Source organism: Acidovorax lacteus (genome assembly GCF_039540375.1).
Lineage (GTDB): Bacteria > Pseudomonadota > Gammaproteobacteria > Burkholderiales > Burkholderiaceae_C > Acidovorax_G > Acidovorax_G lacteus.
The window spans coordinates 341,170-397,404 of sequence record NZ_BAABEX010000007.1; the positions used below are offsets into that span (position 1 = coordinate 341,170).

The 56,235-nt window shown below is 67.5% G+C and carries 51 protein-coding genes (1 of these 51 only partly in view); 26 read left to right on the top strand and 25 right to left on the bottom strand.

Annotated elements, in window-relative coordinates:
* The 5 genes from ABD866_RS04985 to ABD866_RS05005 all read right to left on the bottom strand — a co-directional run.
* On the bottom strand, positions 1-813 hold an 813-nt coding region (locus ABD866_RS04985; protein ID WP_345061758.1), incomplete at its 3' end, for an MCP four helix bundle domain-containing protein.
* A 96-nt stretch (positions 814-909) separates the two neighbouring features.
* On the bottom strand, positions 910-1,659 hold the full coding sequence (locus tag ABD866_RS04990) for a response regulator transcription factor (RefSeq protein WP_345061760.1): 750 nt from the start codon (positions 1,657-1,659) through the stop codon (positions 910-912).
* Positions 1,656-3,083, bottom strand: coding sequence for a sensor histidine kinase (locus tag ABD866_RS04995; RefSeq protein WP_345061762.1), 1,428 nt, complete (start codon positions 3,081-3,083; stop codon positions 1,656-1,658). The genes ABD866_RS04990 and ABD866_RS04995 overlap by 4 nt, the downstream gene beginning before the upstream one ends.
* A gap of 533 nt (positions 3,084-3,616) precedes the next feature.
* Complete coding sequence (locus ABD866_RS05000) at positions 3,617-4,147, bottom strand: hypothetical protein (RefSeq protein ID WP_345061764.1); 531 nt, start codon at positions 4,145-4,147, stop codon at positions 3,617-3,619.
* 256 nt (positions 4,148-4,403) lie between these two features.
* Positions 4,404-4,979 carry a C40 family peptidase gene (locus ABD866_RS05005; protein WP_345061766.1) on the bottom strand — a complete coding sequence of 192 codons (576 nt, stop codon included), beginning with the start codon at positions 4,977-4,979 and terminating at the stop codon, positions 4,404-4,406.
* Positions 4,980-5,209: 230 nt separating this feature from the next.
* On the opposite strand from ABD866_RS05005, the gene ABD866_RS05010 reads away from it, so the two are divergent.
* From ABD866_RS05010 to ABD866_RS05035, 6 genes are all read left to right on the top strand, one after another.
* Positions 5,210-6,310 carry a PQQ-dependent sugar dehydrogenase gene (locus ABD866_RS05010; RefSeq protein ID WP_345061768.1) on the top strand — a complete coding sequence of 367 codons (1,101 nt, stop codon included), beginning with the start codon at positions 5,210-5,212 and terminating at the stop codon, positions 6,308-6,310.
* 46 nt (positions 6,311-6,356) lie between these two features.
* Positions 6,357-7,967, top strand: coding sequence for a thymidine phosphorylase family protein (locus ABD866_RS05015; protein WP_345061770.1), 1,611 nt, complete (start codon positions 6,357-6,359; stop codon positions 7,965-7,967).
* Between the two features lie 2 nt (positions 7,968-7,969).
* Positions 7,970-8,881: a ribose-phosphate diphosphokinase gene (locus ABD866_RS05020; protein ID WP_345061772.1), complete on the top strand. Its 912-nt coding sequence runs from the start codon at positions 7,970-7,972 to the stop codon at positions 8,879-8,881.
* Between the two features lie 65 nt (positions 8,882-8,946).
* A complete protein-coding gene (locus ABD866_RS05025) occupies positions 8,947-9,549 on the top strand; it encodes an isochorismatase family protein (RefSeq protein ID WP_345061774.1) in 603 nt (200 codons plus the stop codon).
* A gap of 194 nt (positions 9,550-9,743) precedes the next feature.
* Entirely contained in the window at positions 9,744-11,411 is a 1,668-nt protein-coding gene (locus ABD866_RS05030) for a PAS domain S-box protein (RefSeq protein ID WP_345061776.1), read from the top strand.
* Between the two features lie 348 nt (positions 11,412-11,759).
* Positions 11,760-13,655, top strand: a complete 1,896-nt coding sequence (locus tag ABD866_RS05035; protein WP_345061778.1) for a propionate--CoA ligase — start codon at positions 11,760-11,762, stop codon at positions 13,653-13,655.
* A 343-nt stretch (positions 13,656-13,998) separates the two neighbouring features.
* Here the strand turns inward: ABD866_RS05035 and ABD866_RS05040 are convergent, their stop codons facing one another.
* From ABD866_RS05040 to ABD866_RS05055, 4 genes are all read right to left on the bottom strand, one after another.
* Positions 13,999-17,838, bottom strand: a complete 3,840-nt coding sequence (locus ABD866_RS05040) for a sensor domain-containing protein (protein ID WP_345061780.1) — start codon at positions 17,836-17,838, stop codon at positions 13,999-14,001.
* 154 nt (positions 17,839-17,992) lie between these two features.
* Positions 17,993-18,883 (bottom strand): DMT family transporter, encoded by an 891-nt coding sequence (locus ABD866_RS05045; protein ID WP_345061782.1) that lies wholly within the window; start codon positions 18,881-18,883, stop codon positions 17,993-17,995.
* Complete coding sequence (locus tag ABD866_RS05050; protein WP_345061784.1) at positions 18,880-19,425, bottom strand: methylated-DNA--[protein]-cysteine S-methyltransferase; 546 nt, start codon at positions 19,423-19,425, stop codon at positions 18,880-18,882. Before ABD866_RS05050 ends, ABD866_RS05045 begins: the two co-directional genes overlap by 4 nt.
* A 66-nt stretch (positions 19,426-19,491) precedes the next feature.
* Complete coding sequence (locus ABD866_RS05055) at positions 19,492-21,114, bottom strand: DNA-3-methyladenine glycosylase 2 family protein (RefSeq protein WP_345061786.1); 1,623 nt, start codon at positions 21,112-21,114, stop codon at positions 19,492-19,494.
* 157 nt (positions 21,115-21,271) lie between these two features.
* On the opposite strand from ABD866_RS05055, the gene ABD866_RS05060 reads away from it, so the two are divergent.
* Together ABD866_RS05060 and ABD866_RS05065 are read left to right on the top strand one after the other, a co-directional pair.
* Positions 21,272-22,660, top strand: coding sequence for a phosphomannomutase/phosphoglucomutase (locus ABD866_RS05060; protein WP_345061788.1), 1,389 nt, complete (start codon positions 21,272-21,274; stop codon positions 22,658-22,660).
* 30 nt (positions 22,661-22,690) lie between these two features.
* Positions 22,691-24,022: a 3-deoxy-D-manno-octulosonic acid transferase gene (locus ABD866_RS05065; protein ID WP_345061790.1), complete on the top strand. Its 1,332-nt coding sequence runs from the start codon at positions 22,691-22,693 to the stop codon at positions 24,020-24,022.
* Between the two features lie 15 nt (positions 24,023-24,037).
* On the opposite strand, the gene ABD866_RS05070 is transcribed toward ABD866_RS05065, so the two are convergent.
* The 7 genes from ABD866_RS05070 to ABD866_RS05100 form a co-directional block, all read right to left on the bottom strand.
* A complete protein-coding gene (locus tag ABD866_RS05070; protein ID WP_345061792.1) occupies positions 24,038-25,372 on the bottom strand; it encodes a TolC family outer membrane protein in 1,335 nt (444 codons plus the stop codon).
* Between the two features lie 46 nt (positions 25,373-25,418).
* Positions 25,419-25,760 carry a rhodanese-like domain-containing protein gene (locus tag ABD866_RS05075; RefSeq protein WP_345061794.1) on the bottom strand — a complete coding sequence of 114 codons (342 nt, stop codon included), beginning with the start codon at positions 25,758-25,760 and terminating at the stop codon, positions 25,419-25,421.
* Between the two features lie 15 nt (positions 25,761-25,775).
* Positions 25,776-26,486, bottom strand: a complete 711-nt coding sequence (locus tag ABD866_RS05080; RefSeq protein ID WP_345061796.1) for a protein-L-isoaspartate O-methyltransferase family protein — start codon at positions 26,484-26,486, stop codon at positions 25,776-25,778.
* Between the two features lie 24 nt (positions 26,487-26,510).
* Positions 26,511-29,717: an efflux RND transporter permease subunit gene (locus tag ABD866_RS05085; RefSeq protein WP_345061798.1), complete on the bottom strand. Its 3,207-nt coding sequence runs from the start codon at positions 29,715-29,717 to the stop codon at positions 26,511-26,513.
* A 6-nt stretch (positions 29,718-29,723) separates the two neighbouring features.
* On the bottom strand, positions 29,724-30,905 hold the full coding sequence (locus ABD866_RS05090; protein WP_345061800.1) for an efflux RND transporter periplasmic adaptor subunit: 1,182 nt from the start codon (positions 30,903-30,905) through the stop codon (positions 29,724-29,726).
* Between the two features lie 168 nt (positions 30,906-31,073).
* Entirely contained in the window at positions 31,074-31,742 is a 669-nt protein-coding gene (locus ABD866_RS05095) for a TetR/AcrR family transcriptional regulator (RefSeq protein WP_345061802.1), read from the bottom strand.
* Between the two features lie 297 nt (positions 31,743-32,039).
* Positions 32,040-32,426 (bottom strand): hypothetical protein, encoded by a 387-nt coding sequence (locus ABD866_RS05100; protein WP_345061804.1) that lies wholly within the window; start codon positions 32,424-32,426, stop codon positions 32,040-32,042.
* Positions 32,427-32,688: 262 nt separating this feature from the next.
* On the opposite strand from ABD866_RS05100, the gene ABD866_RS05105 reads away from it, so the two are divergent.
* Positions 32,689-32,916 carry a hypothetical protein gene (locus ABD866_RS05105; RefSeq protein ID WP_345061806.1) on the top strand — a complete coding sequence of 76 codons (228 nt, stop codon included), beginning with the start codon at positions 32,689-32,691 and terminating at the stop codon, positions 32,914-32,916.
* A 250-nt stretch (positions 32,917-33,166) separates the two neighbouring features.
* Here the strand turns inward: ABD866_RS05105 and ABD866_RS05110 are convergent, their stop codons facing one another.
* Together ABD866_RS05110 and ABD866_RS05115 are read right to left on the bottom strand one after the other, a co-directional pair.
* Complete coding sequence (locus ABD866_RS05110; RefSeq protein WP_345061808.1) at positions 33,167-33,526, bottom strand: HPF/RaiA family ribosome-associated protein; 360 nt, start codon at positions 33,524-33,526, stop codon at positions 33,167-33,169.
* Positions 33,527-33,641: 115 nt separating this feature from the next.
* A complete protein-coding gene (locus ABD866_RS05115; protein WP_345061810.1) occupies positions 33,642-34,532 on the bottom strand; it encodes a LysR family transcriptional regulator in 891 nt (296 codons plus the stop codon).
* 250 nt (positions 34,533-34,782) lie between these two features.
* Here ABD866_RS05115 and ABD866_RS05120 point away from each other — a divergent pair, with 250 nt between their 5' ends.
* The 11 genes from ABD866_RS05120 (at position 34,783) to ABD866_RS05170 (ending at position 45,422) form a co-directional block, all read left to right on the top strand.
* A complete protein-coding gene (locus tag ABD866_RS05120) occupies positions 34,783-35,868 on the top strand; it encodes a TerC family protein (RefSeq protein WP_345061812.1) in 1,086 nt (361 codons plus the stop codon).
* A gap of 149 nt (positions 35,869-36,017) precedes the next feature.
* Positions 36,018-36,587: a peptide-methionine (S)-S-oxide reductase MsrA gene (gene msrA / locus ABD866_RS05125; protein WP_345061814.1), complete on the top strand. Its 570-nt coding sequence runs from the start codon at positions 36,018-36,020 to the stop codon at positions 36,585-36,587.
* Between the two features lie 141 nt (positions 36,588-36,728).
* Entirely contained in the window at positions 36,729-37,208 is a 480-nt protein-coding gene (locus ABD866_RS05130) for a Fur family transcriptional regulator (RefSeq protein WP_345061816.1), read from the top strand.
* Positions 37,205-37,864: an ABC transporter ATP-binding protein gene (locus ABD866_RS05135; RefSeq protein WP_345061817.1), complete on the top strand. Its 660-nt coding sequence runs from the start codon at positions 37,205-37,207 to the stop codon at positions 37,862-37,864. Before ABD866_RS05130 ends, ABD866_RS05135 begins: the two co-directional genes overlap by 4 nt.
* Positions 37,861-39,117 (top strand): ABC transporter permease, encoded by a 1,257-nt coding sequence (locus ABD866_RS05140; protein WP_345061819.1) that lies wholly within the window; start codon positions 37,861-37,863, stop codon positions 39,115-39,117. Before ABD866_RS05135 ends, ABD866_RS05140 begins: the two co-directional genes overlap by 4 nt.
* A gap of 43 nt (positions 39,118-39,160) precedes the next feature.
* Entirely contained in the window at positions 39,161-39,430 is a 270-nt protein-coding gene (locus tag ABD866_RS05145) for a hypothetical protein (protein ID WP_345061821.1), read from the top strand.
* A 22-nt stretch (positions 39,431-39,452) separates the two neighbouring features.
* Positions 39,453-40,052 (top strand): hypothetical protein, encoded by a 600-nt coding sequence (locus tag ABD866_RS05150; protein ID WP_345061823.1) that lies wholly within the window; start codon positions 39,453-39,455, stop codon positions 40,050-40,052.
* Between the two features lie 16 nt (positions 40,053-40,068).
* Positions 40,069-40,461, top strand: coding sequence for a hypothetical protein (locus ABD866_RS05155; RefSeq protein WP_345061825.1), 393 nt, complete (start codon positions 40,069-40,071; stop codon positions 40,459-40,461).
* 197 nt (positions 40,462-40,658) lie between these two features.
* A complete protein-coding gene (locus ABD866_RS05160; RefSeq protein WP_345061827.1) occupies positions 40,659-42,815 on the top strand; it encodes a TonB-dependent receptor domain-containing protein in 2,157 nt (718 codons plus the stop codon).
* A gap of 279 nt (positions 42,816-43,094) precedes the next feature.
* On the top strand, positions 43,095-44,330 hold the full coding sequence (chrA, locus tag ABD866_RS05165; protein ID WP_345061829.1) for a chromate efflux transporter: 1,236 nt from the start codon (positions 43,095-43,097) through the stop codon (positions 44,328-44,330).
* A 138-nt stretch (positions 44,331-44,468) separates the two neighbouring features.
* A complete protein-coding gene (locus tag ABD866_RS05170; RefSeq protein ID WP_345061831.1) occupies positions 44,469-45,422 on the top strand; it encodes an AEC family transporter in 954 nt (317 codons plus the stop codon).
* Positions 45,423-45,449: 27 nt separating this feature from the next.
* Here ABD866_RS05170 and pdxH read toward each other — a convergent pair whose 3' ends face one another.
* A complete protein-coding gene (gene pdxH / locus ABD866_RS05175) occupies positions 45,450-46,091 on the bottom strand; it encodes a pyridoxamine 5'-phosphate oxidase (RefSeq protein ID WP_345061833.1) in 642 nt (213 codons plus the stop codon).
* Between the two features lie 60 nt (positions 46,092-46,151).
* On the opposite strand from pdxH, the gene ABD866_RS05180 reads away from it, so the two are divergent.
* The gene (locus ABD866_RS05180; RefSeq protein ID WP_345061835.1) at positions 46,152-46,823 is read left to right on the top strand and encodes an NTP transferase domain-containing protein; all 672 of its coding nucleotides are present in this window, start codon (positions 46,152-46,154) and stop codon (positions 46,821-46,823) included.
* On the opposite strand, the gene ABD866_RS05185 is transcribed toward ABD866_RS05180, so the two are convergent.
* Together ABD866_RS05185 and ABD866_RS05190 are read right to left on the bottom strand one after the other, a co-directional pair.
* Complete coding sequence (locus ABD866_RS05185) at positions 46,817-47,362, bottom strand: superoxide dismutase family protein (protein WP_345061837.1); 546 nt, start codon at positions 47,360-47,362, stop codon at positions 46,817-46,819. The two genes, ABD866_RS05180 and ABD866_RS05185, sit on opposite strands and share 7 nt — an antisense overlap.
* 45 nt (positions 47,363-47,407) lie before the next feature.
* Positions 47,408-48,001: a gamma-glutamylcyclotransferase gene (locus tag ABD866_RS05190; RefSeq protein ID WP_345061839.1), complete on the bottom strand. Its 594-nt coding sequence runs from the start codon at positions 47,999-48,001 to the stop codon at positions 47,408-47,410.
* A gap of 62 nt (positions 48,002-48,063) precedes the next feature.
* Here ABD866_RS05190 and ABD866_RS05195 point away from each other — a divergent pair, with 62 nt between their 5' ends.
* Positions 48,064-48,576, top strand: a complete 513-nt coding sequence (locus tag ABD866_RS05195; RefSeq protein ID WP_345061841.1) for an OmpA family protein — start codon at positions 48,064-48,066, stop codon at positions 48,574-48,576.
* Between the two features lie 131 nt (positions 48,577-48,707).
* Here ABD866_RS05195 and gloA read toward each other — a convergent pair whose 3' ends face one another.
* From gloA to ABD866_RS05215, 4 genes are all read right to left on the bottom strand, one after another.
* Positions 48,708-49,121, bottom strand: coding sequence for a lactoylglutathione lyase (gene gloA, locus ABD866_RS05200; RefSeq protein ID WP_345061843.1), 414 nt, complete (start codon positions 49,119-49,121; stop codon positions 48,708-48,710).
* Between the two features lie 79 nt (positions 49,122-49,200).
* A complete protein-coding gene (locus ABD866_RS05205) occupies positions 49,201-49,647 on the bottom strand; it encodes a universal stress protein (RefSeq protein WP_345061845.1) in 447 nt (148 codons plus the stop codon).
* A gap of 18 nt (positions 49,648-49,665) precedes the next feature.
* Entirely contained in the window at positions 49,666-50,466 is an 801-nt protein-coding gene (locus ABD866_RS05210; protein WP_345061847.1) for an SDR family NAD(P)-dependent oxidoreductase, read from the bottom strand.
* Positions 50,467-50,837: 371 nt separating this feature from the next.
* A complete protein-coding gene (locus ABD866_RS05215; RefSeq protein ID WP_345061849.1) occupies positions 50,838-51,176 on the bottom strand; it encodes an ArsR/SmtB family transcription factor in 339 nt (112 codons plus the stop codon).
* Positions 51,177-51,331: 155 nt separating this feature from the next.
* On the opposite strand from ABD866_RS05215, the gene ABD866_RS05220 reads away from it, so the two are divergent.
* The 4 genes in view from ABD866_RS05220 to ABD866_RS05235 are tightly spaced (at most 34 nt apart) and all read left to right on the top strand, a layout consistent with a single transcriptional unit that may run on beyond the window.
* Complete coding sequence (locus tag ABD866_RS05220; RefSeq protein WP_345062488.1) at positions 51,332-52,384, top strand: efflux RND transporter periplasmic adaptor subunit; 1,053 nt, start codon at positions 51,332-51,334, stop codon at positions 52,382-52,384.
* Between the two features lie 34 nt (positions 52,385-52,418).
* Entirely contained in the window at positions 52,419-55,697 is a 3,279-nt protein-coding gene (locus ABD866_RS05225) for an efflux RND transporter permease subunit (RefSeq protein WP_345061851.1), read from the top strand.
* Positions 55,694-55,903, top strand: coding sequence for a YgaP family membrane protein (locus ABD866_RS05230; protein ID WP_345061853.1), 210 nt, complete (start codon positions 55,694-55,696; stop codon positions 55,901-55,903). Before ABD866_RS05225 ends, ABD866_RS05230 begins: the two co-directional genes overlap by 4 nt.
* A 13-nt stretch (positions 55,904-55,916) precedes the next feature.
* Positions 55,917-56,235, top strand: the 5' portion of a protein-coding gene (locus ABD866_RS05235) for a TolC family protein (RefSeq protein WP_345061855.1). The gene runs 1,091 nt beyond the window's last position; 319 of the gene's 1,410 nt are visible here — the first part of the coding sequence; its start codon is at positions 55,917-55,919; the stop codon falls past the right edge of the window.

The window sequence follows — 56,235 nt, forward strand, 5'->3', positions numbered from 1 at the left end:
GTGCACGGTGGAGACCATTTCCACCAGCGACTGCTGCATGCGCTTGAGCTGGGCCATGACGCTGGTCTCGTCGCCCGGGCGCAGCTCGATGGCCACTGTCAGATCGCCATGCGCAACGCTCTGCGCCAGGGCGGCGGCGGTGGCGGGCTCGGTGCCCAGCTGGCGCACGATGCTGCGGGCAATCAGGTAGCCCATGCCTGCGGACACCGCAAGCGCTACACCGAGCAGCGCAAGCACGCCCATCATGGTGAGCTCAAAGTCTTCCTCAGCGTCTGAGTATTCTTTTTTGGAGATGTCCAGCTGCAGCTGGATGAGGGCGCCCAGCACGTCCTGCAGAGGGTCCAAGGCTGGATACATGGTACGTGCCGCGAACTCGGCCAGTTCGAGGGCCACCTTTTCCTCCGATACGAGAATCTTCTCCAACTGGTCGATCGCCGCGTCCGACTTCGCTTGCAACTGCTGGAATTTCTCCACCAGGGATTTCTCCTGTGGCGTGAGATCGGTGGCCAGAAACGCTTGCCACTGCGCCTGGGCATCCCGCCGCGCCTTGGCAATCGACTCCCGCCCCTGGGCGGGCGTGAACGCGCCGTCACGCACCTTGTGCGCTGCATCAACGATAAAGACGGCATAGGCATCGGCCACGGCCTTGATCTGCTGCAGCGGTACGACCCGGTCCTGGTACACGCGGTTGAGTGCCTGGTTGCTGTGGTGCATGCCCTCCAGGGCAAAGTAGGCCACTACCACCATCCAAGTGCACAGGCAGGCAATCAATACGGCCAGCCGGTGGGCAATCTTCATCGTCTCAAAACGCACAACGTGTCTCCTGTTTCCGTGAATCCCGCCCTGTCGGGGAGCGGCGGGATGTTCTTGAACCATTGACGGCCTTGTCCAGGACAAGGCGCCTGCAGCCTATCGTGTGGGTACTGCGGGGCCAAGGCCCCTATCGGGCCAACTCCGAGAGGGCTCCACCAGCCGACCCGCGGCCGCGCTGCCCGTGAACCGCAACACGAGTTCGGCGGTCGAGTTCGCCCCGAGCTTCTGACTGGCCGCCTGCCGTACCCGTTTCACGCTGCGCAATGAGATGCCCAGCGCGTCCGCAATCTGCTGGTTGGTCTGGCCCTGGACGATGCGCTCGGCCACCGAGTGCTCGCGGGGGCTGAGACTCGCCAGCCGCGCTGCCAGATCTCCATCGCGGTCGCGGTGACGCTGGCGTTCGGTACTCAGGGCCAGGGCGCGCGCAATGGCCCCGAGCAGTTCAGAGATCTCGACGGGTTTGAGCAGGAAATCCACCGCCCCGAGGCGAAAGCCCTGGATCGCATCGCGCATGCCGCTTGCACCGCTCATCAGGATGAGCGGCGTGTCCGCGTGTTGCTGCATCAGCATCAGCAGACCCAGTCCGTCCATATCGGGCATGCGCACATCGCTCAGCACGCACACCGGGCCCGGAAACACAGGCTCTTGCCGTTCGCGCCACTGCAGATAGTCCACAGCCGACGGGTATTCGTCGCAGGCGTAGCCCTCCATCCAGAGCAGCGTGCGCAAGGAGCGCAGCACTTCCGGGTGGTCGTCGATCAGCACGATGCGGCCTTGCGCACAGCGTTGCGCGAGGGCCTCGTCTTCCACGGTGACCACTCGGCGCGGGGAAAGGGTGGGGCTCATGCCTGGGCTCCTGTCAAAACGGCGGGCAAGCGCAGCTCCAACGTGGCGCCTCCCAGACGGTTGTGTGCGTCATTGCCAAGCGTCAGCTGCCCGCCGTGCTGCTGGGCAATGGTGCGAGAGATGGCGTATCCCATGCCAAGCCCTTCTGTCTTGGTGGTGTAGAACGGTTCCATGATCCGGATCTGGGCGTCGGGGCTCAGGCCCGAGCCCGAGTCCTGAATGCGCACCCAGGCTGTGTCACCTTCCAGGCCCCAGGCCATCGCAATGTCGCGCTGCGGGCCCTCGGACACCGCGTCGATGGCGTTGCGCAAGCCGTTGAGCAGTACCTGCGCGAGTTGCAGGGCGTCGCCCCGTACGCGCACCGGATCAGGGGCCGGCTGCTCGTGCCATTGAATGCCCAGACGCCGCAGGTCGCTGGAGACCAGGCCCCACACTTCGCGCACCAGCTCCCCGATGTCCAGCACCTCCATGCTGGTGGTCGATGGCTTGATGAAGTCGCGCACGCGTTCGACGATGCGGCTGGCATGGCGCGCGCTCGTCTCGATCTGGGTGAGCAACATGGTCAGGTCTTCGGTGCCCAGCTTGTCCTGCTCGATGCCCCGCAGCCCGGTTTGGGCGTTGGTGAGCACGGCCGCCACAGGCTGGCTGATCTCGTGCGCCAGCGTCATGGACATCTCACCGATGCTGCGCTGACGGTCGAGGTGGGCCAGCTGGGCGTGCAGCGCACGCTGGGCCTCTTGGGCAGCCTGCTCGGCCACCAGCCTTTTCTCGCGCCGATGGGCGCGGTCCAGCGCAAGTCCCAGGTAACAAAAATGCCCAACGACAACCGAGACGAATCCGGTCAGGGCCAACACCGTGGTAGAGCCCGACATGGCCAACGGGTACGGGTTTCCATAAGGGTGCAAGCCAATGTCCAGCGCACGCAAGGCCATGCCCAGAGCCACGAGGCCATAGACGCCCCCCAGCACACGGGCATTGCGGCTGTGTTCCTGTCGGCCGATGCGGTGCGCGGTGAGGGCCATCCACCCAAACAAGACGCACAACAGCACGGCGTTGACCAGGGAGCGCAGCACATACTGCTCCAGCACATAGTGGGTGACCGCGGTGAACGCCGTCATGCCAGCCCAGATGACCGCCGGCAGCCCCCAGTGAAGAGGCCGACCCAGATCCAGTCGCAGCGCCTGAATGCGCAGTAGGCAGGACGCGGACGTCAGCGACACCGTCAGTACGATGGTGGACCAATCGGGCATTTGCCGACCCAAAGAGGCCAGCAGGGTCGCGACAGCGAACAGCAGGCCGCCGCTGCACCACAGGGCCACCGCCCGGCTGCGCTGGCGCGCCAGCACCGCCCAGGTCAACAGCGGTGCAATGACGTACAACAGCCCCAAGACAAAGAGCGCGGTGGCTGTGTCAAACCAGCCCATATCCTGCCTTTTCGCATGAGTCCGGGGCGTCCCCCCTGCCTGTCAGACCCATCGTCCCTCCATGTTGTCTCCGGTGCGCAGCCCGTTCGCCCAGGCCCTCGGCGCATTGCGTCTCGTGCGGACTTCGCTGCCGGTCGTCGGAGTACACGCCAGAGGCACCTGTTTGCGCAAGGCCCTTTGGGGACAGCTTGGGGCTGGCCATGACAGGCTGCGGCCGGAGGGGGCGGATCGCGTGCCCTGCTGCGTCGCTGGGCTTTTGTCAAGAAACCAATTGCCTATAGTGAAAATGGTTGCTTGTGCTTATCGAGAATGGATGGGCAGCTATCAAAAGCATAGCGTTGATGCCCATGGTCTGCCGCAGACCCTCGGGCATTTGGATCCAGCGCAGGTCTGAGGCCTTGCCGACGATGCGCTTGCTGGGGTGTGAGGCTGTGGCGTCAAACACACTGCACGCCGATGGCGCAGGTGCGGGAGCCAGCTTGGCCCCGCGGGGCCATGGCGCGGCACAGCAGGCGCAAGCGGCCAGCAGCGGGTCAAGGACGTGGGCTGGGCACCATCTCAGCGTCGCCGCTGTCTGCCGCCGGTGGCAGCAGGGCGGCCGCCTTGGCCACGCGCACGCAGTCGCACAGGTGCTGCTCGCCTAGCCATCGCAAGGTGGCATAGCCCAGCGTCGCCGCCACCGCTTGGCCGGCCAGCGGCACGTATTTGGCAGCCTGTTTGGCCGACAGCCGCACACCCACAGCCTGGGCTGCGCGCAGCACCAGCTCTTTGGTGATGAATTTGCCGATCAGGCTCGATCCGACCAGAGCCACGGCTTTTTGCACCTGCTCGCGCCGCTTAGGGTCCAGGCGGTCGATTTGCTCTGGGGTCAGGCCAAACTCGGCGTTGATTTGGGGAATCAATCGGGACAGCAGGGCCGCGTCGACCGCCCAGTCGAGGCCGGGTACCGGCACGGTGCTGGCAGCCGCCGCCACCAGGGCACGGCGGTGCAGCAGCCGGCGCGATCGGCGGATGGCTGCGATCAGATCCAGGTCGCCTTCGGCGTAATCAAGGGCGGTGCGCATGGAGGCATGGTACGCCCGGGTGGTAATTCCGCTCCGCACACACGCCTTTGTGAAACCTGGACCGTGTCCGCCGGATGCCGAGAGGGCCCCACCGGTCTGCAAAGGAGTCGGAGCATAGGCCTTGCACCTTTGCCGCAGCGCGTGCTGCGCGGCGACGCCCAGTTGGCGCGCAGGCTGTCGACGGGGTGCTGCGTGGGCTGCGCCTCGCAACAAAAAACCCGGCGCAGGGCCGGGTGGCTGCAGGGGCCGCAAGGGCTTACTGCGCGGCCGGGGCGGCCGATCCGGCTTCGGCCGTCACGCGTCGCGCACCGTCAAAGCGCCGCTGCCAGTAGGGCGTGCGCATGTCTTCCACGCGCACTTCGCCGCCGCTGCGGGGCGAGTGAATGAATTTGTGGTCGCCCACATAGATGCCCACGTGGGAGAAGGTGCGGCGCATGGTGTTGAAGAACACCAGATCGCCCGGCTGCAATTCCTTGCGATCGATCACCTGGGTGGAGGCTGCCTGCTGATCGGCCCGGCGCGGCAGCACGAGGCCCACCGTCTGTTCGTAAATGGCGCGCACAAAACCGCTGCAGTCAAAGCCGGTTTCCACGCTGTTGCCGCCGCGGCGGTAGGGCACTCCGAGAAAGCCCATCGCATGCACCACAAGGTCCGATGCCTGATGGGCCACGGTGGTAGCCCGGTCGGTCACGCTGTTGCGCATGTCCTGAAGCTGCGAAATCAGGCCCTTGTCGGCCAGCAGCTTTTCCATGTCGTCACCGGTGCCCGAAGCCGGGGCGGCCTGCGCCGCAGACGCGGCAGCCAGGAGTAGGGCGATGAACCAACGGGACATGGGGGCGGAGCGTACCACGGATGACGGTCGCGTCTGTAACATGGGCCCGCGGGGATGACGCAGGTCAGGCGAGCCGTCAAAACGCCCGCGCGCCGGGCGCAATGCCTGCGATGTGTCTGGCAACGATGGAGCACAACATGCAAGCGGTGAATGATCAAGCAGGTTCACGGAGGCGCCGCCGGCAAGCCGCGCAGCGCGTGCGCGTGACGGCAGCCTTGGTGGGAGCCCTCATGAGCGCTGTAGCCCTGGCGCAGGAGCGGGAGGGCTCCGTCGCTGCTCCGGTGCGCCTGCAGACGGTGGCTCAGGGATTGGAGCACCCGTGGTCGCTGGCGTTTTTGCCCGGCGGGCGTTTTTTGGTGACCGAGCGCCCGGGCCGGCTGCGGGTGGTGGAGCCGGACGGCCGCCTGCGCGAGCCGGTGGCGGGTCTGCCCGCCGTTGCGGCGGCAGGGCAGGGTGGCTTGCTCGACGTGGCCCTGGACGTTGACTTCGAGCGCAACCGCCGTCTGTTCTTTTGTTTTGCCGAGCCGGATCCTGCAGGGTCTGCCAACGGAACGGCACTCGCCAGCGCGCGCCTGTCGGACAACCTGCAGCGGCTGGAGCAAGTGCGGGTGGTCTTCCGCCAGGTGCCTAAGGTGCCCGGCGGACTGCATTTCGGCTGTCGCATCGTGCAGGCCCCCGGTGGCCTGTTGTGGCTGGCCTTGGGCGAGCGTTACCAGTACCGCGACAACGCCCAGCGCCTGGACAACCACCACGGCAAGATTGTGCGCATCGCGCCCGACGGCAGCGTGCCCGCCGACAACCCCTTCCGCGGTCAGGCCGGTGCGCTGCCAGAGATCTGGAGCCTGGGCCACCGCAACCCCCAGGGTGCTGCGCTCGGCCCCGACGGGCGGCTGTGGATGCACGAGCACGGACCGCAGGGCGGTGATGAGGTCAACCGCCCTGAGCCCGGCCGCAACTACGGCTGGCCGCTGGTGACGTTTGGCGAGGAATACGGAGGCGGCCGCATCGGTCAGGGCAGCCAGCGTGCCGGGCTGGAGCCCCCGCTGCACCAGTGGACGCCGTCCATTGCGCCCTCGGGCATGGTGTGGGTGTCTGGTGAGCGTTACGCGGCCAGCTGGAAGGGCAGCCTGCTGGTAGGGTCGCTCAAGTTCGGCAGTCTGCACCGCCTTCAGTGGGACGGCACTCGCCTGGTGCGGGAAGAACGGGTGCTGCCCGCACGCCCGGGCGAGCGTATTCGCGATGTACGCCAGGGGCCGGATGGCTGGGTGTATCTGCTGACTGACAGCCCACAGGGCAAGTTGCAGCGGCTGGTGAACGGCGAAGGCTCTTGATGGAGGTCAAGCCGTTGCGCCGTGGTTTGGGTGTACCGTGGCTGCCATGCCCGAGTTGACCGAGCCATCTCCATCCGGGGCGGCTGTGCCGCCTGCATCCGCCGATGCAACAGCCCCACCGCATCGCCTCCGCGTGCGGCGGGTGGCCATCGACACCTGGCGCGAAAACGTGGCCTACCTGCACCGCGACTGCGCGGTGTACCGGGCCGAGGGCTTTCAGGCACTGTCCAAGGTGGAGGTGCGGGCCAACGGCAACCGGGTGCTGGCCACGGTGAACGTCGTGGACGACACCGCCATCGTAGGCTGCGACGAACTGGGCCTGTCGGAGCAGGCCTTTGCGCTGCTGGGGGTGGAAGACGGCTACCACGTGGCCGTTTCGCAGGCCGAGCCGCCCGCCTCGATGCACGCGCTGTTTCGCAAGCTGGCCGGAGAGCGGCTGCGGCAGGACGACTTTCTTGCCATCATCCGCGACGTGGCCGGGCACCGGTACTCCAAGATCGAGCTCACCGCGTTTGTGGTCGCCTGTCACCGCGAGGAACTGGACCGCGAGGAGGTGTTCTTCCTGTCCGACGCGATGGTGAAGACCGGCCAGCGCCTGAACTGGCACGAGCCGCTGGTGGTGGACAAGCACTGCATCGGCGGGATTCCGGGTAACCGCACGACCATGCTGGTGGTGCCCATCGTGGCAGCGCACGGCCTGTTGTGTCCCAAAACCTCGTCGCGCGCCATCACTTCGCCCGCCGGTACGGCCGACACCATGGAGGTGCTGGCCAATGTGGAGCTGCCGCTGGATCGCCTGTCCGACATCGTGCGCGAGCACCGCGCCTGTCTGGCCTGGGGCGGCACGGCGGCGTTGTCGCCAGCCGACGACGTGCTCATTTCGGTGGAGCGGCCGCTCTCGATTGACTCGCCGGGGCAGATGGTGGCGTCCATCCTGTCCAAGAAAGTGGCGGCCGGGGCCACGCATCTGGTACTCGACATTCCGATTGGCCCCACGGCCAAGGTGCGCTCCATGCCCGACGCCCAGCGCCTGCGCCGTTTGTTTGAGTATGTGGCGCGCCGCATGGGCCTGGCGCTGGACGTGGTGATCACCGACGGCCGCCAGCCCATCGGCCGGGGCGTGGGGCCAGTGCTGGAGGCGCGTGACGTGATGCAGGTGCTGGAAAACGACCCCCACGCCCCGCAGGACCTGCGCCAGAAAGCCCTGCGCCTGGCGGGCCGCCTGCTCGAATGCCACCCCGACGTGCGCGGCGGCGATGGTTATGCGATTGCGCGGGACATCCTGGACTCCGGCCGGGCGCTGGCCAGCATGAACGCCCTGATTGCGGCCCAAGGGGCGCGGGGGTTTGACCACCGCGCCCCCAAGCTCGGGCGGCTGGTGCTGGAGGTGCGGGCTCAGACGGCGGGCACCGTGGCGGGCATCGACAACTACCAGATCGCACGCATCGCGCGACTGGCCGGTGCGCCCAAGGTACAGGGCGCAGGCGTGGATCTGTGCCGCAAGCTGGGCGACGCCGTGGCCGCTGGCGACCTGCTGTACCGCGTGCACGCTGAATATCCGGCCGACCTCGAATTTGCCCGCCAGGCCTGTGCCCGAGACAACGCCTACCGGCTGGGCGAGGCAGCCGACGTGCCGCATGTGTTTGTGGAGTTCTGAGCATGCCCGCTGCCGCCCCCTGGCTGCTGTACTTTGACGACGAGGCCGCGCCCGCCCAGCGGCTGGCCGACGCGGCCGGGCTCACGGCCCGGGCCATCGAGCGCCACCGCTTTCCTGACGGCGAATGGCGCATTCGGCTGCCGCTGGATGCCGCGGGCCATCTGCCCGCGCGCGCCGTGCTGCTGCGCAGCCTGCACACCCCCAACGAAAAGCTCATCGAGCTGCTGCTGGCTGCACGCACCGCGCGCAGCCTGGGCGTGCAGCACCTCACACTGGTGGCGCCGTACCTGGCCTACATGCGGCAGGACATGGCCTTTGAGCCCGGCCAGGCCGTGAGCCAGCGCATTGTGGGCGCCTGGCTGGCCGAGCTGTTCGACGCCGCCATCACCGTCGACCCACACCTGCACCGCGTAGCCACGCTGGGCGAGGCATTGCCACTGGCCCAGGCCGTGGTGGTCAGCGCCGCGCCCGCGCTGGGCCGGCTGGCAGCGGCCCAGCGCCCGGGCTGTGTGCTGGTGGGGCCCGATGGTGAATCGGCCCAGTGGGTGGCGCAGGCCGCGGCAGCGGCGGGGCTGGCACACGCCGTGTGCACCAAAGAGCGTCTGGGCGACCGCGAGGTGCGCATCGCGCTGCCGCCCGGCGTGGCCGTGCAGGGACGCCCGGTGGTGCTGCTGGACGACATGGCCAGTACCGGCCGCACACTGGCGCTGGCCGCCCGTCTGCTGCGCCAGGCTGGGGCCACCTCGGTGGATGTGGCCGTCACCCATGCGTTGATGGGGGGTGACGCCTGGGCGCAGTTGCAGCAGTCGGGCATCGGTACGCTCTGGAGCACCGACTGCGTGCCGCACGGGAGCAACGCCGTGAACATGGCCCCCGACCTGGCCGCCGCGCTGCGCTCCATCGGCGCGGCTTGAGCGGCTGCCCTGGCCGGCCCTGCGACAATCGCAGGCTTTGAACGAACGCTTTTGCCGGATCTGCCATGCTGCTCGACGCCTCTGAATCCCAACTCGTGCTGGTCGATTACCAGGAACGCCTGATGCCAGCCATTCAGGGCGGGGCCGAGGTGCTGGCCAACGCGCGCAAGCTGGCTGCGGGTGCCCAGTGGCTCGACGTGCCGGTGTGGGGCACCGAGCAGAACCCTTCGCGCCTCGGGCCCAACGACGCCGCAGTGCGCGCCGTCTGCCGCAAGACCCTGGCCAAGATGCATTTCAGCGCGGTGGAAGAAGGCCTGGCCGAATGGCTGCGCCCTCCGGCCAAGCCCCAGGGCGGCAACGCCCGCAGCCTGCCACGCCACCTGCAAAAGCCTGCCCAGCCACAAAACGAGCGCGGCGCCATCGTCATCGCAGGCTGCGAAGCCCATGTGTGCCTGCTGCAGACGGCGCTCGATTTGCTGGAGGACGAGTTCGAGGTCTGGGTTGTGACCGACGCCTGTGGGTCGCGCACCGAACGCAACCGCGACGCGGCCTTTGACCGCCTGGCCGGTGCCGGTGCAGAGCTGGTGACCACCGAAATGGTGCTGTTCGAATGGATGCGCTCGTGCGAGCACCCGGCCTTCAAGGACGTGCTTGCGCTCGTCAAATAATTGATATCAATGATTAAAGTGATGATTTTAGGGTTTGGATCGTGGAGTGATCGAAGCGCCAAATGACGTCGATAACGCTTTCATCTGGTTTTAAAAGGAGCGTTTTCCCGAACAGAAGTCGTGTAGCCAGTCGTTCGCTAGGGTTTTTGTAAATCGATAAATTTGCGAGTCATGTTCAACGCCAGGAGGCGAGGATGTGGCTGCAAACATTCAGCGGTGCGCGGGCCCTGGAGGCGCTGCGCCAGTCCATCGATGCGGTGGTGTGCATCGACCATCGCAACCGGGTCACCTTCTACAACGCGGCGGCTGAGCGCCTGTGGGGCTACACGCCGGACGAAGTGCTCGGACACAACGTGCGCATGCTCGTGCCGATGGAGCATCGCGAGCACCACGATGGCTATGTGAACCGCCATCGCAGTACCGGGCAGAACCGCATTGTGGGCACGTTCCGGGAAGTGCAGTTGCACACCAAGGGCGGACAGCGCATCTGGGTGTCCTTGGCGCTGAATCAGACGCGTCTGTGGGGGCGAACCGGATACACCGCGATCGTGCGCGACATCAGCGCCGAACGCGAAGCCCGGGAGATGGTGACCCAGACCCTGGAGCAGGCGATTGATGCCGTGGTCACGATTGATGAGAACAACTGTGTCACGGCCTTCAACGCGGCAGCCGAAAGACTGTGGGGGTACGCGCGCAGCGAGGTGATCGGGCGCAACGTCAAGATGCTGGTGCCCCACGCGATTCAGTCGCACCATGACCGCTACGTGGACGCCAACCGTTCGACCGGGCAGGACAAGATCGTGGGCACCAGCCGAGAAGTCCGCATCGAGCGCAAGGACGGCAGCAGCCTCTGGGGTGTGCTGTCGCTCTCCAAAGTGCGTCTTGATGGCCGCATCATCTACACCGCCTTCGTCAAAGACGTCACGGAGCAGGTGCTGCAACGTGAGCAGAACCAGCGCCTGTCGATGGTGGCCAACGGCACCGACAACGCGGTGCTGATCACCAGCGCCAGCGGGTTGCTTGAATACGCGAACCCCGGGTTCGAGCGGATGTTTGGTGTGCAAGGCGAATCCCTGGCAGGCCGTCGCCCCTGGGACGTGGTGCGGGGGCCATTGACCGACAGCGCCACTCTCCAGCGCCTGGACGAAGCCATGGCAGCTGGCCGGCCGTTCGAAGCGGAGGTCGTGTTGCACCGCGCGGATGGCGAGCCGCTGTGGGTGTCGTTGACGGTCAATGCGGTCGCAGGTGCCGATGGATCGGCCCCGCGTTGTGTGTGCGTCATGGCCAACATCACCCGCACCAAGATGGCCTCGCTGGAGTACGACGTCCGCCTGCGGGCGATTGGCGAGTCCACCTGCCTGTTCGACACCGATTTGCAGGGCAGGCCGATGTCCGCAAGCCCGGCGCTGCTGCGGCGCATGCAGGTCCAGGGACTTGATGAGATCCGGCAGGCTCTTGCACATGCGGTCTCGCAGGTGTTGACCCCGGAGGTCTCGAACCGCTTGCAGCAGGGACAGCAAGAACAGGTTCAGATACAGATTCCGCGGGCCGACGGCGCATCCCTCGTGCTCGACGCGGTGGTCAGCCCGGTGCGCAACATGCATGCGGTGGTGGAGCGTCTGGTGGTGTTTGGCCACGACCAGACCGATCAAAAGGAGATGCTGCAGCGCATTGCAGACATCGTGTCCACCATCAATGCGATTTCAATGCAGACGAATCTGCTGTCGCTCAATGCCGCCATCGAAGCGGCGCGTGCGGGCGAAGCGGGCCGTGGCTTTGCCGTGGTGGCCAGCGAAGTACGGAGTCTGGCCAGCAAGACATCGATGTCTGCGCGCGAAATCGCCGCCATGCTGCAGCGCTGAGCGGGCGACCACGCTCTGTGTGCCGCGTGGGTCTTGGGGAGCGTCCGTGGCCCGTGTCTGCCCGGGGCGCTCACACAGGATGGCGAGTGGCGCCGCTGCTGTTCGGAAGGCTGCAACCGCCGCGCCGCTGCCTTTGGCCTGTGCCTTGCGCGCAGCTCGCACGGCAAGGCTTGACCGTTCGCTCTCCGTCCATCGGCCGGGCCGGGCGGTCATTGGTCGCCTTTCAGCGCGCGTTGACCGGCGCGCACAGCACTGCCAGCGTCAGCTTGCAGCAAGCCCGTGATGAATAATTATGAATTCTGAAAGGCTTGCACGGCAGGCTGCGAGAGAGACCCGAGGAGACACCCCATGAGCGCATACGCCGAGTTCTACCGCCGCTCCATCGAAGAGCGCGACGCCTTTTGGGACGAGCAGGCCCGCCTGATCGACTGGCATACGCCGCCCCAGCAGATCTGCGACTACAACAACCCGCCGTTTGCCAAATGGTTTGTGGGCGGTACCACCAACCTGTGCCACAACGCGGTAGACCGCCACGTGGCCGCACGGGGTGACCAGCCTGCGCTGATCGCCATCTCGACCGAGACCGAGGCCGAGCGCAGCTACAGCTTTGCCGAGTTGCACACCGAAGTGCAGCGCATGGCCGCGGTGCTGCAGCACCTGGGCGTCAAAAAGGGCGACCGGGTGCTGATCTACATGCCCATGATTGCCGAGGCGGCCTTTGCCATGCTGGCCTGTGCGCGCATCGGGGCGCTGCATTCGGTGGTGTTTGGCGGTTTTGCCTCGGGCTCGCTGGCCTCACGCATCGAAGACGCCGAACCCGTGCTGGTGGTGAGCGCCGACGCGGGTTCGCGCGGGGGCAAGGTGGTGCCCTACAAGCCGCTGCTGGACGAAGCCATCGAACTCTCCCGCCACAAGCCGCAGGCAGTGCTGCTGGTCAACCGTGGGCTGGCCGCCATGCACCTGCACGCCGGGCGCGACCACGACTGGGCGGCGCTGCGTGAGCAGCATCTGGCGGCCCAGGTGCCCTGCGAGTGGGTCGATTCCACCCATCCGAGCTACACGCTCTACACCAGCGGCACCACCGGCAAACCCAAGGGCGTGCAGCGCGACACCGGCGGCTACGCCGTGGCGCTGGCCGCCAGCATGCGCCACATTTTTGACGCACAGGCAGGCCAGACCTTTTTTGCCACCAGCGACATCGGCTGGGTGGTGGGCCACAGCTACATCGTCTATGGTCCTCTCATCGCAGGCATGGCCACCATCATGTACGAGGGCCTGCCCATCCGGCCCGATGCGGGCATCTGGTGGAGCATCGTCGAGAAGTACCGCGTCACGCACATGTTCTCGGCCCCCACAGCGGTGCGCGTACTGAAAAAACAGGATCCGGCCTACCTCGCCAAGTACAACGTGAAAAGCCTCAAGGCCCTGTGGCTGGCTGGCGAACCGCTCGACGAGCCCACCGCGCAATGGATCAGCAGTGCGCTGCAGGTGCCCATCATCGACAACTACTGGCAGACCGAAACCGGCTGGCCCATCCTCACGCTGGCCAACGGCGTCGAGAAGCAGTCGGCTCGCTTTGGCAGCCCGGGCAAGGCCATGTATGGCTACCAGGTCAAGCTGATCGACGAGGCCACGGGCGAGGAACTGACCGGCGCAAACCAGAAGGGCGTGGTGGCCATTGAGGGGCCGCTGCCCCCGGGCTGCATGCAGACGGTGTGGCGCGACGACGCCCGCTTTGTGAACACCTACTGGAAGAGCGTGCCCGGCCGGCTGATCTACAGCACCTTTGACTGGGGCATCCGCGACGCCGACGGCTACCACTTCATCCTGGGCCGCACCGACGATGTGATCAACGTGGCCGGCCACCGCCTGGGCACGCGCGAAATCGAGGAGAGCATCGCGTCGCACCCCAACGTGGCGGAAGTGGCCGTCGTGGGCGTGGCCGACAGCCTCAAGGGCCAGGTGGCCATGGCCTTTGCCGTGGCCAAGGACGCCTCGGGTCTGACCGACGATGCCGCGCGCCTCAAGCTCGAAGGCGAGGTCATGAAGCTGGTGAACGCGCAACTCGGCGCGGTGGCCCGACCCTCACGCGTGTTCTTCGTGACGGTGCTGCCCAAGACGCGCAGCGGCAAGCTGTTGCGCCGTGCCCTGCAGGCTGTGGCCGAAAAGCGCGACCCCGGCGACCTGACCACCATGGAAGATCCGGCCGCGCTGCAGCAGGTGCGCGATCTGGTGGGCGGCTGAACGGCTGCCACCGCGCGGCTAGCGCCCACCACACAGCAGGCCTTCGGGCCTGTTGTGCATTTGGGGGGCACCGTACGATGCCCGATGGGCGTGGCGTGGTGCGCGGGGCAGGGCGCTGCAGACAAGAGGGCGCTGCAGGGGGCGTGACGGCCCTTTAGGCACTGGAGCCCTGTCGGGCCTTGCAGGCCGTGACCACGCCGGGCACCGCAAAGCCGTTAAGAGGAAAATCGGCCTGAAACGACCCGTGGACCAGCACAACCAGCTATCAATTCAATAGCATCCGAGCACCTGTTCGCCTGAATGAGCCCGCCTCCGCAGGCTTGCACTGGCGCAGCGCTGCGCTTCAGCCCGGCCGCTGGCGCTGCCAGCCAGGCGGAGGGGCCCAGGACGCCGTCCAGCGCACAAAGTCGTCCAGCGGCATGGGCCGCGCGATGCAATAGCCCTGCGCATGGCTGCAGCCCAGTTGCAGCAGCATCTGGCCCTGCTCCACGGTTTCCACGCCTTCGGCGATCACACGGTAGCCGAACGAGCGCGCCAGGCCGATCACGCCCTGCACGATGGCCAGATCGCCAGGGTCGCTCATCATGCCGTGCACAAAGCTCTGGTCGATTTTCAGCACGTCCATGGGCAAACGGCGCAGGTAGGTGAGCGACGAGTAGCCGGTGCCGAAGTCATCGAGCGAGATTGACATGCCCAGCGCGCGCAGGTCGGTCAGCGCACTGGAGGCGGCCTGCAGGTCGTACAGTGCGGCGCTTTCGGTGATCTCCAGCTCCATCAGCGAGGCCGAGACCGCCGGGTGGTGGGCCATGCGCTGCGCCATCCAGTCGGCAAAGCCACGGTGCTGCAGGTGCTGCGCAGCGATGTTGATGCTCAGCGGCAACTGCAGGCCGCGGTTGCTCAAGGCTTCGTGCATCTGCAGCGCGGCTTCTAGCACCCATTCGCCAAAGGTGATTTCGAGCTCGGTGCCTTCGAGCAGCGGCAGAAACTCGCCGGGCGGCACCAGCCCGCGCTCGGGGTGCTGCCAGCGCGAGAGCAATTCGGCGCCCACCAGCGCGCCGCTGCGCATGTCCACCTTGGGTTGCAGGTATAGCACGAACTGCGACCCGGCCAGCCCCTCGCGCACCTGCAGGCCCCGTTCGCGCATCTGCTGCTGTGCGCGCTCCTGCTCGGCGTCAAACTGGTGGTATCGGTTGCGCCCGGCCTGCTTGGCCGCGTACATGGCCTGGTCGGCATGGCGCAGCAGGGTGTCGGCATCGGCCTCGTCCAGCGGGAACATGGTGTAGCCAATGCTGGCCGTGACCACCACGCGCTCGCTGTCGATCTCGTACGGGGTGGCGATCTGGTCCATCACGTGGCCCAGCGTTTGCTCGAAGGCGGCGGCGGAGGCCAGACCGGGTAAGAGCAGCACGAATTCGTCGCCGCCCAGCCGCGCGACGCAATCGACCGAGCGCAGCGCGCGCGTCAGGCGTGCGGCGACCATCACCAGCAGGCGGTCGCCCGCGCCGTGACCAAAGCGGTCGTTCACCGGCTTGAAGCCGTCCAGATCGAGGTAGGCCACGCCCAGCTGGGTGCCCTGTTCGCGGGCTTCGGCCATGCAGTCCTGCAGCCGCCGGGCCAACATCACGCGGTTGGGCAGGCCGGTCAGTGCGTCGAAATGTGCGAGTTTTTGCAGCAGCACTTCCTGCTCGCGCTGCGGGGTCACGTCGATGGCCACCCCCAGCATGCGCAGCGGCTGGGCGTTGTCGTCGTAGCGCACGATCTTGCCCAGGTTGCGAATCCAGCGGGCAGGCTCGCCGGGCGCCTGCGTGCGCCAAGTCGCATCGAAGGGCGTGCCCGGATGCCGCGTGTGCCGGGCCAGTTCGTTGGAGATGCGCTCGACGTCTTCCACCGCCACATGGGTGGCCCAGGGCACGGGCGCATCGCTTGCAGGGCCGCGCCCGACAGGCAGTGCACGCAGGTGGCGCCAGCGCGTGTCGCCCGAAATCTGTCCGGCGGCCAGGTCCCAGTCCCAGCAGCCCAGGGATGCGGCCGACAGCGTGAGCGAGAGCAGTTCCTCGCGCTCGCGCACCTGTTCCTCGTTGCGCTTGCGGTCGGTGATGTCGTGCACCGAGAACAGCCAGTGCGGTTCTCCGTCCAGCTCGGTGCGCCGCATGGACTGCAGCACCGTGAGCGGCCCGCGCGTGCGCGAGTGCAGCGTTACCTCGTAGCCGTTGATCTGCCCGTCCTTTTCCACAGCGTCCAGCAGACGCTGGCGCTGGTCGGCCGAGAAAATACCCAAATCGATGGCCGTGCGCCCCAGGGCTTCGCCACGGGGGATGCCCAGCATCTGCTCCCAGGCGGGGTTGATGTCGGTGTAGCAGCCGTCGCTGCAGCGCGAAAGCCCCATGGGATAGGGCATGAGGTGGAAGATGCGGGAGAAACGGTCTTCCGACTGGCGCAGCCGCTGCTCGGCGCGCTTGGTTTCGTCAATGTCCTGCATCACACCGCGCACCCGGGTCACGCGGCCACCTTCGATCACGGGTTCGCCGCGGGCGCGTACCCAGCGGCGCTGCCCGTCGTCGGCCCGCAACACTTCCAGCTCCAGGCTCCATTCCTCGCGTCGCAGAATGCTGGCGCGCAGGCAGTCGCGCAGGATCTCGCGGTATTCGGGCGCCACATGCTGATCGATGTAGTGGGCAGGCGGCGGCGCACCCAGGGGCAGGCCGTGGATGTCGTAACACACGTCCGACCAATACACCAGTCCATGGCCCCGGGCATCTTCCCAGGCGCCCAGGCGCGCAAGCCGGCCCGCCTGCTGCAGCAGGCCGTTGACGGCACGCAATTCCTCGCTGGTGCGGTGGGCCTCGGTCATATCGTGGAAGACGAACACAAAGCACTGTTCACCCTCGATAAGCACGGAGCGTGCCGACATCAAGCCGGGCAAGCGCACGCCCTTGCGCTGGGCGGTCACCGGTAGCCGATCGACCTTGCCGTCCCGTTCAAACGCCCGCACAAACCGTTCACGTTCTTGCTCGCTGGCCCAAATCTTCAACTCGGTGGACGTACGGCCCACGATTTCTGCATGGACCCTGTCAAACAGCTCGCAGAACGCGGGGTTCACATCCAGGTACCGTCCGTCGCGAATGCGGGAGATGCCGGCTGCATCCGGCAGTGTTTGAAAAAAGGTCGTGTACTTGGTTTCCGATACCTGCAAAGCCGCTTCCACCTCCCGGTGCGCGGTGATGTCAATGTCCATGCCAATGAGCCGCTGCGGTTTGCCCGTCGCGTCACGCGCGGCCACCGTGCCACGCGACAGCACCCAGCGCCACTGCCCCTCCAGGTCGAGTACGCGAAACTCGGCCTCGTACGCCTCGGACTCTCCATCCATGGCCCGCGCGAGCTTGGCAGCCTGCCGCGCAGCGTCGCCAGGATGGCGCCGGGCATACCAACGCTGCCAGAGGTCTGGAGCATCGCCTTCCTCGATGCCGAACGTCTCGTAGAAGCTGCCGTGGCAGCGGAAACTGCGCGTGGGAACCTCCCACTCCCAGCGTCCGCCAGCCAGCGAATCGAGCGCCAGGCTTAGTTGCTGCTCTCGCTCACGCAAACGCTCATTGGCCGCTTGCAGCGCCAAGGTGGTGTGGGCCTTCCCCACCAGTAACAGGCGCCCCGCGCCCAAGATCAGAATGCCTGCCCCGTGATACCAGGGGAAAGTGTCGAACAAGGCCCCCGCATGAACGGGCATCGAGATATGGCCCGCGAGCACGAGGGCCAGCGCGGTCGCCAGCGGCAGCAGCACGGCCAGTCCCACCATCGGCCGCCAGGTGTTCAACGGCGCATAGCGGCGCACGCGCCGCCAGGCTTCGCCACTGGCCCAGGCAGCGCTCAGAACGAACACCGCTGCGCCGATTTCAGCGGCTCCGCTCCATGCAATACCAGCCAGCGCGACCAGCGCCGTTACTCCGGCTGCCAGCGGCCCAAAGTACAGAGCCATGAAAGCTGTGGCAGTCGGGTAAGCCACGACGTCCAGTTCTGGCGCATTGATACGCAGTACGACCAGGACCAGCACCGATACGATGCCGCCGAGCCAACCCGCTGTCCATTGGGTTCGGCGTCCCGGCTTCAGCAACTCCTGCGGCGCCATCTGCGTCATGCCCAACACAATCAGCAGCAGGAGACCCCCGGCCAACAGCGCGTTATGGGCCATGCGGGCTCCAGGTACAGGCCAGCCGTCGGGTCAATGCGGCCAGGCCGAGCGCCAGCCGCGCAGCACGCTGCTGCATTGAAGGCGCGACGGAAGCGGGTGAGAAGAGGCCCTGGACGCGGCGCATATCCCGAGTGTAGGGCGACTCGGACACGCCTCAGGGCTGTGACTGCGTCCTGATTAGCCCGGTTGACAAGGCGGTACCAGCCACAATCAGTACGGCGCACCCCACCATCCACGGCGTGACGGGTTCGGCCAGAAACAGCGCGCCGTAACCCAGCGCAAACACCGGCGTGAGAAAGGTGACGGTCAGCGCCCGGCTGGCGCCTGCACGCTCGATGATCCGGAAGTACAGGATGTACGCAATGCCGGTGCACAGCACGGCAATCGCCAGCACCGCGAGCCACGCGGTTGCGCCCGGCGTCTGCTCGGGCCAGAACAGCACGGTGGGTATGGCCAGCGCCAGCGCGGCACCAATCTGGCTGCCCGTGGCCGTGGCGAGTGCCGGGACCCCCACCAGGCGGCGGCGCGCATAACTGGCCGCCAGCGCGTAACACAGCGACGCCAGCAGGCACGCCCCCATGGCGAGCGCCGCCTGGCCGCCTGCCAGACCGACCCCTGCCGGGGCACGCCAGGCCAGCAGGGCCACGCCTGCAAACCCCAGTGCCAGGCCCAGCCAGCGCAGGCGCGCAATGCGTTCGCCCAGCCACACCCAGGCCACCAGCGCGCCAAACAGCGGCACCGTGGCGTTGAGGATCGACGTCAGCCCCGTGGTGAGGTGCAGCACCGCCCAGGCATACAGCGCAAAGGGCAGGGCGGAGTTGATCACCCCCGCCACCAGCACGGGCCGCCAATGCTGGCGCAGCGCAGGCCACTGGCCCCGCTGCCACAGCACCGGCCACAAAAACGCGGCTGCCAGCCCCACGCGCAGGCCTGCCGTGGCCAGTGGGCCAAATTCGGCCGCGCCCAGGCGCATGAACAAAAAGGACGCGCCCCACAGCGCGGCCAGCAGCACGAACTCGGCCACCCAGGCGGGCGGGCGGCTCATGCCGTCGCCCCGGCCAGCGGCGGTTCGACCGGCGGCAGTGCGCCTTCCAGCTGCAGCAGCGCCTGTTTGCGCTCCAGCCCTCCGGCATAGCCCGTGAGCGCGCCGCCCACCCCCACCACCCGGTGGCAGGGCACCACCACGCTCAGCGGGTTGCGGCCCACGGCTGCGCCCAGCGCCCGCACAGCCCGGGGCTGGCCCAGCTGACGGGCGAGGTCGCCATAGCGCACGGTGCCGCCGTATGGCACCTGGCGCAACGCATGCCACACGGCCCGCTGAAACGGGGTTCCAGCCGACAAGTCAAGCGGCAGATCAAAGGACCGGACCTGACCGCGCCAGTACGCCTGCAGTTGCGCCGCCGCCGCCTGCAGCAGGGGGTGGGCGTCGTCGCGCGGCCAGGCCGTGGGTTGGGCCGCTAGTGCAGGGGGCAGGTGGCGCTGGCCGTCGAACCAGACACCCGCCAGGCCTGTGGCCGATGCGGCCAGCGTCAGCCGACCCAGGGGCGAGGGCACGACGGTGTAGGTCAGGGATGCGAAGGCCACCATGGCAGATTCCTTGAGGGTCAAATGGGCTGCTTGTGCTTACAAGTCAAGCACGAGCAGCTACTAAAACTATAGCAAATCCGGTGCGGCGGTGGCGGCAGTGTCGGCTGCCGGCGGCGTGGCATCGCCATCCGCCAGCGCCCCCGGGGTTCCGGGCGGCTGGTAGTGCCCGGCCCAGGCGCGCAGCAGGGCGTAGCCGCGCCAGGGGCGCCAGGGCTCGGCCCGCGCGGTGGCCGCGCGCGCTGCGCCGCTGCCGCGGGCAATGCCCAGTGCCTGGTGCAGGGCCACGTCGGCGGCCGGAAACGCATCGGGCCACCGCAAGGCGCGCAGTGCAATGTAGTCGGCCGTCCAGGCGCCAATGCCGGGCAGGCTGCAAAGGCGCGCGCGCGTGGCTTCCACATCGGCCTCAGGGCTCAGGTCGAGCAGGCCTGCATCCACCTGCTGTGCCAGTGCCAGCAGGGCCTGCTGCCGCTGGCGCACGATGCCCAGCGCGCCAAGCGCCTCGGCCGGCACGCGCGCCAGCACGGCGGCAGACGGAAACGCCCGGTGCAGCGCTGGCCAGGGCGTTGACACGGGCTCGCCCCAGGCGTCTAGCACACGGCCCGCCAAGGTGCGTGCCGCGGCCACGCTGACCTGCTGGCCCAGCACGGCGCGTACGGCCAGTTCGAAGCCATCGGTGGTGCCGGGCACCCGCAGGCCCTCGGCCGCCGGAAAGTCGCGCCCCAGCACCGCATGGATGGCCGCCGGGTCTGCGTCCAGGTCCAGCCAGTGGCGCACACGGGCCAGCCAGGCGGGCAATTCGGGCAGCAGGCTGTCGGACAGCCGTACGCACACCACGGGATGCAAGGGGTCGAACACGGCCTCGATCCAGCCTGGAGCGCAGCGGCCCTGTGGGCCATGGGCACGCACCACCCGTCGCATGGTGCGCTCGGCCGTGTCCACCTGTTCCAGTCCGGGCAGTTGCCGCTGCGCCCCAAAAGCCAGCAGCGCATCGGCGTCCAGTGGCGGCCGGTAGCCCAGGCGCACGGGCCGCAGCGCGGGTTTCAGCGCATCGTCCGCGCGCTGTGACTGGCGTCGCAAGGCCGTGGGTTCCAGACCGTAATGCGTGGCGAACGCAGCCTGCAGCCGCCGCGCGCTGCCAAAGCCGCTGGCGGAAGCGACCTCGTGCACAGGCAGTGTGGTGTCGGTCAGCAACTGCTTGGCGGCCAACAGCCGCCGCGTCTGCCACACCTGCTGCGGGGTGACACCCAGTTGCTGCTGGAACACGCGGCGCAGGTGCCGGTCGGTCACGCCCAGTCGCCGCGCCAGCACCTGCACGACGGCGCCATCTTCGGTGCCGCGGACTTGTGGCTGCAGGCGCCGCAGGGCCTCGCGCACCAGCACGCTGGCCGCGTCGGTGGCCGACCACCACTGGGCCGCCGGGGCCAGCTCGGGCCGGCAGCGCAGGCAGGGCCGAAACCCGGCCTGCTCGGCGTGCGCTGCGGTCGCGTAAAACTGGCAGTTCTCGCGCCGCGGGGTGCGCACGGCGCACACAGGCCGGCAATACACGCCGGTGGAGGTCACCCCGGTGAAAAAGCGGCCGTCAAAGCGCGCGTCGCGGCTGCTGAGCGCGCGCCAGCACTGCTCGTGCCAGCGGGCTGCTTCAGCGCTGGGGGCTGAAGGCGCGAGTGGCGCTGAAGGGCGGGAGGACATGCGGTCCATCATAGGCCGCCAGTGCGATGGCCATGCGACGTTTGCGGACCTGCGCCTGCGGCCGTGACCCACCCTGCTGCGGCGTTCGCTGCAAGACGGGGCTTCTACAATTGCGGGCTTCGCTTCCGACCGCCTCACTGTTCCGAAAGGGCTCTTCGTGCACGCAGCACCCGCCATCTTCAAGGCCTACGACATCCGCGGCATCGTGCCCGACACCCTGGACGAGACCGTGGCACGGAACCTGGGCCGGGCCTTTGGCATGGCGGCGCTCGCCGAGGGCGAAAGCACCGTGGCCGTGGGGCGCGACGGGCGGCTCTCAGGCCCCGCGCTGGCGGGCGCGCTGATGGCCGGGCTGCAGGATGTGGGCCTGTCGGTCATCGACATCGGCATGGCCACCACGCCCATGCTGTACTTTGCGGCATCCACCTTGTGCACGAGCGGTATCCAGGTCACGGGCAGCCACAACCCCCGCGACTACAACGGTTTCAAGATGGTGCTGGCGGGCCGCGCGATTTTTGGCGACGAGATCCAGGCGCTGCGCCGTGCGATGGAGGCCGAGGCCTGGACGCTGCAGGGCGGCGGGCAGTGCCGCACGCACGATGTGCTGCCGGCCTACCGCGAGCGCATCGTGGGCGATATCCGCCTGGCCCGCCCGCTCAAGATCGTGGTGGACTGCGGCAACGGCGTGGCCGGTGCGTCCGCCCCCGATATCTTCCGTGCGCTGGGCTGCGAGGTGCAGGCCCTGTACGCCGAGGTGGACGGGAATTTTCCGAACCACCACCCCGACCCGAGCAAGCCCGAGAACCTGCAGGACCTGACGCGTGCGCTGCAGGCGTCCGACGCCGACCTGGGCCTGGCCTTCGATGGCGACGGCGACCGCTTGGGCATCGTCACGCGTTCGGGCCAGAACATCTACCCAGACCGGCAGATGATGCTGTTTGCGCAGGACGTGCTCTCGCGCGTGCCAGGGGCGCCCATCCTGTTCGACGTGAAGTGCACGCAGCGCCTGGCCCCGGCCATTGAGGCCGCTGGAGGTCAGCCGGTGATGTACAAGACCGGTCATTCGCTCATCAAGGCCCGCATGAAGGCGCTGCAGGCTCCGCTGGGCGGCGAGATGAGCGGGCACATCTTCTTCCAGGAGCGCTGGTACGGCTTTGACGACGGCACCTACGCGGGTTGCCGCCTGCTGGAAATCCTGAGCCGCCATGCAGACCCTGGCGCTGTGTTGGAGGCTCTGCCCAGCAGCCACTCCACACCCGAGCTCAATGTGGCTTGTGCAGAGGGAGAGCCGCACCGACTCACGGCTGAACTGCAGGCCCTGGCGCCCGCCCAGTTTGCTGAACCCGCGCGCATCAGCACCATCGACGGTTTGCGCGTGGATTGGCCCGACGGCTTTGGTCTGATTCGGGCCAGCAACACAACGCCCGTGCTGGTGCTGCGCTTTGAGGGTCATACGCCCGAGGCGCTGGCGCGCATCGAAGCGGCCATGCTGGCCCTGCTGCACCGCGTCAAGCCCGGCGCGCAGCCCGGCAGCGCCGCGCATTGACGCCGCGCTGATCTGCCCAGAGCCTGCGCCATGCCTGATCTGGTCCGCGCCGCTTATTCGGCCCTGATGTGGCTTGCGCAGCCGCTGCTGCTGCGCAAGCTGCGCCGCCGCGGGCGCGACGAGCCTGGTTACCTGGCTGCAATTCCCGAGCGATTTGGCCGCTATCCGCGCCCGATCGACAGCCTGGTGCCCTACAGCACCATGGACCCGCTGGGCCAGTTTGTGTGGGTGCATGCCGTGTCGCTGGGCGAAACGCGCGCCGCCGCCGTGCTGCTGGCCCGGCTGCGCGCCCGCCTGCCGGGCATGCGGCTGTTGCTCACCCACAGCACGGCCACGGGCCGCGCCGAGGGCGAAAAGCTGCTCACGCCGGGTGATGTGCAGGTCTGGCTGCCATGGGACACGCCAGGGGCTGTCGCGCGTTTTCTGCGGCAGTTTCGGCCTGCAGTGGGCGTGCTCATGGAAACCGAGGTGTGGCCCAACTTGGTGGAGGCCTGCCGTGCGCGCGGCGTACCGCTGGTGCTGGCCAACGCCCGCTTGAATGCGCGTTCGCTGCAGCGTGCGCTGCGTCTGGCGCTCCTGGCCCGCCCGGCTTACCGCGGCCTCGCCGCCGTGTATGCACAGACTGCAGCCGATGCTGACCGCCTGCGGGCGCTGGGGGCGCCGGTGGCGGGCGTGTTCGGCAACCTCAAGTTCGATGCCACACCCGATGCCGAGCTCTTGGCACAGGGCCGCGCTTGGCGCGCGGCGGCAGGCCGCCCGGTGGTGCTTTTGGCCAGTAGCCGCGAGGGCGAGGAGGCGCTGTGGCTCCAGGCGCTACAGAACCTGCAAGGGCGTGCTGGCGGTGCGGCGGCGCTGGCGGGTGTGCAATGGCTGGTGGTGCCGCGGCACCCGCAGCGTTTTGACGAAGTGGCGGCGCTGCTGCGCAGCAGCGGGCTTACGGTGTCGCGGCGCAGCGCCTGGGCGGCTGCGCCCGAGCCGGCGCAGGTGTGGTTGGGCGACAGCCTGGGGGAGATGCCACGCTACTACGGCATGGCCGATGTTGTGCTGCTGGGGGGCAGTTTTGGCGAATTTGGCGGGCAAAACCTCATCGAAGCCGCGGCCTGCGGGTGTCCGGTGGTACTGGGCCCGCACACCTTCAACTTTTCCGAGGCCGCCGAGCAGGCCTGCGAAGCCCAGGCGGCACAGCGTGTGGCCGACATGGCTGTCGGCCTACGCGAGGCACTGGCCTGGTTGGTCGACACAGACGCACTCGCGCAGCGGCGAACCCGCGCGCTGGCATTTGCCACAGCGCACCGTGGCGCTGCAGAGGCCACCGCCGACGCGATTGCCGCGCTGCTGTGGCAGGGGCGGGCAGGGCGCTAGGCCCTGCCGCAGCGTTCAGGGCGCTGCGGGAGCGAGCAGGCGGTTGATGGCCGCCACGTCGTCGAGTGTCAGGGTACCGGCGGCCTGGCGCAGCTTGAGCGTACCCAGCAACACGTTGTAGCGCGCCTGGGCTAGGTCGCGCTTGGTCTGGAAGAGCTGGCTTTGCGCATTGAGCACGTCAATATTGATGCGCACACCGACCTGATAGCCCAGGCGGTTGGCATCGAGTGCGCTCTGGCTGGACAGTTCGGCCGCTTCGAGCGCCCGCACCTGGCCCTGGCCCGACTGCACACCGAAAAACGCGGCCCGCGTGGCCTGTGCAACGTTGCGGCGCGCGGTCTCCAGGTCGGCCTGGGCCTTTTCTTCGAGGGCTAAGGTTTCACGCACGCGGTTCTGCACGGCATAGCCTGCAAAGAGCGGCAGGTTCAGTGCCACACCGAGGCTGGCGTTGTTGGTGCGGCTGCTGACGCCGGGCAGCGTTGCCGTACCGTTGGGGTTGCGTGTGATGTTGTAGCCGGCCTGCAGGTCCACCGTGGGCAGGTGGCCGGTTTCGGCGCGGCGGGTTTCCAGACGCGCCACATCCAGTGCCAGGGCCGCCTGGCGCACGCCCGGCTGCTGATTGCGCGAGGTTTCCACCCACTGGTTCACGTCGTCGGGTGTCACGGCTGGCAGTTGCACCGGCTGCGCCAGAGGCGCAGGCTTGGTGCCGGTCACGCCGACCAACTGGTCGAGGGCCAGGCGCTTGACTCGCAGGTCGTTTTCGGCGGCGATTTCCTGGGCCACCACCAGATCGAAGCGGGCCTGTGCCTCGCGCTGGTCCGTCACGGTGGCGGTGCCCACCTCGAAGTTGCGCTTGGCAGAGGCCAGCTGCTCCGAGACCGCTGCCTTTTGCGCCTGGACAAACGCGAGGGTGTCTTGCGCCGCCAACACATCAAAGTACCCCTGGCTCACGCGCACCAGCAAATCCTGCGTGGCCGCGTCGAGCTGGGCCTGGGCGACCTCCACGCCGCGCTCCCCTTGCTGCAGTGCAATGCGATTGGCCGGGCGGTACAGCGGCTGCGAGGCGTTCACGCCCAGGGTCTGGGTGGTGGCGCTGCGGTCCACCGGCGGGCGGGTTACATCGGTCTGGGCACGGGTGACACCGGCCGACAGCGCGGCGCTGGGCAGCAGGCCGGCGCGGGCCTGGTCGGCGCGGCGCTCTGCGGCGTCCAGTTGCGCGCGAGCCGCCTGCCAGGTGCTGTCGTACTTGCGCGCCGATTCGACCAGTTCCATCAGGCTTTGCGCCTGCACCGGAAGGGCCAGGCACAGACCCAGGGCAAATGTCAGGGGAAGAAGCCGCGGCAGTGTCATGGAAAGTCCTCAAAAAAATCGGCGCTGCGAGTCCGGTGGGGCGGGTTCAGTAGCGGGGCAGGGCGGGGTCCAGCTCCTGCGCCCAGGCCTCGATGCCGCCGGTGATGTTGGCGACAGTGCCAAAGCCCTGTTGCTGCAAGAACACCGCCACGCGCAGGCTGCGCGCGCCGTGGTGGCACAGGCAGGCCACGGGGCGCGCGGGGTCGATGTCCGCCAGGCGCGATGGAATGCTGCCCATGGGGATGCACACCAGCTCAAAACCCTCGGCTTTGACACTGGAGGTCTGCCATTCCCAGGGCTCGCGCACATCGAGCACCACCGGGGTGGCCCCGTTGGGTGCCACGGCGGCAAACCAGTCGCGCAGTTCAGAAGGTCGAACGTGGTCCATGACCGGCTTCCTGGATCAGAACGAGAAGCCCGAAGGCTCCGGGAAATGCTGCAGGCGCGGTGCCGTGGTGTCCCAGGGGGCGGTGCTTTCGTAGCGGTCTCCCGTGCGGCGCACGATCGTGAATCGCATCACCGGGTCGTGGCCCACGATGGCACCCAGACGCCCACCGTCGCGCAACTGGCCCAGCAGGGCCGAGGGCAGCTCGGCCACCGAACCGCTGAGCACGATCACATCGAACGGACCCTCCACCAGCGGGTCTTGTGCGCCGTCGGCCACCCGCACACTCACGTTCGCCAGTCCGGCGTTCTGCAGGTTCTGGCGGGCCATGTCGGCCAGTGTGGGGTCGATCTCCAGCGTGGTGACGCTCTGCGCGCAGTGGCCTAGCAATGCGGCCATGTAGCCCGATCCTGCGCCGATTTCGAGCACCCGGTCGGTGGGGCGCACCTGCAGGTCCTGCAGCATGCGTGCCTCCAGCCGGGGCGCCAGCATGCAGCGACCGTCGCGCAGTGCCTGCTCGGGCTCGCCAGCCAGCGGCACCTCGATGTCCATGAAGGCCATGCTGCGGTAGGCTGCGGGCACAAAGTCCTCGCGGCGCACCACGGCCAGCAGATCGAGCACCTGGGGGTCGAGCACGTTCCAGGGCCGGATCTGCTGCTCGATCATGTTGTAGCGGGCATTCGCAATCGGGTCGGCCGGGTTCGCAGAGGTGTTGAGCGGCAGGTTCATGGATGGTCTCCAGCAGGGGGCGGGTCAGGACAAACCCTCGATTTTAGGGGCCGCGCCTGTGTTTTCGGCGGGTGACGCGCCAAAGCGGCGGCGCATCCAGCGCGCCAGGTCGTCCATGTAGCAATACACCACCGGCACCACCACCAGCGTGAGCAGCGACGAGGTGATGACGCCGCCGATCACGGCCTGGCCCATGGGCGCGCGTTGCTCAGAACCCTCGGACAGCGCAAACGCCAGCGGCACCATGCCAAAAATCATGGCCAGCGTGGTCATGAGGATGGGGCGCAGACGCACCCGGGCAGCCAGCAGCAGAGCGTCTTCGCGCGGCAGCCCTGCCACTGCCTCCCCTGCATCGTTGGTGTGTGGCGCGCGGGCCCGGATGGCGAAGTCCACCAGCAGGATGGCGTTCTTGGTCACCAGGCCCATGAGCATCACCACCCCGATGATGGAGAACATGGACAGGGTGGAGCGGAACATGAGCAGCGCCAGCACCACCCCGATCAGCGTGAGCGGCAGGCTGGTCATGAGCGCCAGGGGCTGCAGGAAGCTCTTGAACTGGCTCGCCAGGATCATGTAGATGAACACAATCGCCAGCACCAGGGCCGAAATGGCGTAGCCAAACGATTCCGCCATGTTCTTGGTGGAGCCGCCGAACTGGTAGCGGTAGCCGGGCGGAAACGCGACCTGCTCCAGCGCGCGGCGGATGTCGGCCGAGACTTCGCCCGCCGAGCGCTGCGACACGTTGGCATTCACGGCCACTTCGCGGGTGAGGTCGCGGCGGTTGATCTGGTTCGCGCCGGTCGATTCGCTGACCTGCGCCACTTGGCCCAGGCGCACCAGCCGCTGTGTGCCGTCGGGCGCCGTCACGGTGAAGGGCAGGCGCTGTAGGTCTTCGGGCGTGGTGCGGGCCTCGGGCGCAAGGCGCACATTCACGTCGTAGGTCTGGTCGTCGGGGGCGCGCCAGTTGCCCACCGTCTGGCCGGCCACCAGGGTGCGCAGACTGCTGGCCATTTGCGCCACACCCAGGCCCAGGTCGGACGCCGCGTCGCGCCGTACCTCGACGGCGATCACGGGTTTGTCTGGCTTGAGGCTGGTGTCCAGGTCCACAAGGCCCGGAATGCTGCGGATCTGTTCGGTCACGGCCCGGGTCAGGCGTTCGAGCTCTTTCAGATCAGGCCCCTGCAGCGAAAACTCGATCTGCTTTTGCCCGCCCACCGGGTCGAGCAGGCCTACGTGCGTGACGGTGATGCCTGCAATCCGCGACAGCTGCTCGCGCAGCACCGTGGACATCTGGTCCACGCTGCGCTCGCGCTGGTGGCGGTCCACCAGGCGCACATAGACGCTGGCGTACATCTTGCCCTGGGCATTGCCGGTGTTGATGGTGGTCAGTGTGTAGCGCACCTCGGGCAGGCTGCGCAGCACCTGTTCCACCTGGCGCGCCTTGGCTTCGGTGGCTTCCAGGGACGAACCGACCGGGGTGTAGAAGTTGACCGAGGTCTCAGAAAAGTCGGCCTTGGGCACGAATTCGGTACCGAGCAGTGGAACCATCACGATACTGGCCACGAACACTGCCAGGGCCAGGGCCAGTGTGGTGAGCTTGTGCACCAGCGACCAGCGCAGGATGCGCTGATACCCCTCGGCCATCGCTTCGGTGGCGCGGTCAAAGGCATGCGTCACGCGTCCGAGGGTCTTGTCGTACAGCGTGCGGGGCGCACCGGCGTTGTTCCCGTGGGCGTGGATGCTGGGGTCGTGCCAGACCGACGACAGCATGGGATCGAGCGTGAAGCTCACGAACATCGAGATCAGCACTGCCGCCACGATGGTGATGCCGAATTCGTGGAAGAACTTGCCGATGATTCCGCCCATGAAACCAATAGGCAGGAACACCGCGACGATGGACAGCGTGGTGGCCAGCACGGCCAGCCCGATCTCCTGCGTGCCGTCCAGCGACGCCGCATAGGCCGACTTGCCCATCTGCACGTGCCGTACGATGTTCTCGCGCACCACGATGGCATCGTCAATCAACAAACCCACGCACAGCGACAGTGCCATGAGGGTGATCATGTTGATGGTGAAGCCGAACCAGTACATGAACAGGAACGTGCCCACCAGCGCAATCGGCAGCGTGAGACCCGTGATGACCGTGGAGCGCCACGAATTGAGGAACAGGAACACGATCAGCACCGTGAGCACCGCGCCTTCGATGAGCGTCTGGCGCACGTTGTTCACCGCCACGCGGATGGGGCGTGAGGTGTCACCGATCGGTTCGAGCCGCACGCCCGCGGGCAGGTCGCGCCGCAGTTCGGCCACTGCGGCGTTGAGTCCGTCCACCACTTCGATGGTGTTTTCGCCCTGCGACTTCTGCACCGTCAGCAACAGCGTGCGTTCGCCGTTGTAGAGCGCCAGGCTCTCGACCTCCTGAGCGCCGTCCTGCACGCGCGCCACCTGCGACAGGCGCACCGGCACCCCGCCGCGGCGTGCCACGATGATCTGGCCGAAGTCCTCCGGGCGCTCCATGCGCGCGTCGATCTGCACCACGCGTTCCTGGCCGACGGTCTTGAGGGTGCCCACCGGCAGGTCCTGGTTCTCGCCGCGCACAGCCGTGACCACCTGATCGGGCGTGACGCCATAGGCTTCCAGGGCCTGTGGATTCAGGTAAAGGTTGATTTCGCGCCGGGTGGCCCCGACCAGGTTCACAGCGCCCACGCCGCGCACGTTTTCGAGGCGCTTCTTGAGGGTCTGTTCGGCCCAGGTGGTGAGTTCCACCGCGCTTGGCGGAGATGCCGCCGCGCTGTCCGGCAGCACCGCGAGCGACCACACCGCGCGGCTGGCCGGGTCAAAGCGCAGCACGCGCGGCTCCTTGACCTCGGTGCGCAGGCTCGGGCGCACGGTGGCCACTTTCTCGCGCACGTCTTCAGCGGCTTTGCGGCCGTCGATGTGCAGCTGGAACTCGATGATCACCACCGCCGTGCCTTCGTAGCTGCGCGAGGTGAGGGCGTTGATGCCCGCGATCGAGTTCACGCCTTCCTCGATCTTTTTGGTGACCTCGCTCTCCACGATTTCGGGCGATGCGCCGGGGTAGTCCACCGTGACCACCACCACCGGAAAGTCGATGTTGGGGAACTGGTCCACCTTCAGGCGCTGCAGGGAAAAGGCCCCGAGCACCACGAAGGCGAGCATCACCATCGTCGCGAAGACGGGGTTCTGGAGGCTGACGCGGGTGAACCACATGGCAAATCAGCGCGAGGCGCCCGTCGCGGCGGTGGAGGCGGCGGCCGCTGCCGTCGGAGCCGCAGCGGCTTCGACACGCGTGCCTTCCCGCAGGGCGCCCAGACGGCCGGCCAGCACGCGTTGCCCGGCATCCAGGCCTTCCACCGCCACCCAGGTGGTGCCGCCCTCGGAAGAGCGCAGACCCACGCGCACAGGCAGGTGCACCACGCGGTCGTTGCGCACGGCCTGCACATAGGGCGTGGGCTGATCGGTGCGCACGGCGTCCAGGGGCAGCACGGTCGCCTCCTGCGTGCCGGTGGCGATGCGTCCTGTCAGAAACAGACCAGGGCGCAGCGTGGCCGTATCGGGCGACGAAACGTCAAGCCGCAGGTACACCGGTACATTGCGGTTGCCGGTCTGTGCGCTGGGGCCGATGCGCACCACGCGCGCCGGTACCGACAGCCCGGTGCCCTCGACCTGCAGCAGCGCTGTCTGTCCAACGCGCAGCGCCACTGAATCGCCCGGCGCGACCATGCCTTCCACCTCGAGGCGCGCCAGGTCCACCACCTCCAGCACGCGACCGTCCACAGGCAGGCGCTCGCCGGGCTGGGCAAAGCGTTGCGACACTTGCCCGGCGATCGGGCTGCGCAGTTGTGTGTCTTGCAGCGCCTTGCGGGCCACATCGGCGGCCGCGGCCGCGGCCTCGTAGCTGGCGCGCGCGGCGTCCAGATTCGCCTGCGACGTGGCCAAGGCCGTCGAAGAAATGAAGCCCTGCGACACCAGCGCACGGTTGTTGTCGTACAGCCGTTGCTGAATGTCGATTTGTGCGCGCGCTGCGTCGGCCTGCTGGGCGGCTTGCCGCAGGCGCGCCTGCGATTCGGTCGGATCGATGCGTGCGAGCACCTGGCCCGCGCTGACGGTGTCGCCCTCGCGCACCACAAGGCCCTGCAACTCTCCGGCCACGCGCGCCTTGACCACCGCGGTATCAACAGCCCGCACGGTGCCCGAGACCGCCACCCCAAGCGTCAGGCTGCGGCGTTCGGCCTGCAGCCATTCGGATGCCTGCACCAGCAAGGCTGGCGCTTCGCGCTGCATGGCCTGGGCCGTGGCCTGTTGCTGCGCCTGCCGCGCGGCCAGCGCACGGGCCACGCCCACCGCGATCAGTGCCACGACCAGCGCAGCCAGTGTCCAGGGAATCCAGCGTTTCATAGGAGGGAGGCGGGCAGGGGAAGGGGTGTTGGGTCAGGGCTTGGCCATGCAGCAAAGCGCGCGTCTGAGTGGGCTGTACAGGCCTGAGCTGCCACGCCATGTCTGTGTGCGTTGAGCGCGATGGGCCTGCTGTGGGAGTGGCATGGGGCGGGGCGGAGTGTGGACTGCCTAAGCGCTCAGCCCGGTGCTGCCAGGGCGGGTGGCCAGGCCGTAAGCGATGACGTCGGCCTGGGTGGCGAGATAACGGTCGGGGTCGATGTCGAGTGCGCCCTGCGCGCAGGCCCCCAGGGAGTGCTTCCACATCATGAGGAACATCATTGGGGCCAGTACCACGTAGATGGCGTAGTCGAGCGGCACCGCGCGAAACTCGCCCCGGTCGATACCGCGCTGCAGGATGCGGCGAATGAGTTGCTGCCCCGGCAGGATGACTTCCTGCTGATAGAACTGCGTGATCTCCGGGAAATTCTGCGCCTCGCTGAGCATCAGCTTGGTGATGCCCGAGGCCTTGGTGCTGCCCACACGTTCCCACCACACGCGGTAGCAGTAGTGCAGCAGTTCGGCGGTGCTGCCTTCAAAGGTTTCGACTTCGCTGTTCCATTCGATGAAGCGACCGGCGATGTTCTCGCGCACCACGGCCTTGAACAGCTCTTCCTTGCTGGGAAAGTACAGAAACAGCGTGCCCTTGGACACCCCGGCACGCGCCGCGACCTCGTCCACCCGCGTCGCCGCAAAGCCTTTTTCGACGAACAGGTCCAGCGCAGCTTCCAGCAACTCGCCCGGACGCGCTTCCTTGCGTCTTTCGCGTTTGGCGGGGGAGGAACTGGAAGTCGGCGACATGCGGGGGGAGCGGAGTGCGTATTACTGACTGACTGGTTAGTAATGTAGCAATCCACCCGCAGGGCGTCAATCGCCGAGCCGTTTGAGCTACGGCGGGCCTGTGCAGCGCACGCGCCGCGCGCCTTCGACATCGATTGGCGGCGAACCATTGCGCGTTTGCTGCGCAGCATGCCTGGCGAAGGCACGATTCCGCAGAGGAGGCAGGTACTATAAAAACAATAGCTGCTCGTGCTTATTTGGTAAGCACGAACAGCCAAAAAGGATGGAGATGTCTGCGCAGTGTCGCCAGCAGGCCGCTCAGCTGGTGCGTGGTGTGGCCGGGCTTAGGCGTCCCCACAACCAATGCGACGCGCCCGCGGCCACCAGCAGCAGCACCATGCCCAGGCCCCAGATCGTCCACACCACCGGCTCCAACCAACCCGTTGCGGTACCAAGGGCCGGTAGCCACTGCTGTATCGAGGCCAGCATCTGCAACGCCTGCTCTTGCGCCGCCTGCCATGCGGGAAGATCGATCCACAGGGCGAGCCAAGCCGGCAACTCCAGCGTCGGCAAGGTGCTGGGGATGCTTCCGCCACTGCCTTGCAGGACCTTGCTGGTCCAGCCCACCAGCAACGCCACCACGGCCAGAGTTCCGGTCCAGAGCGCAGCCAGCAGCGCGCCCACCGTCCAGATGATCCATTTCATGGTGCAAGCTCCTTTCATCAGGGTTCAACAGACACCGCATGACAGCCCAGGCATTGGGCGGCGGTGCATTCGGTGGCAGGAGACTACCCAAGGACCACCGCGCACAACAGCAGGCCTTGCGTGACGAAAGCTTCGGCTCAGACGAACTTAAACATTATTTATCTCAACTTCGACCGAAGCGAAGCAGCGCTCATACACACCCTGATGGGCAAACCGTGGCTGCGATTGGATAGTGGGGGCCATTCACCACAGGAGGTTTGTCATGCTCAATCGCTTGTTCCGTTCTCTGTCGCCGCGTGGCCGCACGGCGGGTCTGGCCTCCAGCCTGCACGCTCTGCTGGATCGCGTGGCCTACCAGTTGCGCCATTGGCTCGCGCAACGGCTGCCACGTCCTTTGCAGGGCTTGCGTCGGTCGCCTGTGCTGGTGCCGGTGCGCTACGACGGTGCCACACGCGAGCGCAAGGTGGAACGTCGTCGCGCACTGTACTGACCAGTAAGCGTTGTTCCCGCCAAGTGGCGGTTCCTTTGGACCGCCACCGTCGGCGGTGCGCCTGTCGGGGGTTGGTCTGCACGAGCGGCCGGACACCACTCGATGGGCGCGGTCGGAACCCTGACGTTGGCGTCGGGCTTTTGGCGCTGGCGCGGCGTGTCTCGGGGCCTGCGCATCGGGCTCATGCAGGCTCCCCTGCGGGACGCGTGGCCCGGAGCCCGCCCCGAAATCACCCGGGGCGGGCGGTAGATCATGCGCGGGGCAGGGCGGTGGCCTGGCCGCGCGCGAAGCTCCGAGCCCGGCGTCGGCTGTCGCGCTGGCGCTGCAACAGGCGCTTCCAGGTCTGCGCGGCCCGGGCGAGCGCGATGTTCAGGGCCGTGGTCCAGTCGCGCGCCGTGGCCGACACCAGCACGGGCGGGGTGTCGCCGCTCTGGATGGCGACGCTGCAGCGCTTGTCCAGACCATGCCGCGGGCCATCAACGTCTTCCAGACGGACGGTGGCCGTTTGCGCCCGCCAGGCCAGGCGGCGCAGCACAAAGGACACGCGGGCCAGCGCCCAGGGGCGCAGAGGCTGGGCGTCGCGGACGCGGGACTTGAACATCAGTTGCATCACAGACTCCTGAGGGTAGAAGGAACCCGCAGGGTGCCGCCAGACGGTGCTGGTTGCCAGACCTCCGACCGGACGTTGCACTTCGCTTTCTTCGAAGTGTGGGCCGCCAGGCCGGTCAGCGCCCCTGTGCGGCCGCGAGAATGCGCTGCACCAGCGGATGGTGCAGCCCGCGGCGCGAGCGAATGGCAAAGATTTCCTCGCGCAGATCGTCGCTCGCGCCCAGCAGGCGCAGGCCGCGCACGGCGGCTACGTCGGCGCTGCCCATGGCCGACACCGGAAACACTCCCAGGCCCTGCGCCGAAAACAGGCTCAGCAGGGCGCTGTCTTCAAATTCGCCCACCACGCGCGGCACGATGCGGTGCGCCTCGAACCAGCGGTCGATGCGTCCGCGCAAGGCCGCATGGGCGGTGGGCAGCAGGAGGGGTAGTTGGCCCAGGCAGCGCGGGAAATCGTCAATCCGCTCGGGCTGTACCAGGGATTCGGGGCCGTACCAGTGGATGGGCGACTCGGCAATGCGCTCACTGCTCAGGCGCAGGCTGGAGTTCTGCGGCGGGGCCTGACAGGCCAGCACCAGGTCCAACCGGTGCAGAGCCAGCTCGGCCAGCAGTTCTTCGACCTCGCCCTCATGGCACAACAGCTTGAGCGAGGGGGTGTCCAGCACCGGGCTCAGCAGCGCATGGGCTGCGAGCTTCGACAGACCGTCCGACATGCCCACGGCCAGCCGCGCCACCTGGCCCGTGGCCGCCGCCTGGGCTTCTTCCGGGATCAGCTCACCGAGCTGGAAGATTTCTTCGGCCCGGCGCAGCACGGCCTGACCGGCGTCTGTCACTGTCACGCCGCGACCCGCCGGCTTGAGCAGTTGCAGGCCCAGGTCCTGCTCCAGCGCCCGCACCTGCACGCTGATGGTCTGGATGGCCATGTCCAGCCGCTCGGCCGCGCGTGCAAAGCCGCCCTCTTTGGCAACAACCCAGAAGTAGTAGAGGTGGCGGTAGTTGAGTGTGGACATCGAACAAAAACCTTTCTGTGCGGCCGACTTCGGTGCAACCGAAGTTGCGCTCACTGTAGCGCTGCTTCGTAGGGCTGGGGGGCGCTTCGTATGCTGCGGCATCGCGTACACCACACCCCCGAAGGAGGCACCCCCGATGCAGCATTGTCCTGCGCACACCGCACCAGCGCGGAAGTTCCCGCCACCTCGCGGGCCGCAAGCCTACCCCGCGGCTGTCGGCTCCTGAACCCTTACTTCACAACCACGCATCATGGAACTCTTCAATACCCTCTGGCTGGGCATGCCCGTCTGGATCTGGCTCACGTTTATCGGCGCGGTGCTGGCCATTCTGGCGTTCGATCTCGGCGTGCTGCACCGCGACTCGCACGAAATCGGTGTCTCAGAAAGCCTCAAGATGTCGGCGCTGTACATCGGCCTGGGCCTGGCCTGGGCTGGCGCGGTGTACTGGATCTACTACGTCCATGGCGGCTCAAGCGCCATCGATCCACAAATTGCCGGGGCGGCAACGGCCAGCGAACGGGCCTGGACGGCTGTCAGCCTCTACATGACCGGCTACCTGGTCGAAAAGACGCTGGCGATGGACAACGTGTTCATCATCTCGCTGATCTTCACGTACTTTGCCGTGCCGCGCGAATACCAGCACCGTGTGCTGTTCTGGGGCATTCTGGGCGTGATCGTGCTGCGCGCCATCATGATCGGTCTGGGCGCTGCACTGGTGATGGAGTTCTCCTGGATCATGTACGTGTTCGGCCTCATCCTGCTGGCCACCGGCGTGAAGATGCTGCTCATGGTCGACCAGGAGCCCGACATCGCCAACAACCCGGTGCTGCGCTTCCTGAAAAAGCGCCTGCGCGTCACCGATAACCTGCACGGCCAGGCCTTCCTGGTGCGCCAGACCAACCCCAAGACTGGCAAGCTCGCGCTGTTCGCCACGCCGCTCTTGCTGTGCCTGATCCTGGTGGAAGTGGCCGATCTGGTGTTTGCCATCGACTCGGTTCCCGCGATCTTCGCAATCACGCCCGACCCGTTCATCGTGTACACCAGCAACATCTTCGCCATTCTGGGTCTGCGCGCGCTGTACTTCGCGCTGGCGGCCGTGGTGCACCGCTTCCACTACCTGAAGTACGCGCTGTCGATCGTGCTGATCTTCATCGGTGCCAAGATCTTCCTGGGCGACTGGCTGTTCGACGGCAAGGTGCCGGCCTCCATCAGCCTGGGTGTGACCGGTGCCCTGCTGGCAGGTGGCGTGCTGTTCTCGCTGTGGAAGACGCGCCAAGGTGCAGTCAGCCCTGCGCTGGATGCGCCTGCCACAGGCAAGCCCCGCGCAGGCCGCTGAGCCGCCCGCCGCAATGCCCGCAAGCCGCTTGCAGGTGTTGCGGCGGTGATAGCCTCGGGTCCGGGTTGCGGTCACTGGCTGCAGCCCGGCCCGTTGTTTCAGGCCGTTGCACCGCTTCGGCCGCTCCTTTTTGTGCAGGTGCCCACGCCATGACCACAGCCGCTCCCCCGACGTCCCGATCTACCGCCACCATCACCCTGGGCGGTGGCTGCTTCTGGTGCACCGAGGCGGTGTTTGATCGCGTGCAGGGTGTCACCGATGTCGAAAGCGGGTACTGCAACGGTCCGGTGGTGCAGCCGACCTACGAGCAGGTCTGCACTGGTCGCACGGGCCATGCCGAGGTGGTGCGCCTGCAGTTCGACCCGGCCATGGTCGGCGTGCGCGAGCTGCTGGAGATTTTTTTCGCCACGCACGATCCGACCACACTCAACCGCCAGGGCAATGATGCGGGGCCGCAGTACCGCAGCGGCATCTACTACACCGATCCGGCCCATGCCGAAGTGGCCCAGGCGCTGATTCGGGAGATGGAAGACCAGCGTCTGTGGGGGGGGCCCATCGTCACTGAAGTGCTGCCCCTTACCAATTACTGGCCAGCCGAGGACTACCACCAGGACTACTTCGCCCAGCACCCCCACCAGGGCTACTGCGCGTTTGTGGTGGGTCCCAAGGTACAGAAGTTCCGGCAGACGTTCGCCCGCTATCTCAAGCCTGGGGCCTGACGGCAGTCCGCTCAGCGCTCTGGGCGGCGCTAGCCCCCGCAGGCCGGGGGTATTGACCCTGAACGGGCCACGCACCTGCATAATGCAACCCGTTTGCAATAAGCCGCTCCGCAAGTCTGTGCGGAATGGCTTGGCCACGGCATGACCCGACCCCGAACCTCTGTTCCCCACACGGCCCGCGTCGCAGGGCTTCCGCCTGGGCTGCGCAGTACGCGCGCCACCCGGGCCGTTCTGGCGCTGTTTGACACGCGCAGTACTGCGGCCCTGTCGCCCGCCGAGGTGCAGGCAGCGCTAGAGCGCGCGGGTGAGCCGGTGAACCGCGTCACGGTGTACCGCCTGCTGGACCGGCTGGTCGCAGCAGGTGCGCTGCAGCGGCATGTGGACGCAGCCCGCATCAGCCGCTACGGCCGCCGAGCGACGGTGCCGCAAGAGCCGCCGCCGCGACTGGAATGCCGCAATTGCAGCCGCCAATTTGCGCTGGCCGGTACGAGCGCACTGCAGCCTGCCATCGCCGCCCTGCGCGAGGCCGCCGCTGCGGCGGGCCTGCATGACCTGGATGTGGCAGTGCGCGGCTGTTGCCCGGATTGCAGCGCTGCGGCGAGCGGGGAGGGCGCTGCATGATCCGCACCCGTGGTCTTGCCTATGCCCACGCGGGGCGTTCGGTACCGCTGCGGTTTCCCGACGTGGATCTGTCCATGGGCCAGACGCTGCTGCTGCGCGGACCGTCGGGCTCGGGCAAATCGACCTGGCTGGCCCTGGTGGCCGGTCTGCGCACGCCGCAGGCGGGGCAGATCACTGTGGCCGGGCAGGACCTTGCGGCACTGCGCGGCGCGGCGCTCGACCGCTGGCGCGCAGCCACCGTAGGCATCGTGCCGCAACGGCTGCATCTGAGCGCCGCTCTCACCGTGGCCGACAACCTGGCACTGGCCTACCTAGCAGCCGGCCGGCCGCGTGACAACGCGGCCATTCATCGCACGCTGGATGCGCTGGGCGTAGCCGCGCTGGGCACACGCTTGCCGCACCAACTGTCGGGCGGGCAGGCGCAGCGGGTGGCCGTAGCGCGCGCCGTGCTGCTGGGCCCCTCGCTGCTCGTGGCAGACGAACCAACGGCTAGCCTCGACGACGCGGCGGCGCAGGACACCCTGGCCTTGCTGGAGCGCAGCGCATCGCTGGCAGGAGCGAGCCTGGTGATTGCCACGCACGACACCCGCGTGGCCACGGCGCTGCCGTCGGCAGCCACCTTGGTGTTGCCTACGGTCCAAGGGGCAGCGGTATGAACGGGCAGAGCTCTTTGGGTCGCGCTGCGGCGCTGGCCCGGCTGGCCTGGCAGTACCTGTGGGCCCGGCCGCTGACGGCTGTGCTGAACTGGCTCATGCTGTCGCTCGGGCTGGCGGCGGTGACGCTGGTGCTGCTCGTGTCCACCCAGCTTGACCGCGCGTTCGAGCGCGACCTGCAGGGCATCGACCTCGTGGTCGGTGCCAAGGGCAGCCCGCTCCAGCTCATCCTGTCGGGTGTGTTCCATATCGATGTGCCCACGGGCAACATTCCGCTGCGCGAAGTGGAAGCCCTGGCCCAGCACCCCATGGTGGCGCAGGTGATTCCGCTGAGCCTGGGCGACAGCTACCAGGGCTTTCGTATCGTGGGCACCACGCCCGACTACCTGGCGCTGTATGGCGCGCAGTTTGCGCAAGGCCAGAGCTGGCAGCAGCCGCTGCAGGCCGTGCTGGGCGCGGCGGCAGCGCGTGGCCTGCAGCGGCCCGACTTGCCAGCCGGCACCTCGCTGGTGGGGGCCACCTTCATCGGCACCCACGGGCTGGGCGGTGGCGGGCATGCACACGGCGACCATCCCTACACCGTCACCGGGGTGCTGGCGCCCTGTGGTTGTGCGCTGGATCGGCTGATCCTCACGTCCACCGAATCGGTGTGGGCGGTGCACGAAACCCACATGGCCACCGATGCCGAAGACCTGGCCCTGCTGCGCGCCGAGCGGGAAGTCACGGTGGCGCTGGTGCGCTACCGCACGCCCATGGCGGCCGTGAGTCTGCCCCGGCAGATCAACAGCCAGACCGAGATGCAGGCCGCCGCGCCTGCGCTGGAGGTCACGCGATTGCTCCGTTTGCTGGGCGTCGGGGCCGATGTGTTGCGGGCCTTTGGGGTCGTTCTGCTGGCAGTGGCTGCGCTCAGCGTGTTCATCGCTCTGTGGAACGCAGTGCGCGAGCGGAGGGCGGACCTGGCCCTGCTGCGGATGCTGGGCGCTCCGCCCACCCGCATCGCCGGACTGTTGCTGGCCGAGGCGCTGTGGCTGGCGGTGCTGTCTTCCGGCTTTGGCCTGCTGCTGGGGCATGCCTTGACCGAAGTGCTGGGCCAGGTCTTGGCCGCTCAGGGCTTGCTGACGGTGACTGGCTGGGCCTGGGTGCCCGAACAAGCGGCAGTGCCACTGATGGCCACAGGCGTGGCGGTGGTGGCAGCCCTGCTGCCAGCCCTGCAGGCCTATCGCACCGACGTGGGCGACCTGCTGGGCGCCCCCTGACGTTCCGCTTCCTTTTCTAACCCTTTATTTCGAGGAGCCTTCCATGACCCATCTGACCACCTGGAGCCGCTGGCTGGGTATTGCCGCCGGCCTGCTGCTGGCCGCTGCGACGGCCCACGCCCAACAGGGCGGACATAGCGACAAGGAAATCCGGGCCGATATCGAACGCCATCGCGCCATGGCCGCTGCGCACGAGGCGGCTGCCAAATGTCTCGAATCCGGCAAGGGCCATGACCAGTGCCAGAAAGAACTGCAGGCTGCCTGCAAAAACCTGGCGATTGGCAAGTACTGCGGCATGCGCCATGTGCACTGAGGCGTCTTGCCAACCCGGACGGATGGCACAGGACCCAAGCGTTAGCCCCCAGAGGCGATCTCGCGTTGATGGGGGGTGGCACAGGGTCGCCGTTAGCCTGAGTGTGGCCTTGTTCGGGGCCAGCCTGGGGTTCAGCGCGCATGCCCAACCCGAGGGCGGCAGCAACGCTCCGGTGCTGAGTTCCCCCTTGCCCGGCCCGGCCATGGCCGCCTCGGGTGCGGGCTACCACAGCCCACAGAGCCCTATCGCGCCGCTGCCGCAGCGAAACGACGTGGTACCGTGGTCGGTGCTGGCCGATGTGACGCGCCAAACCACCAAAACCCGCATCCTGCCCGTGTTCAATGCACGCCAGCAGGCCATGCACCAGACCGTACAGCGTGTCCAGGGCTTCATGATGCCGCTGGACTCGCGCCGTACCCAGCGGCACTTCCTGCTCACGTCGGTGCCATTGACTTGCTCGTTCTGCATTCCAGGCGGCCCGGAAAGCATGGTCGAAGTCAAGGCCAAGACGCCTGTGCGCTATTCCATCGAACCCGTGGTGGTCGAGGGACGGTTTGAGGTGTTGACCCACGACCCGTACGGCTTGTTCTACCGCATCACCGATGCGGTGCCGGTGGAATAAGCACCGGACACCGCGCATGCACGCAGCCCGTCTCATGGTGCGCGACACACCGCGCCTGCACCGCGGTGTTTGGCTGCTGCTGTGGCTGGCGCTGTGCATGGCCCCGTGGGTGGGGCGCTTGCATCAGGTGTTGCATGCGCCGGGGGGGCATACGCCACACGGCACCACTGTGGCGATGCCGCATGGCCACGCCGGTGAGCATGCACACGACATCTGGCACGGGCACGACAGCAATGACTGCCGCTTGCTGGACCACCTGGCCCTGGCCGACGCGCTGTGCAGCACTGCGCTGCAGCAGCCGCCCTCAAGCGACCCAGGCGCCCAGGTCGCAGCGCACTCACCCGGCGTACTGCTGGTGCGGCTGCGCGGTTTTGAGGCGCGTGCACCGCCGACAACGCATCGGGCCTGAAGCGCCCCCGCCTCGATGCACTGCACATCGCAAGCCCAACCTGCCCCGTACGGACAGGCCGTGGGCTGCGGCGCGCCGCCCCTGGGCTGCGCCCAATTGCTCCTGATTTGATAGCTGCTCGTGCTTGATTAGCAAGCACGAAAGCCCTATTTCCACTCTCAAACGACTGGCGTGCCTCGAATGGGCACCCGCCGGTCATGCAAGGTTTACCCATGTCGAGGATTGTTGTGTCCCCATTGCACGCAGCCGCACCGCTGCGCGCGGCCCAGGCTGGCGTGCATCGCCAGGCCCTTTTGTTGCCCACGGCGTTGGCCGCTTGGCTGGCCTGCTGCTCCAGCGCTTCGGCGCAGACGCCCCCACCCGCAGCCCCTGCGGCACTGCCGGAAGTCACCGTCACCTCCAGTGGCCTATCGCTCGGGGCTACAGAGATGACCACGCCCGTATCGGTGCTCGAAGGCGACACCCTGGTGCGCCAGCGGGCCGCCACGCTGGGCGAGACGCTGGAATCTGAGCCCGGCGTGCAGGCCACGCACTTTGGTGCCGGTGCAAGCCGCCCCATCGTGCGCGGCATGGACGGTCCGCGCGTACAGATCGTGTCGGACGGAGCCGAACTGCACGATGCCTCGACCGTGAGCCCCGACCATGCCGTGGCCAGCGAACCCCTGCTGGCGCGGCAAATTGAGGTGCTGCGCGGCCCGTCCGCGCTGGTGCACAGCGCCGGCGCCGTAGGCGGCGTGGTCAACGTGCTCGATGGCCGCGTGCCCACCCAGCGTCCGGCCAAAGCCGTGGAAGGCAGTGCCGAGCTGCGCGCCGCCAGCGCTGCAGGGGAGGGCGCGGCTGCGTTCGAGCTGACCACGGGCGCAGGCCCGCTGGTACTGCATGCCGAAGGCGCGCGCCGCAGCGCGGGCGACTACCGCGTGGGCAAGGGCTGGTCTCCCGAAGGCTCCATGCTCCGCCGGGTGCCCGGCAGCTTCAGCCGCGGTGACACCGGCAGCGTGGGTCTGTCGTGGGTGGGCGATGCGGGCTACCTGGGCCTGGCCTTCACCCGACAGACCGCACGCTACGGGCTGCCAGGGCATCAGCATGGGCTGGAACACTGCCACACCCATGGCAGCCAGTTGCACTGCGGCGTGCACGCCACACCGCTGGTAGACAAGGCCGAGGACGACCATGACCACGATCACTCGGATGTGCCCGTGGTCGATTTGCTGAGCGAGCGGGTGGATCTGCGTGGCGAATGGCGTCGCCCCGCGCCAGGCATTGCCGCGCTGCGCCTGCGCGCAGGCAGCACCGATTACCGGCACGACGAACTGGAAGGCGGCGTGGCCGCCACCACCTTCCGCAACCGCGCGCACGATCTGCGCCTGGAACTGCAACACGAGCCCATCGCCGGGCTGCGGGGTCTGGTGGGTGTGCACACGGTGCAACGGCGCTTTCGGGCCGACGGTGAAGAGGCTTACGTATTGCCCACCGAAACCCGCCGCACCGGCGTGTTTTGGCTCGAAGAGTACCGCTGGCAGCAGTGGCGCTTCGAGGCCGCATTGCGCCACGACCAGCAGACCAGCGAAGAGATTGAATCGCGCACCCGCCGCAGCCACAGCGGCACATCGGCCTCGCTGGGCGCGGTGTGGAATTTCACGCCTGGCTGGGCGCTGGCCACGAGCTGGACACGCGCCCACCGCGCGCCCACGGCCGAAGAGCTGTACGCCCGCGGCCTGCACCTGGCCACCCGCACCTACGAGCGCGGCGATGCCAACCTGCGCAGCGAGGTGTCCAACAACTTCGACATCGGCCTGCGCAAAACAGCCGGCGACACCACGTTTGCCGTCAGCGCCTTCCGCAACCGCATCGGCCGCTACATCTACGGCCGCACACTGGATGTGGTCGATGGCCTGCAACTGCTGCAGTACAGCCAGCAGGACGCTGTGTTCACCGGCCTTGAGGGTCAGGTGCGCCAGCGCCTGAACCGCCACTGGGGCGTGGATTGGGGTGTGGGACTGTTCGGCGACGTGGTGCGCGCGCGCCTGGCCGACGGCAGTGCACTGCCGCGCATCGCGCCCGCCCGCCTGGGCGTGCGGCTGGATGGCGAGTGGGGCGCTTGGCAAGGGCAGGTGGAATGGGTGCAGGTGTCCAGCCAGCGCCGTGTGGCCGCGCTGGAGACCGCCACGCCCGGCTACGGCATGCTCAACGCAGGGCTGGCATGGCGCGGGCAATGGCAGGGCACGCCCTGGCAGGTGTACCTCAAGGGCCAGAACCTGACCAACCGCCTGGCCTACGCGCACACGTCCTACATCAAGACCGATGCGCCGCTGCGCGGGCGCAACTTGGTGGCAGGGGTGCGCGTGGATTTCTGAGGCCGCTCGCGTGGGGCTTTCGGGCCCCACGGCCCGCCATGTGCGCCACACTCCGCCCAACCTGGTGGGGGCGGAGTGTGTGCTGCGCCTCAATTGCTATAAATGCAGTAGCTGCTTGTGCTTGATTGATAAGCACGAGCAGCCGTTTCCGGTCTGATCGTTCACGCAGCCGCGGGTTGCCTTCCACGGCAGTGGCATGAACCGACACGCCGCTGTGGCAGAGTGCGGCCTCCACAGCTTGATGGCCTTGTGGCAGCCTGGCCGCTGCCTTGGCATCGCATGACAGACCCTTCATCTTCCGACACACGCAACACCGACGCGCACGACCGCAGCGCCTGGGCGGTGTTTTGCGTGTTCCTGCGCCTGGGCCTTACAGCGTTCGGCGGGCCGGTGGCGCACCTCGGCTACTTTCGGGCCGAACTGGTGGAGCGCCGCCGCTGGCTAGACGAGCGCGCCTATGCCAACCTGGTCGCGCTGTGCCAATTCATGCCCGGCCCGGCGAGCAGCCAGGTGGGCATGGCCCTGGGCCTGATGCGCGCGGGTTACGCGGGGGCGCTGGCTGCGTGGGTGGGTTTCACGCTGCCTTCGGCGGTGTTGCTGGCACTGCTGGGCATGGGGCTTGCCACAGGGATGGTGAACTTGCCTGCGGGTATGGTGCAAGGGCTCAAGCTGGCAGCCGTGGCGGTGGTGGCGCAGGCCGTCTGGGGCATGGGCCGCAGCCTGTGTGAGGGCCGTGAGCGCATCACGCTGATGGCGCTGTCGGCCGCTGCCACGCTGTGCTGGCCTGGTGCCATGGTGCAACTGGGCACGCTCGCGCTGGCGGCGTTCTACGGCATGGCGCGCTGGGGCCGCCATGTGCCCGCTCAACCGCCCGGCACAGCCCATCCGCTGACGACCTTGAGCCGTCGCGCGGGCTTGGTGTGGCTCTTGCTGGGTGTGGCTTTGCTTCTGGTACTGCCGCTGGCGGCCCAGGCGGCGCCGGGCTCGCTCTGGGCGGTGGCCGATGCGTTCTACCGCGCCGGTGCCCTTGTGTTTGGCGGGGGCCACGTGGTGCTGCCGCTGCTGCAGGCCGAAGTGGTCGATGGCGGCTGGCTTGGCGCCGACACCTTTCTCGCGGGCTACGGCGCCGCCCAGGCGGTGCCTGGCCCGCTGTTCACGTTTGCCACCTTTATTGGCGCTGCCTTGCCTGCGGGGCAGGGCGGCTGGCTGGGGGCGCTGGTCTGTACGGTGGCGATTTTTGCGGCAGGCTTTTGCTGGGTGCTCGGGGCATTGCCCTTCTGGCAGCGCCTGCAACACCGGCCGGGGGCGCGTGCAGCCCTGTCGGGCGTGAACGCGGCCGTGGTGGGCCTGCTACTGGCGGCGCTGTACGACCCGGTCGTGACCTCAGCCATCCACGCGCCGCGCGATGTGGCGCTGGCGCTGGCCGCGTTTGTGGCCCTGCTGCACTGGAAGGCCCCGCCCTGGGCAGTGGTGCTGGCCTGCGCCTTGGCGGGCGGGCTGCTCGGCGCGGCCTGACGCCTGCGCGGGCCGTGATGTCGGGCCTGCCGCTCCGGTATGCGTGCGCAGGCGGCCGGGCTGCCCGTATCGGCGCACAATCGCAGCCTTTGCATGACGGCTGTAGCGGGCCCGCTCCGCCGCAGCCATGAATCGCCCGTGAATTCCCCTGTTGTTGCGTCTTTGGTGCCGGTGGTGCTGTTCATCGCCATCGGCTATGTGGTCGGCCTGCGTGGCTGGATCCGTGCGGGTTCGGTCAAGGACCTGTCCAACCTCGTGTTCATGGTGCTCACACCCGCGCTGCTCTTTCGCACCATGGGACAGGTGCGCATCGAAGACCTGGATTTCGGCCCCATCGGTGTGTACTTTGCCGCCGCGGGGCTGGTGTTTGCGGGCACCATGCTGCGCCAGGGCTTCAGCAGCCTGGCGGCAGCGCGCGCGCTGGCCAACACGTTCAGCAACACCATCATGATCGGCGTGCCGCTGGTGGGCCTGGCCTTTGGACAGCAGGGACTGGTGACGCTGTTCACGCTGATTTCAGTGCACGCGCTCATCCTGCTCACGGCCGCAACGGTGGTATTTGAACTGGCCGTGGCCCGCGAGAAGGCCGGGCAGCCCGACCATGTGGCGCTGCCGCTGTGGCGCACGGTGCTGCAGGCGGTGCGCAACGGCATCGTGCATCCGGTGCCGCTGCCCATCATTGCAGGCCTTCTGTTTGCGCAAACGGGCCTGCCGATTCCTGATGTCATCGACAAACCGCTGCAACTGCTGGGCCAGGCGCTGGGCCCGCTGGCGCTGCTGCTGGTGGGCGTGACGCTGGCGTTTACCAAGGTGGGCGGGTTTTTCAAGGCCGCGCTGCAGATTGCGCTGGTCAAAAACATCGCCATGCCGCTGGTGCTGGCGGCCTTGGGCTGGGCCCTCGGGCTGTCGGGCCTGTCGCTGGCGGTGATGATCGTCGCGGCCTCGCTGCCCGTAGGGGCCAACGTGTTCCTGTTTGCCCAGCGCTACGAGGTTGCGCAGGACGAAGTCACGGCCAGCGTGGCCGTTTCCACGGCGCTGGGGTTGGCGACCACCCCGGTGGTGCTGTGGGCCGTGACACGCTGGGTGGCCTGACGGTCTGGTCGCCACAGCGGCAGCGGCTCAGGGGGCGAGGCGCTCGCGCACCCACTGGCCCGCTGCGTCCAGGCGGTAGTGCAGCCGGTCGTGCAAGCGGCTTTTGCGGCCCTGCCAGAACTCCCACTGGTCGGGCTTGAGCCGGTAGCCGCCCCAGTGCGGCGGGCGCGGCGGGTTGAGCAGAAACTGCGCGCCGTACTTGGCCGCATTGGCCACGAGCACGCCGCGGCCTTCAATCACTTGGCTTTGCGGGCTGGCCCAGGCGCCAATGCGCGAATCGAGCGGGCGACTGTGGAAGTAAGCATCGCTCTCGTCGGCATCGACCTTTTCGACCACGCCCTCGATGCGCACCACGCGCTCCAGCTCCACCCAATGGAATTGCAGCGCCGCGTACGGGTTGCCCGCGAGCTGCCGGCCCTTGCGGCTCTCGTAATTGGTGTACCAGACGATGCCGCGCGCGTCGTAGCCCTTGATCAGCACCACGCGGGTGCTGGGCCGCAGGTCGCTGCCCACGGTGGCCAGCGTCATGGCGTTGGGCTCAGGCACCTCGGCGTTGATGGCTTCCTGCAGCCACTGGTCGAACTGTTGCAGCGGATCGGCATGCGAGGCGTCCTCGTTGAGTTCGGCACGCTCGTAGCTTTTGCGCAGGTCGGCGATGGAAGATTTCATGCCCCGCATTGTGCCCGCGGCGTGCGCAGCCATGGGGCCGGGCGGGTAGCATGTCCCACCATGACGACACGCTTTTCGGGCACGCCCGGCGCGACGCCAGCGCCGGTGGTGCTGGTGCTGGCTTCAGGGCTGGGCCGTCGGTTTCGCGCCTCGGGCGGCCAAGTGCACAAGTTACAGGCGCTGCTGGCCGGGCGGCCGGTGCTGGAGCGCACGCTCGATGCCGTGCGGGCCAGCGGTCTGCCCTGGCACCTGGAAGATGCCGGCCATCCAGGCATGGGCGATTCGATTGCAGCGGCCGTGCGCGCTACGTCGGCTGCACCAGGCTGGTTGGTGCTGCCTGGCGATTTGCCGCTGGTGCAACCCGCCACGCTGAGGGCTGTGGCCGCAGCGCTGGCCCAGGCCGATGTGGTGCTGCCCTGGTGTCAAGGTGTGCGGGGGCACCCGGTCGGGTTTTCAGCCCGCTGCGGGGCCGCCTTGATGGCGCTGGCCGGGGAGGAGGGGGCGTCTTCCATCGTCCGGCAATGGCAGGTCGAGGGCCGCGTGCTGCGCTGGGACACAGCCGACACCGGCTGCATCACCGATATCGACACCACGGACGACCTGGCCCGGGCCGAGGCGCTGTGGCAAGCGCAAGCCACCCCTGGAGCCCGTGCGCCGGATGACCGTACGTCAGCGCCTGGCCCGCAAGCCGCAGGCCATGCCACGCATCCGGGCGAGTGCGGGTGTCAGTAAGCGGCCGTTTTGTCGGCCTGGATGACCGCGCACGCAAGGCGAGGGCCCGCATTGCCTGTGGGCTGGGTTTTGTAGTCGTCCGGATCGCGGTGGACGATCAAGCCCTTGCCCACCACATCGGCCGCACCCGCGCCCACGCGGATCGTGCGCGACTCAAATTGCAGCCGGGCCACGCCCGCGCTGTCGGCCTTCAGGCTGGGCAGGTCACCGGCGTGGTGATCGCCCTGGCCGTGCTGGCCATGTCCATGCCCGCCAGGATTGAAGTGACCGCCAGTGCTCATGCCGTCGCCGCTGGAGCAGTCGCCTTTCTCATGCACATGGAAGCCGTGCTCAGCGCCCGGCTTGAGGCCGCGCACTTCCGCGGTGACCAGCACCTTGTCACCCTGCTGCACGAATCGCACGGTGCCGGTGGTGGCGTTGCCGCGCGTGGCCTGCAACTGGGCGGTGGCCGACGGCCCTTGCGGAGCCGACGCGCAGGCCGACAGCATGGCTGCGCTGACGACGGTGATAACGGCAGAGCAGCGAGGAAAAGTGCGCATGGGAGACTCCTGGCGGTCAGGTGTTAGAGGGCGATCCAGTGTGCCTCAGTCCGGAGCGTCCACCAAGGCCAGAAGGCGCGCCAGGGCCTGATCGTGAATGCCCCAGCGTAACAATTCGTGATGGGTGGCGCGCGCATAGTCCAGGGTGGTGCCATAACGGCCCGTGGCCTCGCGGAAAATGCGGCGGTACTCGTCGGGCGCCAACTCTCCGGTGTGGTTGGGGCTCTTGCGCGACAGGGTGAAGGCCAGCGCACGCACCGGCGTCGTCTCGGTCTGGCACACCAGCCAGCGTGGGTCGTACACGGCGGTCACCATTTCGCGCTGCCACAGGTTGATCAGCGTTTGCCGGGCCTGCGGCTGCGGCACCCGAAAGACCATGCCGCGGCAACTGCCGCCCGAGAGCATACCGAACACCAGACCTGGGCATTCGGGCGTGCCACGGTTCACACGGCTCCACATGCGCAGAGCGCGGTGCCATCCGTGCACCCGTGCCATGCGCCGCTCAGCGTAATCAAACTCAGGCCGCCAGATCAACGAGCCGTAGGCAAAAATCCAGAGGTCATCCTGGCCCCCCCAATCGGCCAGCGCCTGCTTCAGCATTGGCTCTGGGTCACGCAGCGGTGCAGGGATGGCGGTCATGGCGTGGCTCTAAAATGGCAGGCTTTTGGTCACTGCGCAGCATATTCAAACGGAGTTGTCTGATGTCTTTCTCGGGTTCTGGAAACGATCGCCAAGAGCGTTTTGTGCTGGGTTTCGTATTCGCGCTGGTGGCACTGGTGGTCCTAGTGGTCATCGGTTCCGCCCTCGCCAAGCGCACCCCGGCTGTCCAAGCAAAAACGGCTCCAGCCACGCTGGTGATGCAGGTGGCACCGATCGAGGAACTGGCCAGTGTGCGCGTGGAAAACGGCATGGTGCTGTTCTTCTTTGCAACCGCCAAGGCGGAACTTGCGACCGGTGCGAGCGAAGCCCTGTTTGACATCGTCAAGGGTGTCGGCGAGGGCAAGAAGGCCGTCATCTCCGGCTTCCACGACGCCACAGGTGACGCTGCCGCCAACGCCGAACTGGCGAAGCAGCGCGCGATGGCGGTGCGCGATGCACTGCTGGCGCTGGGCGTGACCGACGACAAGATTGAGCTCAAGAAGCCCGAGCAGACCCAGGGCACGGGCGATGCAGCCCAGGCACGCCGTGTGGAGGTGGCGCTGGCTGCCCTGTGAGCCGTGACGGCGCGCATGCATCGTCGCGCTGCCTTTGAGCGCCGTACAAACAATGCCCCACAAAAAAGCCCGGTATCACCGGGCTTTTTTTATGGCTAGCCAGCCTCCCAGGCTTGGGCAAGGGCAGGGGATCAGCGCAGGCCTTGACCCGCTGCACCTTCTGCGCGCTGGATGAGTTCGATCTTGTAGCCGTCCGGGTCGGTCACAAACGCAATGACTGTGGTGCCGCCCTTCACAGGGCCAGGTTCGCGGGTCACGTTGCCGCCCGCCGAGCGGATTTTCTCGCACGCGGCGTACACGTCGGGTACGCCCAGCGCGATGTGGCCGTATGCCGTGCCGATGTCGTAGCTTTCGACGCCCCAGTTGTAGGTCAGCTCGATTTCGGCCTGACCGGGGTTGCCGCCGTCGAAGCCCAGAAAAGCCAACGAATACTTGTACTCAGGGTTCTCGGAGGTACGCAGCAATTGCATGCCCAGCACCTGGGTGTAGAAATCGATGGAGCGCTGGAGGTTGCCCACACGGAGCATGGTGTGCAGAAATTTCATGCCGCCCATTGTGCGATGAACACAAAAACCCGTCGCAGCAATGCTGTGCTGCTTCGTGGCTGCCTTCTGGTCGTCGTCATCACACGGCGGGTTGGTGCACGATAGTGACCGGCAGCTTGGCCCCCTGCAAGACCGCCTGCGAAACCGAGCCCAAGATCAGGCCCTGTACCGGGCCACGGCCGCGGGCGCCCATGACGATCTGGCTGCACCCATGGCGGTGCGCGCATTCGAGCACCATTTCTGCTGGATCGCCGGTCAAGAGTTCTTGCTCGTACGGAATCTCGGCGTCCGCAAGCAGTGCGCTGGCCTGCGCCAAGGCTTGACGTCCAGCAGCGGCCGACCAACGTGCGAGTACCTCGGCATCGGGCGGCATTAACAACTCGTAGAGATACGTGGGCTCCTGCGCTGACGCGATGACCACCGACAACTGGAGCCCTGAGCGCGCAAGCCCGATCACATGGCGTACGGCGGCCAATGCCCCCTCAGACCCATCGACCGCAAGCAATAACTTGTGCTGATTCAGCACGACCACGTCTCCCCGTCGTCACACCGGGACGGTGTAGTTGAGCGTCATCCTGCCCCCATCTACAGTGACAATTTCGCCCGTCACATAGCTGGCCGCATCGCTGGCGAGCCAGGCGACCACATCGGCGATTTCCGACGGCTCACCCAGGCGCTTCATGGGGGTACGGCTCAGGATTTTGTGGCGGGCCTCATCACTCGTGAGCACGGCCTTGGCCGCGAGTTCGGTGGCTATGGTGCCGGGCGCCACCGCATTGACCCGTACACCCCGGTCGGCAAGCGCCAGGGCCATCACCCGGGTGAGCTGGTTGATGCCGCCTTTGCTGACGTTGTAGCTCGAAATGTTGGGTATGGCGAGCGTGCCATTGACCGAACTCATGTTGACGATCGAGCCTCCGCCTTGCGCCACCATGGTCCGTGCAATGGCCTGACCGACTAGAAATGCACCCTTCAGGTTCACCCTGATCACGGCATCAAAGTCCGCCTCTGTGACGTCGAGAAAGTCTGCGGCACGGAAGATGCCTGCGTTGTTGACCAGCACATCAACACGACCGTGAGCCTTCAGAACCGCCGCAACCATGCCGTCGACATCGGCTTTTGCACCAACGTCACAGTGCAGATAAAGACCTTGCACCGACTGCGCCAGCGTCTGTCCGCGCGCATCGTCCACATCGACTACCACCACACGCGAACCCTCGGCAGCAAAGCGGCGCACACAGGCCTCGCCAATACCTTGTGCGCCGCCCGTTACAACAACCACGCGGCCCTGGTGGCCGAATGCGATGGTGGCGGACGACGCGGGACTCGTGGAGGGCAGATTCATGGGAGCAACGGGAAACAGAAAAGCCTATGAGCATACGACAGCCGCCTGGCGGGCAAACTGGATCAAACCTTTGTTAGATACGATGTATATTATGTTAAGTAGTGAATTGATCGCGTAAAAGCCATGCTTGCTAGACGACACCGACACCGTCGGTGGCCCCCCTATCACGCGAAACACTCAGGTGATGCGTGCATGGGTTGCGGGCTCCAGTGTCCGCAGGCGGAGACTGCCACTCGCCCAGAGCAACCAAAGGTCCGCAGCGCCTGGGCTGTACACCGTCGATCACCAGCCGCGATGCAGTCGGCATATCGGGACTCCCAGCCCGGAGATGGGCCGTCACCAAGGGCCCCGCAGAAGCAAGCCCGCGTCGCTCAAGCAGCGCCGAAGAACGCCTGCTGTCGCTTCACCGAAGCCTGCATCTGCCGCGCAATGTTCCCGCAGACCAGATCGCACAGCGCATACACCGATTCGTCCGCGAAGCGGTAGTACACGGCAGTGCCTCGGCTTTCGCGCTCAACCAGGCCGTGTTTGGTCATCAATGACAGATGGCGCGACACGTTGGCGGCGGTGAAGCCGCAGGCCTGGGCCAGTTCGCCCACGTTGCGCTCACCCTCGCGCAGCAGGTTGAGGATGCGCAGCCGCGTCGGCTCGGCCAGCACCTGGAAGTAACCAGCGATCTGTTCAAGGGCTTCGGGGGGCAAATCTTTCATGGGCGCTCCTGGCGGTCACCGTGGTCGGTCGGAATCCCTTTGCGGTCACAGGTTCCATCATACATCACTTGCGTATTTAGCTTATTAGCTAAATAATGCACTCGTTCGCCGTATCCATGGCCATCCATCGCCGCCGGCACAAGGAGCTTTCCGTGATGCAATCCTCCACGCCAACATTCGCCACAGTGGCCCTTGCCGTGGCCTTGGGCCTTGGCGCCCACCATGTGTCGGCCGCAACGCCGCTGGCCATACAAACCGTGCAGGCGGCCGCCTCTGGGCAGACGCTGACAGTCGATGGCCGCGTCGAGGCCGTGCGCGACACTTCGGTGGCTGCGCCCGTACCCGGCGCCATCGTGGCCGTACTGGTGCGCGTGGGCGACCGCGTGCAGGCCGGGCAAGAGCTGCTGCGGGTGGACGCCCGCGCGGCAGCACAAAACGCCGCCGCCTCGGTGGCTCAGGTAGACGCCGCCCGGGCGAGCCTGGAAGTGGCAAGCCGCGAGTACGAACGCCAGGTGCAACTGCACCAGAAGCAGTACATCAGCCAAGCGGCCCTCGACCGTGCCCAAGCCCAATGGCAGGCGGCCCGTGCCCAGGTGCAGGCCCTGCAGGCCCAGGCCAACGCCGCCTCCACCCAATCGGGCTTGCACACGGTGCGTGCACCCTATGCAGGGGTGGTCGTCGAAGTGCCGGCCCAGTTGGGCGACATGGCCCTGCCTGGCAAGCCGCTGGTGCGCGTGTTCGACCCCTCCCAGTTGCGCGTGACGGCAGACGTGCCGCGCACTGCCATGGGCACGCTACCAGGCGGCACGCTCACGATGAACATTCCAGGCACCGAGCCCGGCCAGTGGACGGTGGACGCCGCCCGCGCCACCTGGGTGCCCGCCGTGGATGCCGCCACCCACACCATGCAGCTGCGCGTGCCGCTGCCGGCCGATGGCAAAGGCATCGCCCCCGGCATGTTTGCGCGCGTGACCCTGCCAGCCGCCGGCGCGGGCGAAGCCGCTCCACGGGTGTTCGTGCCGCGCTCGGCCGTGCTGCGGCGCGCCGAAATGACCGGTGTGTATGTGGTCGATGCCGAAGGCCGCCCTGCCCTGCGCCAGGTGCGCCTGGGGCGCGAGCGGGGGGGCGATGTGGAAGTGCTGAGCGGCCTGCGCGCCGGCGAGCGCGTGGCCACCGATGCTGCGGCCGCCACGGCCCAATTGCGCTGAAGGAGGCCAGCCCATGAGCGCCCCAACACCTCGCATGGCTTCTAGCACCCCCACCCTGGGCGTATCCGGCCGCATTGCTGCGCTGTTCCAGTCGGCACAGATCACCCCCCTGCTGGCGCTGGTGGCCTTTCTGCTCGGCGTGTTTGCCGTACTCGTCACGCCGCGTGAAGAAGAGCCCCAGATCAACGTGACCATGGCCAACGTGATCGTGCCCTTTCCGGGTGCGTCGGTGGCCGATGTGGAGCAAATGGTGGCCACACCGGCCGAGCAGGTGCTGTCGCAGATGGAGGGCACCGAACATGTGATGTCGGTGTCCCGCCCGGGCATGGCCGTGCTCACGGTGCAGTTCAAAGTGGGCGTGCCGCGCACCGAAGCGCTGGTGCGCCTGCACGACACGCTGCGCAGTAATGCCGACTGGCTGCCGCGCGGCCTGGGCGTGCTCGATCCCCTCATCAAGCCCAAGGGCATCGACGACGTACCCATCGTGGCCCTGACGCTGTCGCACCCGCAGGGCGAGGCCGGCGGCTTTGACCTGGAGCGCATTGCGCACAGCCTGGAGGCCGAGATCAAGCGCGTGCCGGGCACTCGCGAGGTTCAGACCCTGGGAGGCCCGGGCCGCGCCGTGATGGTGCAGCTCGATGCTGCACGCATGGCCAGCACGGGCACCACCGTGGCCCAGTTGCGTAGCGCCTTGCAATCGGCCAACCAGGGCATGCCGGTGGGCGAGCTGCTGGCGGCCAACCGCAGCGTAGCGGTCGAGACTGGCCCGTTCTTCCGCAACGCCGACGAGGTGGCCGACCTGATCGTGTCGGTGCGCGACGGCCGCCCGGTGTTCTTGCGCGATGTGGCCGAGGTGGTCGATGGCCCGCTGCCCCCGAGCCGCATGGTGTGGACAGGCGTGGTGGACCGTTCCGGCGCAGCCCCGATGCTGCGCGAGGCCCCGGCCGTGACGATCACCGTCACCAAAAAGGCCGGCCAGAACGCCATCGACGTGGCCAACGCCGTGGTGGCCCAGGTCGATGCGCTGCGCAACACCGTGATCCCGGCCGACGTGGACGTGCGCGTGGTGCGCAACTACGGTGCCACCGCCAACGACAAGGCGCGCCAGCTCATCCAGAAGCTGCTGTTTGCCACCGCCTCGGTGGTGGCACTGGTGTTCGTGGCGCTGGGCCGGCGCGAGGCCGCCATCGTCGGCACGGCCGTGGTGCTCACGCTCACCGTGACGCTGTTCGCATCCTGGGCCTGGGGCTTCACGCTCAACCGGGTGTCGCTGTTCGCGCTGATCTTCTCGATTGGCATCCTGGTGGACGACGCCATCGTGGTGGTCGAAAACATCCACCGCCACCAGCAGCTCTACCCAGGGCGCAGCCTGGCCCAGATCATCCCCGCGGCGGTGGACGAAGTCGGCGGCCCGACCATCCTGGCCACACTCACGGTGATTGCGGCGCTGCTGCCCATGGCCTTCGTGTCGGGCCTTATGGGCCCGTACATGAGCCCCATCCCCATCAACGCCAGCATGGGCATGCTGCTGTCGCTGGCGATTGCCTTCGTGGTCACCCCGTGGCTGGCCCGGCTGTGGATGAAGCACACACCCGCAGGGGCCGATGGTGCCGCCCACGCACCCACCCACGGTGGCTTGGCCGCCCGCCTGCAGCCGCTGTTCGACCGCATCTTCACGCCGCTGCTCGATGAGCACCGGGGCGCCCGCAACCGCGGCCTGCTGGGCCTCGGCGTGGCCTTACTGATTGCCGTGTCGCTGGCGCTGCCTGCCACCGGCCTGGTGCTGCTCAAGATGCTGCCGTTTGACAACAAGTCCGAGTTCCAGGTCATCGTCGACATGCCCGCCGGCACCCCGCTCGAAGAAACCGCGGCCGTGCTGCAGGAACTGGGGGCCCACCTGGCCACGGTGCCCGAAGTGACCGACTACCAGGCCTACGCCGGTACGGCCGCGCCCATCAACTTCAACGGTCTGGTGCGCCAGTACTACCTACGCGCCGGGGGCGAGGTGGGCGACCTGCAGGTCAATCTGGCCGACAAGGCCCATCGCAAGGCCAAGAGCCACGAAATCGCCATGCGTGAGCGCCCCGCCCTGCAGGCCATCGGCCAGCGTCGCGGTGCCAACGTCAAGGTGGTCGAAGTGCCGCCCGGCCCGCCCGTACTGGCCCCCATCGTGGCCGAAATCTACGGCCCCAGCGCCGAAGGCCGCCGCGCCGTGGCCCGCGCCGTGCGCGGTGTGTTTGAGGGCACTCCCGGCATCGTGGACGTGGACGACAGCGGCATTGCCGACGCGCCGCGCACGCTGCTGCTGATCGACCGGCGCAAGGCTGCCCTGCTGGGCGTGGTGCCGCAGGACATCGCGGCCACGCTGCGCGCGGGCCTGTCCGGGGAAGACGTGACCTACCTGCACGACGCCAGCAAGTACCCAGTGCCCGTGGTGCTGCGCCTGCCGCCCCACCAGCAGGGCGATCTCGACGGACTGCTGCAGCTCACGGTGCGCAGCACCGCCGGGCGCACGGTGCCGATCCGCGAGCTGGGCACCGTGAGCGACACCCTGCGCGAGCAGCCCGTCTTCCACAAAGACCTGCTGCCTGTGCACTTCGTGGTGGCTGACATGGCCGGCCGCGTGGACAGCCCGCTCTACGGCATGTTCCAGATGCGCAGCAAGCTGGCCGAGATCGAAACCCCGGGGGGCGGCCGCCTGGATGAATACTGGGTGCGCCAGCCTGCCGAGGCGCTGCGCGGCTACGCGATCAAGTGGGACGGCGAGTGGAAGGTGACCTACGAAACCTTCCGCGACATGGGCCTGGCCTATGCCGTCGGCCTGGTGCTGATCTACCTGCTGGTCGTGGCGCAGTTCGGCTCCTACCTCACGCCGCTGATCATCATGGCTCCGATCCCGCTGACCATCATCGGCGTGATGCCTGGGCACGCGCTGCTGGGCGCGCAGTTCACGGCCACCAGCATGATCGGCATGATCGCGCTGGCCGGCATCATCGTGCGCAACTCGATCCTGCTGGTGGACTTCATCCGCCTGCAGCAGGCCGAAGGAATGCCGCTGGCACGCGCCATCGTAGAGGCGGCTGTCACACGCGCCCAGCCCATCGTGCTAACGGGCCTGGCGGCCATGATCGGCGCGTTCTTCATCCTCGACGACCCGATCTTCAATGGCCTGGCCATTGCGCTGATCTTCGGCATCGCCGTCTCCACGCTGCTCACGCTCGTGGTCATCCCCACGCTGTATTACGCGGCCTACCGCCCGCGTGGCCCTGCAGCGCCCACCGCTTCCCCCACCCCTGAAGGAGCTTCCTCATGACCTCTTGGCAAATTGTTCGCCTCGTTGCCGGCACGTTCATTCTGCTGTCGTTGGCCCTGGGCATCCCCGGCAGCCCGATATTCGTCAGTTCGTGGTGGCTTGCGTTCACGGCTTTTGTGGGCGCCAACCTGCTGCAAAGCGCCCTCACCCGCTGGTGCCTGATGGAGTCCCTCCTGCGCAAGCTGGGCGTGCGCCCGGGCTGCTGATCGGAGTCCGGCCATGAACCGCTTGCTCTTGCCGCGCTGGCGCCGTCCGTTGCTGGGCGCAGCCCTGGCACTGGCCCTGGCACCGGCTGGTGCTGCCGGGCTGTGGGATCTGGCTGCGGCCGCGCGCCAGCACGACCCAGCCGCAGCCGTGGCCCAGGCCACTGCCGCTGCCGGTGCAGCCCGCAGCGACCAGGCCCGCGCGCTGTGGCGGCCCCAGGTGCAGGCGCAGGTCAGCGCGGGCGCCATGGGTGCCAGCAGCGACGTGCGCGGCGCGGCCTTTTCGGCCCCTGGCATGGCGGCCCCAGGCGGCGTGGCCTTTTCCACCCAGTCAG

Bases quoted from the DNA above. Each gene is read 5' to 3' on its own strand.
- ABD866_RS05040 (WP_345061780.1), bottom strand. From the start codon at position 17,838: ATGGCCCATAACGCGCTGTTGGCCGGGGGTCTCCTGCTGCTGATTGTG.
- ABD866_RS05010 (WP_345061768.1), top strand. From the start codon at position 5,210: ATGAGCGCTGTAGCCCTGGCGCAGGAGCGGGAGGGCTCCGTCGCTGCT.
- msrA (WP_345061814.1), top strand. From the start codon at position 36,018: ATGACCACAGCCGCTCCCCCGACGTCCCGATCTACCGCCACCATCACC.
- ABD866_RS05055 (WP_345061786.1), bottom strand. From the start codon at position 21,114: ATGTCCTCCCGCCCTTCAGCGCCACTCGCGCCTTCAGCCCCCAGCGCT.
- ABD866_RS05225 (WP_345061851.1), top strand. From the start codon at position 52,419: ATGGCTTCTAGCACCCCCACCCTGGGCGTATCCGGCCGCATTGCTGCG.
- ABD866_RS05050 (WP_345061784.1), bottom strand. From the start codon at position 19,425: ATGGTGGCCTTCGCATCCCTGACCTACACCGTCGTGCCCTCGCCCCTG.
- ABD866_RS05085 (WP_345061798.1), bottom strand. From the start codon at position 29,717: ATGTGGTTCACCCGCGTCAGCCTCCAGAACCCCGTCTTCGCGACGATG.
- ABD866_RS05090 (WP_345061800.1), bottom strand. From the start codon at position 30,905: ATGAAACGCTGGATTCCCTGGACACTGGCTGCGCTGGTCGTGGCACTG.
- ABD866_RS05030 (WP_345061776.1), top strand. From the start codon at position 9,744: ATGTGGCTGCAAACATTCAGCGGTGCGCGGGCCCTGGAGGCGCTGCGC.
- ABD866_RS05015 (WP_345061770.1), top strand. From the start codon at position 6,357: ATGCCCGAGTTGACCGAGCCATCTCCATCCGGGGCGGCTGTGCCGCCT.
- ABD866_RS05145 (WP_345061821.1), top strand. From the start codon at position 39,161: ATGACCCATCTGACCACCTGGAGCCGCTGGCTGGGTATTGCCGCCGGC.
- ABD866_RS05195 (WP_345061841.1), top strand. From the start codon at position 48,064: ATGTCTTTCTCGGGTTCTGGAAACGATCGCCAAGAGCGTTTTGTGCTG.
- ABD866_RS04995 (WP_345061762.1), bottom strand. From the start codon at position 3,083: ATGGGCTGGTTTGACACAGCCACCGCGCTCTTTGTCTTGGGGCTGTTG.
- pdxH (WP_345061833.1), bottom strand. From the start codon at position 46,091: ATGAAATCTTCCATCGCCGACCTGCGCAAAAGCTACGAGCGTGCCGAA.
- ABD866_RS05080 (WP_345061796.1), bottom strand. From the start codon at position 26,486: ATGAACCTGCCGCTCAACACCTCTGCGAACCCGGCCGACCCGATTGCG.
- chrA (WP_345061829.1), top strand. From the start codon at position 43,095: ATGACAGACCCTTCATCTTCCGACACACGCAACACCGACGCGCACGAC.
- ABD866_RS05075 (WP_345061794.1), bottom strand. From the start codon at position 25,760: ATGGACCACGTTCGACCTTCTGAACTGCGCGACTGGTTTGCCGCCGTG.
- ABD866_RS05185 (WP_345061837.1), bottom strand. From the start codon at position 47,362: ATGCGCACTTTTCCTCGCTGCTCTGCCGTTATCACCGTCGTCAGCGCA.
- ABD866_RS05180 (WP_345061835.1), top strand. From the start codon at position 46,152: ATGACGACACGCTTTTCGGGCACGCCCGGCGCGACGCCAGCGCCGGTG.
- ABD866_RS05005 (WP_345061766.1), bottom strand. From the start codon at position 4,979: ATGTCCCGTTGGTTCATCGCCCTACTCCTGGCTGCCGCGTCTGCGGCG.
- ABD866_RS05110 (WP_345061808.1), bottom strand. From the start codon at position 33,526: ATGCAACTGATGTTCAAGTCCCGCGTCCGCGACGCCCAGCCTCTGCGC.
- gloA (WP_345061843.1), bottom strand. From the start codon at position 49,121: ATGAAATTTCTGCACACCATGCTCCGTGTGGGCAACCTCCAGCGCTCC.
- ABD866_RS05230 (WP_345061853.1), top strand. From the start codon at position 55,694: ATGACCTCTTGGCAAATTGTTCGCCTCGTTGCCGGCACGTTCATTCTG.
- ABD866_RS05220 (WP_345062488.1), top strand. From the start codon at position 51,332: ATGCAATCCTCCACGCCAACATTCGCCACAGTGGCCCTTGCCGTGGCC.
- ABD866_RS05155 (WP_345061825.1), top strand. From the start codon at position 40,069: ATGCACGCAGCCCGTCTCATGGTGCGCGACACACCGCGCCTGCACCGC.
- ABD866_RS05020 (WP_345061772.1), top strand. From the start codon at position 7,970: ATGCCCGCTGCCGCCCCCTGGCTGCTGTACTTTGACGACGAGGCCGCG.
- ABD866_RS05035 (WP_345061778.1), top strand. From the start codon at position 11,760: ATGAGCGCATACGCCGAGTTCTACCGCCGCTCCATCGAAGAGCGCGAC.
- ABD866_RS05045 (WP_345061782.1), bottom strand. From the start codon at position 18,883: ATGAGCCGCCCGCCCGCCTGGGTGGCCGAGTTCGTGCTGCTGGCCGCG.
- ABD866_RS05105 (WP_345061806.1), top strand. From the start codon at position 32,689: ATGCTCAATCGCTTGTTCCGTTCTCTGTCGCCGCGTGGCCGCACGGCG.
- ABD866_RS05160 (WP_345061827.1), top strand. From the start codon at position 40,659: ATGCAAGGTTTACCCATGTCGAGGATTGTTGTGTCCCCATTGCACGCA.
- ABD866_RS05150 (WP_345061823.1), top strand. From the start codon at position 39,453: ATGGCACAGGACCCAAGCGTTAGCCCCCAGAGGCGATCTCGCGTTGAT.
- ABD866_RS05120 (WP_345061812.1), top strand. From the start codon at position 34,783: ATGGAACTCTTCAATACCCTCTGGCTGGGCATGCCCGTCTGGATCTGG.
- ABD866_RS05000 (WP_345061764.1), bottom strand. From the start codon at position 4,147: ATGCGCACCGCCCTTGATTACGCCGAAGGCGACCTGGATCTGATCGCA.
- ABD866_RS05065 (WP_345061790.1), top strand. From the start codon at position 22,691: ATGCCTGATCTGGTCCGCGCCGCTTATTCGGCCCTGATGTGGCTTGCG.
- ABD866_RS05100 (WP_345061804.1), bottom strand. From the start codon at position 32,426: ATGAAATGGATCATCTGGACGGTGGGCGCGCTGCTGGCTGCGCTCTGG.
- ABD866_RS05115 (WP_345061810.1), bottom strand. From the start codon at position 34,532: ATGTCCACACTCAACTACCGCCACCTCTACTACTTCTGGGTTGTTGCC.
- ABD866_RS05215 (WP_345061849.1), bottom strand. From the start codon at position 51,176: ATGAAAGATTTGCCCCCCGAAGCCCTTGAACAGATCGCTGGTTACTTC.
- ABD866_RS05070 (WP_345061792.1), bottom strand. From the start codon at position 25,372: ATGACACTGCCGCGGCTTCTTCCCCTGACATTTGCCCTGGGTCTGTGC.
- ABD866_RS05190 (WP_345061839.1), bottom strand. From the start codon at position 48,001: ATGACCGCCATCCCTGCACCGCTGCGTGACCCAGAGCCAATGCTGAAG.
- ABD866_RS05130 (WP_345061816.1), top strand. From the start codon at position 36,729: ATGACCCGACCCCGAACCTCTGTTCCCCACACGGCCCGCGTCGCAGGG.
- ABD866_RS05140 (WP_345061819.1), top strand. From the start codon at position 37,861: ATGAACGGGCAGAGCTCTTTGGGTCGCGCTGCGGCGCTGGCCCGGCTG.
- ABD866_RS05025 (WP_345061774.1), top strand. From the start codon at position 8,947: ATGCTGCTCGACGCCTCTGAATCCCAACTCGTGCTGGTCGATTACCAG.
- ABD866_RS05210 (WP_345061847.1), bottom strand. From the start codon at position 50,466: ATGAATCTGCCCTCCACGAGTCCCGCGTCGTCCGCCACCATCGCATTC.
- ABD866_RS05135 (WP_345061817.1), top strand. From the start codon at position 37,205: ATGATCCGCACCCGTGGTCTTGCCTATGCCCACGCGGGGCGTTCGGTA.
- ABD866_RS05095 (WP_345061802.1), bottom strand. From the start codon at position 31,742: ATGTCGCCGACTTCCAGTTCCTCCCCCGCCAAACGCGAAAGACGCAAG.
- ABD866_RS04990 (WP_345061760.1), bottom strand. From the start codon at position 1,659: ATGAGCCCCACCCTTTCCCCGCGCCGAGTGGTCACCGTGGAAGACGAG.